48 protein-coding genes (2 of these 48 cut by a window edge) are annotated in these 57,671 nt (G+C 65.3%); 29 read left to right on the forward strand and 19 right to left on the reverse strand.

Annotated features, from left to right (window positions below; translation table 11 throughout):
- The 3 genes from BLU39_RS13490 to BLU39_RS13500 all read left to right on the forward strand — a co-directional run.
- Positions 1 to 131, forward strand: partial view of an ABC transporter ATP-binding protein gene (locus tag BLU39_RS13490; RefSeq protein WP_092713763.1) — the 3' portion only. The gene continues 1,621 nt to the left of window position 1, outside the view; 131 of the gene's 1,752 nt are visible here — the last part of the coding sequence; its start codon lies off the left edge, out of view; the stop codon is at positions 129 to 131.
- A complete protein-coding gene (locus BLU39_RS13495) occupies positions 121 to 1,929 on the forward strand; it encodes an ABC transporter ATP-binding protein (protein ID WP_092713765.1) in 1,809 nt (602 codons plus the stop codon). Before BLU39_RS13490 ends, BLU39_RS13495 begins: the two co-directional genes overlap by 11 nt.
- A 174-nt stretch (positions 1,930 to 2,103) precedes the next feature.
- A complete protein-coding gene (locus BLU39_RS13500) occupies positions 2,104 to 4,161 on the forward strand; it encodes a sensor domain-containing diguanylate cyclase (protein ID WP_368087024.1) in 2,058 nt (685 codons plus the stop codon).
- Positions 4,162 to 4,192: 31 nt separating this feature from the next.
- Here BLU39_RS13500 and BLU39_RS13505 read toward each other — a convergent pair whose 3' ends face one another.
- Together BLU39_RS13505 and BLU39_RS13510 are read right to left on the reverse strand one after the other, a co-directional pair.
- On the reverse strand, positions 4,193 to 4,501 hold the full coding sequence (locus tag BLU39_RS13505; RefSeq protein WP_232731188.1) for a hypothetical protein: 309 nt from the start codon (positions 4,499 to 4,501) through the stop codon (positions 4,193 to 4,195).
- Between the two features lie 158 nt (positions 4,502 to 4,659).
- Positions 4,660 to 5,940, reverse strand: a complete 1,281-nt coding sequence (locus tag BLU39_RS13510) for a cytochrome-c peroxidase (RefSeq protein WP_092713768.1) — start codon at positions 5,938 to 5,940, stop codon at positions 4,660 to 4,662.
- A 163-nt stretch (positions 5,941 to 6,103) separates the two neighbouring features.
- Here BLU39_RS13510 and acpA point away from each other — a divergent pair, with 163 nt between their 5' ends.
- Positions 6,104 to 8,224, forward strand: a complete 2,121-nt coding sequence (gene acpA, locus BLU39_RS13515; RefSeq protein WP_092713770.1) for an acid phosphatase — start codon at positions 6,104 to 6,106, stop codon at positions 8,222 to 8,224.
- Positions 8,225 to 8,291: 67 nt separating this feature from the next.
- On the opposite strand, the gene BLU39_RS13520 is transcribed toward acpA, so the two are convergent.
- From BLU39_RS13520 to BLU39_RS13530, 3 genes are all read right to left on the reverse strand, one after another.
- Positions 8,292 to 9,200: a hypothetical protein gene (locus tag BLU39_RS13520; RefSeq protein ID WP_139178261.1), complete on the reverse strand. Its 909-nt coding sequence runs from the start codon at positions 9,198 to 9,200 to the stop codon at positions 8,292 to 8,294.
- A gap of 107 nt (positions 9,201 to 9,307) precedes the next feature.
- Positions 9,308 to 10,189: a hypothetical protein gene (locus tag BLU39_RS13525; RefSeq protein ID WP_092713774.1), complete on the reverse strand. Its 882-nt coding sequence runs from the start codon at positions 10,187 to 10,189 to the stop codon at positions 9,308 to 9,310.
- A 70-nt stretch (positions 10,190 to 10,259) separates the two neighbouring features.
- On the reverse strand, positions 10,260 to 10,913 hold the full coding sequence (locus BLU39_RS13530) for a hypothetical protein (RefSeq protein ID WP_139178263.1): 654 nt from the start codon (positions 10,911 to 10,913) through the stop codon (positions 10,260 to 10,262).
- Positions 10,914 to 11,230: 317 nt separating this feature from the next.
- On the opposite strand from BLU39_RS13530, the gene BLU39_RS13535 reads away from it, so the two are divergent.
- Together BLU39_RS13535 and BLU39_RS13540 are read left to right on the forward strand one after the other, a co-directional pair.
- Positions 11,231 to 12,115, forward strand: a complete 885-nt coding sequence (locus tag BLU39_RS13535) for a hypothetical protein (protein WP_092713778.1) — start codon at positions 11,231 to 11,233, stop codon at positions 12,113 to 12,115.
- Positions 12,112 to 13,614 carry a choice-of-anchor X domain-containing protein gene (locus tag BLU39_RS13540; protein WP_092713780.1) on the forward strand — a complete coding sequence of 501 codons (1,503 nt, stop codon included), beginning with the start codon at positions 12,112 to 12,114 and terminating at the stop codon, positions 13,612 to 13,614. Before BLU39_RS13535 ends, BLU39_RS13540 begins: the two co-directional genes overlap by 4 nt.
- Positions 13,615 to 13,820: 206 nt before the next feature.
- Here the strand turns inward: BLU39_RS13540 and BLU39_RS13545 are convergent, their stop codons facing one another.
- Positions 13,821 to 14,267, reverse strand: coding sequence for a hypothetical protein (locus BLU39_RS13545; protein ID WP_232731189.1), 447 nt, complete (start codon positions 14,265 to 14,267; stop codon positions 13,821 to 13,823).
- 263 nt (positions 14,268 to 14,530) lie between these two features.
- On the opposite strand from BLU39_RS13545, the gene BLU39_RS13550 reads away from it, so the two are divergent.
- Entirely contained in the window at positions 14,531 to 15,601 is a 1,071-nt protein-coding gene (locus BLU39_RS13550; protein WP_092713784.1) for a M29 family metallopeptidase, read from the forward strand.
- Here BLU39_RS13550 and BLU39_RS13555 read toward each other — a convergent pair.
- Positions 15,594 to 16,553: a LysR family transcriptional regulator gene (locus tag BLU39_RS13555; RefSeq protein ID WP_254788967.1), complete on the reverse strand. Its 960-nt coding sequence runs from the start codon at positions 16,551 to 16,553 to the stop codon at positions 15,594 to 15,596. The two genes, BLU39_RS13550 and BLU39_RS13555, sit on opposite strands and share 8 nt — an antisense overlap.
- Positions 16,554 to 16,662: 109 nt before the next feature.
- Between BLU39_RS13555 and BLU39_RS13560 the strand changes: the two genes are divergently transcribed.
- Both BLU39_RS13560 and BLU39_RS13565 read left to right on the forward strand, forming a co-directional pair.
- Entirely contained in the window at positions 16,663 to 17,502 is an 840-nt protein-coding gene (locus tag BLU39_RS13560; RefSeq protein ID WP_092713788.1) for a phytanoyl-CoA dioxygenase family protein, read from the forward strand.
- A complete protein-coding gene (locus BLU39_RS13565) occupies positions 17,502 to 18,323 on the forward strand; it encodes a sugar phosphate isomerase/epimerase family protein (RefSeq protein WP_092713790.1) in 822 nt (273 codons plus the stop codon). The genes BLU39_RS13560 and BLU39_RS13565 overlap by 1 nt, the downstream gene beginning before the upstream one ends.
- Here the strand turns inward: BLU39_RS13565 and BLU39_RS13570 are convergent.
- Positions 18,308 to 19,237, reverse strand: coding sequence for a LysR family transcriptional regulator (locus tag BLU39_RS13570; protein ID WP_175539292.1), 930 nt, complete (start codon positions 19,235 to 19,237; stop codon positions 18,308 to 18,310). The two genes, BLU39_RS13565 and BLU39_RS13570, sit on opposite strands and share 16 nt — an antisense overlap.
- A 120-nt stretch (positions 19,238 to 19,357) precedes the next feature.
- Here BLU39_RS13570 and BLU39_RS13575 point away from each other — a divergent pair, with 120 nt between their 5' ends.
- The 12 genes from BLU39_RS13575 (at position 19,358) to BLU39_RS13630 (ending at position 35,938) form a co-directional block, all read left to right on the forward strand.
- Positions 19,358 to 20,233, forward strand: a complete 876-nt coding sequence (locus tag BLU39_RS13575) for an aldo/keto reductase family oxidoreductase (RefSeq protein WP_092713794.1) — start codon at positions 19,358 to 19,360, stop codon at positions 20,231 to 20,233.
- A gap of 21 nt (positions 20,234 to 20,254) precedes the next feature.
- Positions 20,255 to 20,716, forward strand: coding sequence for a MarR family winged helix-turn-helix transcriptional regulator (locus tag BLU39_RS13580; protein WP_092713796.1), 462 nt, complete (start codon positions 20,255 to 20,257; stop codon positions 20,714 to 20,716).
- A gap of 165 nt (positions 20,717 to 20,881) precedes the next feature.
- Complete coding sequence (locus BLU39_RS13585; RefSeq protein ID WP_092713798.1) at positions 20,882 to 23,257, forward strand: M1 family metallopeptidase; 2,376 nt, start codon at positions 20,882 to 20,884, stop codon at positions 23,255 to 23,257.
- Positions 23,254 to 23,742: a DUF6702 family protein gene (locus BLU39_RS13590; RefSeq protein WP_092713800.1), complete on the forward strand. Its 489-nt coding sequence runs from the start codon at positions 23,254 to 23,256 to the stop codon at positions 23,740 to 23,742. The genes BLU39_RS13585 and BLU39_RS13590 overlap by 4 nt, the downstream gene beginning before the upstream one ends.
- A 4-nt stretch (positions 23,743 to 23,746) precedes the next feature.
- Positions 23,747 to 25,783, forward strand: a complete 2,037-nt coding sequence (locus tag BLU39_RS13595) for a TonB-dependent receptor (protein WP_092713802.1) — start codon at positions 23,747 to 23,749, stop codon at positions 25,781 to 25,783.
- A 102-nt stretch (positions 25,784 to 25,885) separates the two neighbouring features.
- Positions 25,886 to 26,620: a 2OG-Fe dioxygenase family protein gene (locus tag BLU39_RS13600; protein ID WP_092713804.1), complete on the forward strand. Its 735-nt coding sequence runs from the start codon at positions 25,886 to 25,888 to the stop codon at positions 26,618 to 26,620.
- A gap of 142 nt (positions 26,621 to 26,762) precedes the next feature.
- On the forward strand, positions 26,763 to 28,124 hold the full coding sequence (locus BLU39_RS13605; RefSeq protein WP_092713806.1) for a hybrid sensor histidine kinase/response regulator: 1,362 nt from the start codon (positions 26,763 to 26,765) through the stop codon (positions 28,122 to 28,124).
- Between the two features lie 265 nt (positions 28,125 to 28,389).
- Positions 28,390 to 29,118 carry a CerR family C-terminal domain-containing protein gene (locus BLU39_RS13610; RefSeq protein ID WP_092713808.1) on the forward strand — a complete coding sequence of 243 codons (729 nt, stop codon included), beginning with the start codon at positions 28,390 to 28,392 and terminating at the stop codon, positions 29,116 to 29,118.
- On the forward strand, positions 29,115 to 30,527 hold the full coding sequence (locus BLU39_RS13615) for an efflux transporter outer membrane subunit (RefSeq protein WP_092713810.1): 1,413 nt from the start codon (positions 29,115 to 29,117) through the stop codon (positions 30,525 to 30,527). The genes BLU39_RS13610 and BLU39_RS13615 overlap by 4 nt, the downstream gene beginning before the upstream one ends.
- 12 nt (positions 30,528 to 30,539) lie before the next feature.
- Positions 30,540 to 31,703, forward strand: a complete 1,164-nt coding sequence (locus tag BLU39_RS13620) for an efflux RND transporter periplasmic adaptor subunit (RefSeq protein WP_092713812.1) — start codon at positions 30,540 to 30,542, stop codon at positions 31,701 to 31,703.
- A gap of 9 nt (positions 31,704 to 31,712) precedes the next feature.
- Positions 31,713 to 34,829 carry an efflux RND transporter permease subunit gene (locus tag BLU39_RS13625; RefSeq protein WP_092713814.1) on the forward strand — a complete coding sequence of 1,039 codons (3,117 nt, stop codon included), beginning with the start codon at positions 31,713 to 31,715 and terminating at the stop codon, positions 34,827 to 34,829.
- A 131-nt stretch (positions 34,830 to 34,960) separates the two neighbouring features.
- Positions 34,961 to 35,938 (forward strand): hypothetical protein, encoded by a 978-nt coding sequence (locus tag BLU39_RS13630; RefSeq protein ID WP_092713816.1) that lies wholly within the window; start codon positions 34,961 to 34,963, stop codon positions 35,936 to 35,938.
- Between the two features lie 39 nt (positions 35,939 to 35,977).
- On the opposite strand, the gene BLU39_RS13635 is transcribed toward BLU39_RS13630, so the two are convergent.
- The 7 genes from BLU39_RS13635 to BLU39_RS13665 all read right to left on the reverse strand — a co-directional run bounded on the left by BLU39_RS13635 (position 35,978) and on the right by BLU39_RS13665 (position 45,013).
- Positions 35,978 to 36,718, reverse strand: a complete 741-nt coding sequence (locus tag BLU39_RS13635; protein ID WP_092713818.1) for a hypothetical protein — start codon at positions 36,716 to 36,718, stop codon at positions 35,978 to 35,980.
- Between the two features lie 79 nt (positions 36,719 to 36,797).
- A complete protein-coding gene (locus tag BLU39_RS13640) occupies positions 36,798 to 38,207 on the reverse strand; it encodes an efflux transporter outer membrane subunit (RefSeq protein WP_092713820.1) in 1,410 nt (469 codons plus the stop codon).
- A complete protein-coding gene (locus tag BLU39_RS13645) occupies positions 38,204 to 39,391 on the reverse strand; it encodes an HlyD family secretion protein (protein WP_232731192.1) in 1,188 nt (395 codons plus the stop codon). The genes BLU39_RS13640 and BLU39_RS13645 overlap by 4 nt, the downstream gene beginning before the upstream one ends.
- Entirely contained in the window at positions 39,378 to 41,072 is a 1,695-nt protein-coding gene (locus BLU39_RS13650; RefSeq protein WP_175539293.1) for an MFS transporter, read from the reverse strand. Before BLU39_RS13650 ends, BLU39_RS13645 begins: the two co-directional genes overlap by 14 nt.
- 188 nt (positions 41,073 to 41,260) lie before the next feature.
- Entirely contained in the window at positions 41,261 to 43,672 is a 2,412-nt protein-coding gene (locus BLU39_RS13655; protein ID WP_092713822.1) for a catalase, read from the reverse strand.
- Between the two features lie 240 nt (positions 43,673 to 43,912).
- A complete protein-coding gene (locus BLU39_RS13660; RefSeq protein ID WP_092713824.1) occupies positions 43,913 to 44,266 on the reverse strand; it encodes an ElaB/YgaM/YqjD family protein in 354 nt (117 codons plus the stop codon).
- A 333-nt stretch (positions 44,267 to 44,599) separates the two neighbouring features.
- Positions 44,600 to 45,013 (reverse strand): DoxX family protein, encoded by a 414-nt coding sequence (locus BLU39_RS13665; RefSeq protein WP_254788968.1) that lies wholly within the window; start codon positions 45,011 to 45,013, stop codon positions 44,600 to 44,602.
- A 187-nt stretch (positions 45,014 to 45,200) separates the two neighbouring features.
- Between BLU39_RS13665 and BLU39_RS13670 the strand changes: the two genes are divergently transcribed.
- The 3 genes from BLU39_RS13670 to BLU39_RS13680 all read left to right on the forward strand — a co-directional run bounded on the left by BLU39_RS13670 (position 45,201) and on the right by BLU39_RS13680 (position 47,739).
- Positions 45,201 to 46,175, forward strand: coding sequence for an alpha/beta fold hydrolase (locus tag BLU39_RS13670; RefSeq protein WP_092713826.1), 975 nt, complete (start codon positions 45,201 to 45,203; stop codon positions 46,173 to 46,175).
- A gap of 164 nt (positions 46,176 to 46,339) precedes the next feature.
- Entirely contained in the window at positions 46,340 to 47,083 is a 744-nt protein-coding gene (locus BLU39_RS13675) for a sensor histidine kinase (RefSeq protein WP_092713828.1), read from the forward strand.
- A gap of 8 nt (positions 47,084 to 47,091) precedes the next feature.
- On the forward strand, positions 47,092 to 47,739 hold the full coding sequence (locus BLU39_RS13680; protein ID WP_092713830.1) for a response regulator: 648 nt from the start codon (positions 47,092 to 47,094) through the stop codon (positions 47,737 to 47,739).
- A 44-nt stretch (positions 47,740 to 47,783) separates the two neighbouring features.
- Here BLU39_RS13680 and BLU39_RS13685 read toward each other — a convergent pair whose 3' ends face one another.
- Complete coding sequence (locus BLU39_RS13685) at positions 47,784 to 48,062, reverse strand: XapX domain-containing protein (RefSeq protein ID WP_092713832.1); 279 nt, start codon at positions 48,060 to 48,062, stop codon at positions 47,784 to 47,786.
- Between the two features lie 73 nt (positions 48,063 to 48,135).
- Positions 48,136 to 48,822 carry a hydrolase gene (locus BLU39_RS13690; protein WP_034747885.1) on the reverse strand — a complete coding sequence of 229 codons (687 nt, stop codon included), beginning with the start codon at positions 48,820 to 48,822 and terminating at the stop codon, positions 48,136 to 48,138.
- A gap of 209 nt (positions 48,823 to 49,031) precedes the next feature.
- On the opposite strand from BLU39_RS13690, the gene BLU39_RS13695 reads away from it, so the two are divergent.
- Positions 49,032 to 49,664, forward strand: coding sequence for a response regulator transcription factor (locus BLU39_RS13695; RefSeq protein ID WP_092713834.1), 633 nt, complete (start codon positions 49,032 to 49,034; stop codon positions 49,662 to 49,664).
- Here BLU39_RS13695 and BLU39_RS13700 read toward each other — a convergent pair.
- Positions 49,638 to 52,712 carry a sensor histidine kinase gene (locus BLU39_RS13700; protein ID WP_092713837.1) on the reverse strand — a complete coding sequence of 1,025 codons (3,075 nt, stop codon included), beginning with the start codon at positions 52,710 to 52,712 and terminating at the stop codon, positions 49,638 to 49,640. The two genes, BLU39_RS13695 and BLU39_RS13700, sit on opposite strands and share 27 nt — an antisense overlap.
- Before the next feature lie 6 nt (positions 52,713 to 52,718).
- Positions 52,719 to 53,417 carry a YoaK family protein gene (locus BLU39_RS13705; RefSeq protein ID WP_092713839.1) on the reverse strand — a complete coding sequence of 233 codons (699 nt, stop codon included), beginning with the start codon at positions 53,415 to 53,417 and terminating at the stop codon, positions 52,719 to 52,721.
- A 245-nt stretch (positions 53,418 to 53,662) separates the two neighbouring features.
- Between BLU39_RS13705 and BLU39_RS13710 the strand changes: the two genes are divergently transcribed.
- The 4 genes from BLU39_RS13710 to BLU39_RS13725 all read left to right on the forward strand — a co-directional run.
- Positions 53,663 to 55,537 (forward strand): amidohydrolase, encoded by a 1,875-nt coding sequence (locus BLU39_RS13710; protein WP_092713842.1) that lies wholly within the window; start codon positions 53,663 to 53,665, stop codon positions 55,535 to 55,537.
- A gap of 4 nt (positions 55,538 to 55,541) precedes the next feature.
- Positions 55,542 to 56,633, forward strand: a complete 1,092-nt coding sequence (locus BLU39_RS13715; protein ID WP_092713844.1) for a porin — start codon at positions 55,542 to 55,544, stop codon at positions 56,631 to 56,633.
- A gap of 83 nt (positions 56,634 to 56,716) precedes the next feature.
- Positions 56,717 to 57,544, forward strand: a complete 828-nt coding sequence (locus BLU39_RS13720; RefSeq protein ID WP_092713846.1) for an AraC family transcriptional regulator — start codon at positions 56,717 to 56,719, stop codon at positions 57,542 to 57,544.
- A gap of 77 nt (positions 57,545 to 57,621) precedes the next feature.
- On the forward strand, positions 57,622 to 57,671 hold the beginning of the coding sequence (locus tag BLU39_RS13725) for a cupin domain-containing protein (RefSeq protein ID WP_092713848.1). Its footprint extends 367 nt past the window's final position; only the first 50 of its 417 coding nucleotides appear in the window; its start codon is at positions 57,622 to 57,624; its stop codon lies beyond the right edge, outside the window.

The raw sequence follows: 57,671 nt of genomic DNA on the forward strand, positions 1-57,671 counted from the left end.
ACCTGATCCTGGTCCTGCGCGACGGCCACGTCACGGAAACGGGCAACCACGACGCGCTGATGCAGCGCGACGGCTGGTATGCCAGCCAGTGGCGCTATCAACAACTGGAAGCCAGCCTCGATGCCATCTAAGACCGACCAAGCCACCACCGCCACGCAATCCGTGCGCCGCCAGGCCGCGCAAGCGATCGGCCTGCTGCGCCGCGCCGCCGCGCCCGACCTGCGCCATTTATACTGGGCCACGTTCTGGCTGATCATCGCCGCCGCCCTCGAGGTGACGGGGCCGATCCTGGGCAAGGCCCTGATCGACCAGCACCTGTTGCCGCGTAACCTGGACTGGACGCGCATGTCCTTGCTGCTGGGCGGCTGCCTGCTGACGGGCTGGGTCGCGTCCGGCCTGCGCTATCTGCAGCTGGTGCGCCTGTCCGGCCTGGCCATGCGCTCGGTGCAGCGCCTGCGCGAAACCGTCTACCAGCACGTGCTGCGCCTGCCGATGAGTTTTTTCGACCGCGCCATCACGGGCCAGCTGGTCAGCCGCGTCACCAACGACACGGAAGCGGTCAAGTCCCTGTACGTGCAGGTGCTGTTCGTCATCCTCGACAGCTCCATCGTCCTGATCGGCACCATGGCCGCCATGGCTTTCCTCGACTGGCGCTTGATGCTGATCGTGCTGGCCCTGCTGCCGGCCGTGCTGGTCATCGTCTTTTTGTACCAGCGCTGGAGCGCGCCGGCCGTCACGCGCGCGCGCGCCCTGCGCAGCGAGATCAACGGCCAGATCGCCGAATCGATCGGCGGCATGAGCGTGCTGCAGGCGAATAACGCGGAAAAGCGCTTCGGCGCGCGCTTCACGGGCATCAACCAGGACCACTACACGGCGCGCATGCAGGAATTGCGCGCCAACGCCTGGCTGCTGCGCCCCGCGCTCGACATGCTCAACATCGTGCTGCTGGCCGTTGTCATCTTCAGCTTCGGCCGGCGCGAAATGGGCGCCGTGGAAGTGGGCGTGCTGTATGCGTTCATCAGCTACATCGCGCGCGTGATCGAACCGCTGATCCAGATCACCATGCAGTTCAGCCAGCTGCAGCAATCGGTGGTGGCCACGGCGCGCGTCTCGGCCCTGCTCGACGAAGCGCAGGCGCTCGAGCACGCGCAGGGACGGGAAACGCCGGCCCTGCGGCAGGCGCAAACGGGCAGCGAGCTGCCCGCCGTCGACATCCGGAAGCTGACCTTCGCCTACGTGGAAAACCAGCCCGTGCTGCACGACCTGTCGCTGACGATACCGCAAGGCGCCTTCTTCGGCATCGTCGGCCACACGGGCAGCGGCAAGTCGACCCTGCTGTCGCTGCTGCTGCGCTTTTATCCCGTCACGCAGGGCAGCATCGCCATCAACGGCGTGGCCCTGGACAGCATCGGCAACGAGCACTTCCGCGCCGACGTGGGCCTGGTGCCGCAAGACCCCTTCCTGCTGGCCGCCTCGGCGCGCGAAAACATCGACATGGGCCGCGGCTACACGCAGGCGCAGATCGAGACGGCCGCGCGCGCCGCCCATGCGCACGACTTCATCGCCGCGCTGGAACACGGCTACGATACGCCGCTGGGCGAAGGCGGCTCGCGCCTGTCGTCGGGGCAGAAGCAGCTGATCGCGATTGCCCGCGCGCTGGCCGGCCAGCCGCGCATCCTGCTGCTCGACGAAGCGACGTCGCGCATCGATAGCCAGACGGAGCAGATCGTGCAACTGGCCCTCAACGAGTTGCGCGGCAAGGTGACCATCATCGCCATCGCCCACCGCCTGTCGACCATCCGCGAGGCCGACCGCATCATCGTGCTCAACCACGGCCGCATCACGGAAGCGGGACCGCACGACGCCCTGATGCAGATCGAAGGCGGCCTGTACCAGCGCCTGTACCTGCTGCAGCAGCTGGCGCAGTAATGGCGCCTTGTCCACGCCCGCCGTGTGCACTTTCGCAAATTTCTGCAGTGCGCATGATATTTCTTGATTGCAACAGAATATAATCTGTTACAGACAAGTGGTTATTGCGGGAGCGGGACGTTGGCAGGCAGACAGAGACGGGCATCATGGCGAAAGGCGCACTGGCTGCTGGTATTGGCCTGCTTGCTGCCGCCTGCCGCCTGCGCCCAGGTCGGCAACCTCGAGCAGTATCTTGCCGCCGTGCACGACGATGGCCGCTTCGTGCCCGCGCGCGCCCTGCAGCGCCTGCAGGAGGTGGAAACGCAGGCGCGCGGCGCTCCCCTGCCCGTACGCGCGGAATTCCTGACCCAACTGAGCAACGCCCGCATGCGCCTGGGGCAGAACGACATCGCCATGCAACTGGCCGAGGAGCTGATCGCCTACGCCCGCCAGAACAGGAACGACGTGGCGCTGGCGAAAGGCATGCTCAACAAGGCTTACATCACGTTTGCTCGCAACGAGCGCCGCGCCTCGCACTTGCTGGCTTTTGAAGCGGAACGCATCGCCAATGGCACGGACGACCTGCCCGTGCGCGTGCAGGCCACCATCAGCGCGGGCCAGTCGTGGGCCGAGGAAGGCAATTTCCCGTTTGCGCTGGCCAAGCTGCAGGCGGCCGTCGACCTGGCGCGCCAGAGCAAATCCCCGTCCAGCCTGGCCGCCGCCCTGAACGCCCTCACCCTGTTGTACACGCAGATGCGCGAATACGACAAGGGCTTCGAGGTGCTCGACGAATTGCTGGCCGTCTCCGGCACCCTGGCATCGCCGGGCCGCATGGCGCAGGCGAAGAATACGGAGTACGGGCTGGCGCTCGACGCGCAGCAGCCGCAGCGGGGCCAGCGCGCCCTGCTGGCGGCCCTGGCGCTGGAACGCCAGCTGGGCGCGCGCGGCATGGTCGCCGTTACCCTCGTCAATCTGTCGGACAGCTACCTGAAGGAAGGCGACTACGCGCGTGCCCTGCGCTTTGCGAATGAAGCCATCACGGCGGCGCGCCTCGTCAACGATGAACAGGTGGAGGCGACGGCGCGGCTCAATATCGGCCAGGCATTGATCGGCCAGGGGCGGCTGCAGGAAGGCAAGCAAAGCGTGGCCACGGGCCTGGCCTATTACGAACGCACGGCCAACCAGCCGGAAATGCAGGCCGTGCTGCTGGAATACGGCATGGCGCTGGAAAAGGCGGGCGACATGCGCGGCGCCGTCACGGCGTATCACCGCGAGCGGGGCATCTCGAACCAGCTGTTCGAGCAGCAGCGGCAAAAGGCCGTGTATGAATTGCAGGAAAAATATGAGGCGGAAAAGAAACAGCGCCAGATCGAGCTGCTGAGCAGGGAGAATCAGCTGAAGAGCACGGAAATCGACAACCGCCGCCTGCAGCAGCGCGTATGGTGGCTGCTGGCGCTGGTGCTGGCCATGGCGTCGGCCATCGTCGGCTTGCTGTACCGCAAGGTGCGCCACGCCAACGTGCAGCTGAAGGTAAAAAACCAGGAACTCAAGCGCCAGAGCTCGCGTGATCCGCTGACGGCCCTGTACAACCGCCGCCATTTTCAGGAATTCATGCGCAGCCATGCGGGCAAGCCGCAGCCATCCTATGCCGGCGCCGACGTCGTGGGCGCGCTGTTCCTGCTCGACGTCGATCATTTCAAGCACATCAACGACGGCTACGGCCATGCGGCGGGCGACCTCGTGCTAACGACGATCGCCGAAACCCTGCACGACGTGTTGCGCGAAACGGACATGATCGTGCGCTGGGGCGGCGAGGAATTCCTCGCCTTCCTGCCGGCCGTCGCCCGTGACGGGCTCGACGATATCGCCCGGCGCATCCTCAATGGCATGGCGGCGCAGGTCATCCATTACCAGGGGCAGGCCATCCAGGTGCACGTGTCCGTGGGATTTGCGCCCTATCCGCTGGCGCCGCTGGGGCGGCCGCTCACGTGGGAACGCAGCGTCAACCTGATCGACATGGCGCTGTACCTGGCCAAGGCGCACGGACGCAACCGGGCGTATGGCTTGCGCGGTTTTCAGAACGTGGAAAAAACGACGCTGGAAGCGGTGGAGCAAGACCTGGAACGCGCGTGGCGCGACGGCTTTGTCGATTTGAGCGTGGTGCTGGGGGGAACGGACGGGGTGGCAAAGACAGAGACGGCCGGGCCAGACGGCCAGGCCAGCGAAGGCGTCGCCGCAGCCGCCATTACCTGACGGCAGCTGCGGGGGGCGCTGAAGACGACGATTACTTGTGCGCGGCGTCCTGCATCTTTTCACCGGCTTTTTCCACTTTCTTGCCCACGGCATCGGCCGCTTCGCTCATTTTCTTGTCGGCGTCAGCGGCGACCTGGTCCATCTTGGCGCCCGTATCGGAAGCGGCCTGGCTCACGGCAGCATCGGCCTTGCTGGCGGCGGCCTTGATGTCGGCTTCAGCCTTGGCAGCGGCCGCATCGATCTTTTGGCCAGCCTGTTCCGCAGGACCTGCGGCGACATCGCTCTTCTTCTGGCAGGCAGCCAGAGCAACGACCATCATGCCGGCGGCACATACGGTCATCCAATTTTTGCTTACTTTCATGATATTCCCTTTCATTGTTATCAAAAGACACAGATCAGTTCGCAATATACACCTGCCTAAAATTTTCTAGCGTGCGCTAACGCACATAAAAACAGGCTTTTGTGGCGTAGTTGTAAGCAATGGTATCTTGATATCTTTCAGCCATGTTTTCCCTGTGCCGAAGGGGGAGCCGGATAGCCATCCGTCAGGGTGTGCAGGAAGGCGATCACGTCGGCGATTTCCGCTTCGTTCAGCGCCGGCGCCTGGCCCGGCTGGCGGTCGAACGGCGCCTCCACGTTCACGTTCGCCGCCAAGCCGGGCGGCAGGTCGTCGTATTTGCGCACCTTGCCGTGTTTATCCGTCGGATACCATTTTTGCGGCGCCGTATCGCGCTGCACGTAAAAGCGCAGCACCTGCTCCAGGCTGTCAAAGCTGCCGTTGTGAAAAAACACCTTGCGCAGGGCGACGTTGCGCAGGGACGGCGTCTTGAAGCTGCCGCAGTACTCCTTGTGCTCCATCAGGTCGGTACGGTCCGGGCCGCACAGTCCCATGTCGAAATACGCCGGGTCCGCGTTGGCCGGCAGCTTGCCATTGCGCGGCACGCCGATATTGATCAAGCCGTAATCCGTAAATTGAGGAAAGGCGCCGCCCGAAGTGAGCTGGCTGATGTGACAGGACGCGCAATTGCCCTTGCGTTCATCGTTGAACAGGGCCAGGCCGCGCGCTTCCTGCGGGCTCAACACGGCCTGCTTGCGCAGCACGGCGTCGTACTTGCTCGAGTACGGATAGAAGTCCGACGGGCTTTCCTGGAACACTTCCAGCGACATCAGCGCCCAGCGCAAGGCCTGGCCAGGCTGCTCGAAGATATCCGCGCCATACGTCTGGCGAAACTGCGCCGCCAGGGGGCCGGCCCGCAGCTTGGCGACGACGTCGGCCGCATCGCGGTTGCCCATCTCGCGCCTGGACAACAAGGGCGCCAGCGCCTGCTCATGGCCGGACTGGGCGCGCCCGTCCCAGTTGCGCCCGCCCGTGGGACCGGCGTCGACGCTGTCGTCGCCATCGTCGTCGTGATAGTGCTCGGTGAACGCGGGCGCCGTCTGCAGGTAGCGCAGCGAGGGCGCCGCGCGCGTGCCCGCATCCTTCAATTCCGGCCCGCCCAACTGCACCGCCAGCCCGTTCGGCGGGCCGTACGCGTGATCGGGGCTGTGGCAGCTGGCGCACGACATTTTGCCTGAGACAGACAGGCTGGGCTCGAAAAACATGGCGCGGCCCATGGCCGTCATCTGGGCCACGGAAGGCTGATGTTTCAGGGCGGGCGCGTAGGCGCCCGACAGATAGGCGGGCTTGGCTGCCGCTTCTTTCTGCGCCGCCGGATGGCAGGCGGCCAGCAGGCAGGCGGCTACAAAGGCAAGCAGCAATGTGGAATTCGTTTTCATCATGGGCTGGCAGCGTAGCAACGGCATGTGACGGCTGCGTGACAAAACCCTGCGAAACCTAATGTATCAAGTCCGTACATTACGTCATGTAACAGGCGCCGACATGTCATGGAGCTGACATATTGCCTGCCTAGCATGCGACGTTTTCCACCCAAAAGGCATGCACATGAAACCGCACTCCCGCCCCGTCTTACGTCCCCTGCCTATCCTGCTGTCGCTGGGCCTGGCCGCCTGCGGCAGCAACTATGCGATCACGCCCAGCACCACGGGCCAGGTGATCGGCAGCTACTATGAAAACGCCCAGGTGTGCCTGGAAAGCGCCACGGCCAAGCTCACGTGCGACGGCGCTTCCGCCGCCGTGCGCACGGCGGCCGACGGCAGCTACACCTTGGACGGCAAGGGCGCCGTGCTGGTGACCGTCGGCACGGACGCCATTCGCCATGAAGTCGTCGGCGACGCGGGCACCAAGGTCACGCAAAAACTGCTTCTGCGCGCACCCGCCGGGCACAGCGCCTTCGTCAGCGCCCTGTCGACAGAGCTGGCGCAAGTCATGGATGGCAATGGCGGCGACTTCGCCTCCGCCAGCGGCAAGCTGGCCGCGCGCATCGGCGTGTCCGAAGCGGGCCTGGCGTCCGACTTCAACAAGGCCAGCGGCGACGAACTGGCGAAACTGAAGGCGGAAAACGCCAGCGTGACGGCCTTGATCGCCAGCGCCAGCGCACAGGCGGCGCCCGCCGACGCGCTGGCCGCCCTGAACGGCGCGCTGGCGCTGAACAATATCCAGACCATCGTCGTCATCTATGCGGAAAACCGCGGCTTCGACAATCTGTACGGCCTGTTCCCGGGCGCGAACGGCGTACCGGGCGTCAATCCCACATCGACGTCCTCGTACGTGCCGCAGAAAGACATCGACGGCAGCACCCTGCCCGTGCTGCCGCCCACCTGGGGCGGCATGACGGCCGCCGGCCAGAGCACCGTCATCACGCAGGCGCAATCGGCCAACCTGCCGAACAAACCGTTCCAGATCGACGACGCCAATAGCGCCCTGTATCTGCCGCAATCGGTGATCACGCGCGACCTGGTCCACCGTTTCTACAACAACCAGATGCAGATCAACGGCGGCGCCAACGACAAGTTCGCGGCCTATTCCGACGCGGGCGGCCTGTCGATGGGCTATTACGACGGCAGCAAGATGCAGCTGTGGGACATCGCGAAACAATATGCGCTGGCCGACAACCTGTTCATCGGCGCGTTCGGCGGCTCCTTCCTCACGCACCAGTACCTGATCTGCGCCTGTGCGCCGACCTACCCGAACGCCGATACCTCGGTGGCGAAAGGCTCGATCGCCAAGATCGACGTCGACGCCAACGGCAACTTCGTGCGCCTGACGCCATCCGCCACGGCGCCAAGCACGGTGCTGAACGGCGCGCCCGCGTATGCCAACGACGGCGCGCTGACGCCGGCCGACAGCACGGGCATGTTCTACGCCGTCAATACCATGCAGCCGCCGTTCCAGCCCAGCAGCAACGCGCCCGCCTCGGGCGACAGCAGCAAGCTGTTTGCGGACACGGGCAAGGCCAACACCCTGCCGCCGCAAACGCAGACGAATATCGGCGACCTGCTCTCTGGCAAGAACATCGACTGGGCCTGGTATGCGGGCGCCTGGAAGGACACGACGGCCCTGGCCACGGCCAGCGCGCGCGCCGGCAGCTTCCCGAATCCGCCCAACTTCCAGTTCCACCACCAGCCGTTCAACTATTTTGCCAACATGGACCCCGTGAAGGCGCCCGCCTACCGCGCCGCCCACCTGCGCGACTTCGACAGCCAGTTCCTGGCCGACGCGGGCGCCGGCAAGCTGCCGCCCGTGGCCTTCTACAAGCCGCAGGGCAATTTGAACCAGCACGCGGGCTATGCCAGCGTGGCCGATGGCGACGCCCACATCGCCAGCGTCATCGCCCAGCTGAAGAAAAGTCCGCAATGGAAGAACATGCTGGTCATCGTCACCTACGATGAAAACGGCGGCTTTTATGACCACGCCGCGCCGCCGAAGGGCGACCGCTGGGGCCCGGGCACCCGCGTGCCGGCCATCCTCGTCTCGCCCTACGTGAAAAAAGGTCTCGTTGACCACACGCAATACGATTCGGCCTCCATCCTGCGCGCCATCACGCACCGCTTCTCGCTGCCCGTGCTCGATGGCTTGAACACGCGCGACAAGGCGCTGGTGGCCAATGGCGGCAAGCCCATGGGCGACTTCAGCGCGGCGCTGGCGCTGGTGCCGCAAGAGTAAGCGTCGATTCACGCGACAACGCAACGCCCGCCCGGCCTGGCCGCGGCGGGCGTTTTACATGCTGGCGCTACTGGCCAGGGGCCGTATCGAGCAGCGAGCGTTCGAGCAATTGCGACAAGGCCGTGCGCAGCGCCTGCGTGCGCGCCGCCAGTTCCGGCCGCTTGTAGCGCTCGGCCGCGATCAGGCTGTTTTCCAGGCAGACGCGGTCGCCCCTGGCCAGGCAGGCGTCGGCCGCATCGAGCTGGGCGCTCGCCTGCGCCACTTTGACCTTGGCGTCGAGCTCCAGGGTGTCGGGATCGTCGCCCCAGCGTTTTACATAGGTGGCCAGGCGCGTCGCGGCCAGCTCCGGCTTGCCCGCGTCGAGCGCCTGGTTGACGCTGCCCTGCAGCGCCAGCCACGCCTGCGCCCGCTGCTGTTGCTTCTCGCAAGTCGCGGCGGACTTGGTGATGCTCGCCTGCAAGCGCTTGATCTGTGCGGCGGGCGCCTTCGCGCTTTTCAGCACGGCCAGCGCGCTGCGCGCCCCGTCCAGGTCGCACTGCGCCGCCAGCGCAGTGGCGGCCTCGACCTGTTCCGCCACGCTGGCCGGCTTGTCGGCCGGCTTGTTATAAAACCAGATACCGGTCAGCACCACCGCCGCCGCGATCCACGTGCGCAGGCGCACGGGCGGGCGCGGCGGCGGCACCGAGCCTTTGCCGGCAAGCTTGGCGGGCGGCGCCTTGGCCGGCGCGGCGGGCGCTGGCGGGACGGGCTTGGGAGCAGGCTGAGACGCGGGCTGCGGCATGGGAATGGGCGCGGGCTGCGCCACGGGCACGGGTAGCGGCATGCGCGGAGGCGCCGGGGGCGGCACCACCGCTTTCTCCAGAACAGGCGCTTGCGCCACCTGGCGCGCGCCGCAAAACGGGCAATGCGCCACGCGCAGGGGCAAGGTACGGCCGCAAGCGGCATTGATGCAAACTTCGTTTACTTTTTCAGACACATTCCGACCTTTGCTGCTCATGCAACAAGGCAGGACATACGATCAATTCGAATGCCCCGTCCGTTGTGCGAGCTCTGCTTATCTCTGCTGGCGGAGATAGCGCAGACTTAACGCTCCGCCTTCACCAGCCCTAGTGCTCGTTCCTTTTCTAATATTACCTCACGATCACGATTCAGCAGCTTCGCACGTGCCAACCATTTGGCAGCCGCACCCAGATCATTTGATGCAGCACTTTTCTCAGCCAGTTTGATGTAATGGTCAACTATCTTACTGGCAAGCCCCTTCACCTCTTCACCACGATATTGCCCTTCAGGGTCAATCTGGCGAATTTGATCGAGTGAAGCCTTAGCCGAACTTTCTGGCGGGTCAGTGTATTGAGCTTTCTCAATGTAAAGAGAAGCACGACGCAACTGATCGTCGATTTCAGAACGATCATTTTCATTGAGCTTAATCGCCTTTGTGTCGACGGTTCGGCCCTCCTTGGCTTGTGCCAATACGACAGGAGTTGCATCCTTCGGCGGCCGAGTCGCAAAGAAAATGACAGCACCAACAACTGCAACGGCAACAAGCGCCAGTCCCATCTGGGAACCCAACCATTTTTTTGTATCCGTCGAGCGCGATGCCCCGTTTGCCTTGCAAAAACTAGTCACATATTCTTCTGCCACACGTGGATCCAGTCCGACACGTTTGCCAGACGCCACATTAACTACTTTACTTAGTGCAAGACGTTCTTCTTTCTGATCCAGCTTCTTGTCGTTGTCGGTGAACTGATGCAGTAGCCTATCCAGCTCCTCCACGAGCGCACGTTCAGACACTGCGGAGTACTCATCTAGCTGTTCACGGATGACCAGCTCTATTTCTCTACTCACAATACCGCGTGCAGCGGATTCTTCTTTAATACGCCTCTCTTCACCCCGATCCAGATAAAAATCATCATCCACAGCCGCAGCTACGCGGTTCTTCAACCATTCCAGATCGGATTGATTCATATTTTCCTCTGTTTTTTTAAATTGTAATTTGAACGATCAAACCAGATCATGTCTCTGCAATCCCAACACACTACAAAATTTTCCAGCCCCATATACCTGACCTCTGCATCACGCTATGTTTGCGGCAAAAATCGTTAATGTAGCGCTCCGCAGTCTCTGGATCTACACCCCTCATCGCGCCAGGACGCGGTTTACAAACACTTTGCAAGGCGTCGCCACGACTCTTTTTATCTAATTTCTTTTCGGTGTCTGTAAACACATGCAGCAATGCATCAAGCTCATCCAACAGTACTTTTTCATTGACGACATTCAACCGTTGCAAAGCCATCGACAAAATCGACTCCACCCGCCTTACGTCTAGAGCCAAGGCCTTTTTTCCATATCGCAACAAACTGCTAAATGAGACGCTATCGCAGTACGAATTTGAAATACTGTCGGCAATATGAATATTGAATTTTTTCTGTTCATCGTCCAATAAAACATGATTTGACAATGGCAGATCCTTCAGTACGTGATCACTCTGCTCCTTGAAGGCAGCAATCTTTATCTGATCGTTAGGCAACGACGTATTTCCATCAATGTTTTGCACCTCTAATTGCGGTGAAATTATCTTCACCTTAACAACCGTTTGCTTCGTTCCACAAAAGGGACAAAAGCTCACAGTCCAATGAAATGTCGCCTGACAAGTCGATTCCTGGCATTGGTACTCAATTTCCGTTTTCACAAAATACCTCTTCGTACGTCACCCATACGCCACAGGGGAAAATCACCTGGTCATACCAATGAAATCAGCATCAATAAATTGCAATCAAACACTTCAAATTATCTTTCAAATAATAGCTCATCCTTCAACACCAATACCATTTATTTCCAGAAAAACAAATTTAAGAGCTCGGGCGAGCTCAGCCTGCTTATGAAAATCCCACACGACGTCCCACATAAACACCTGCTGCCGCAATTCAGCAGGTTTGAGACTGATCAATCTCTGCATCACCGCCGCGGCCTAAGCTAAAAGCATCGGCCAAGGACAAGGAGAACGCCATGTCAGCCCACCTGATCATCGAAGACGGCCAGCCCTGGTGGGACAGCGCCGATATCTGGGTCGTGCCGGGCAATGATCCGAATGGCCCGCCCGGCGCGCCCATTGCCGGCACCGCCAACTACCTGTGGGGCCGCGTGCACAACACGGGCGACAGCGCCTCGAACGGCGTGCGCGTGGACTTTTACTGGGCCGATCCATCCGGCCAGATCGCCGTCGGCGCCGCCACGCAGATCGGTTCCGCCTTTGCCGACTTGCCGCCGGGCGCCACGCAGGAAGTGCTGTGCCTGGTGCCGTGGGTTCCTGTCATCGTCAATGGCGGCCACGAATGCCTGCTGGCCGTGGCCCACGGCCCGGGCGACATCAACCCGCTGCCCGATCCCCTGCCCAGCGGTTTCCTCTTCCAGCCCACCTTGCACGAGCAGATCGCCCAGCGCAATGTCACCGTCGTGCTGGCGGCAAGGCACGCGCAGCTGCTGACCATCGCGGTGGGAGCCCTGCCCCGCGAAACAAAAAAAGTGGAACTGCAGCTGGAGTATGGCGGCGAGCTGCCGGAACGCCTGCTGGCCACCCTGGGACTTGAACGGTGGCAACCCGCCAGGGAAGCGCACCTGATCGCGGGACTGGCGCGCACGCCCCATTGCAATGGCGATACGCCCGGCGAGCAAAAGCTGGCGCTGGATGTGCCGCGCGGCAAGGCACTGGCCGTGTACCTGAGCGTGCGCGCCCAAGCGTTGCCGCCACGCCAGTATGCGCTGCTGCGCGTGCTGGAAAGCCAGCAGGGCAAGCTCATGGGTGGCATCACGTACATCGTCACCGATCAGGAGAAAGAGCAAGCGCAAGAGCAGGCGCAAGAACAGCACAGCCCCGAGGAGCAAGCATCATGAGCGACACCCCCCTGCAGGTGCTGACGCGGCCGTTCGCGATCGAGCCCGTCACCAATATCATGCTGCCCGATGGCATCTTCGACAATGCCATCTATGGCTTGCGCATCGCCGCCCACGTCACCAACACGTCGGGCAGCGCGCTGACGAATGTCACCGTGTACCTGGAAAGCGTGGGCGACCCCGGCATCGTGCCCGTGGCACGTACCTTCTTCTTTGCCAGCATCCCGGCCGGCGCGGCCATGCTGGTGATGTGGGATGCCGACTTCCAGCATGCGGCGCCCGGCAAGCGCCTGGTCAGCTTTGTCGCCAAGGCGGACGGCTACACGCCGCACCGCTCGATCCAGCAGATTTTTGTGTCGCAAACGCGCTTCGACAGCGCCACCAACACCTACACGTGCACGGTCGAGGAAGGCACGCTGGAACTGTCCAAGCCGCAAGGCCACCTGCCCGGCAAGCGCTGGGGCAGCACGGGCACGGATGGAAAAGAGTGCCGCTGCCCGCCAGGCCTGGGGCCCATCGTGCCGACCGGCATGACGCTCGTCTGGACGCCGAACCCCGCCTACGCCGGCACGCATGGCGAGCTGCCGTTTTCCGACCCGTGGTGGAAGATACTCGCCATCATCATCGCCGTCATCGCCGCGCTGGTGGCCATCATTGCCGCCGCGCTCGGCGCTGGCAAGGCCAGCTTCAGCGTGGGCGGCACGTTCGAGGAAACGGACCCCAGCGTGCATTGCTGCACGCCCAAGGGCGCCGCCTCGGGCAAGCCGGAATTCACGGTGGCGGGCGTGGCGTCGGCCATCGCCTCGGGCGCCATCGTTGCCGCCTGCTCGGATGTGGCCGATCCCTTCTGGCGTGGCCAGGAAGCAACACCGCCGGCCGCCGGCGAACTGACCCTGGCCGAGCGCGTGGTGGCGAAGTGGGTCTTGCCGGAAGCGCCGAATGCGGGCCAGCCCTATCAGGCCGACATCAGCTGGCAATACGAACGTTTTACGACGGGCGCCACCTACGAGCATGCCGTGAACGAGACGCAAGTCAACGTGCACGTGGCGGGCCCGGTGGAAACGGATAGCCCGCCCGTGGTCCAGGCGTTCGAGCCATTGTGGCTGCGCGCCAGTTTCAGGCGCGACAATGGCAACGTCTTCCGCGGCACGGAACTGTATGCATTCGTGCTGTTCCAGGCGCCGCAGGGCCTGTTCTTCGTGGAACCGCTGACCGATGATGGCCTCGGTTTCGATCCGGGCGCCAACGACGGCGTGTACGCGGCCAGCCTGGACCTGAAGCGGGCATACCGGACCCTGCTGCAATTCGAGCAGGAAGTCTACGGCACCTGGCGCGTGTTTGTCTTTGCACAGGATGTCAACCTGACCAAGCCCGGCACGCCGCCCGAAATCGCCGCCCAGCACATCGGCGGCATGTTCGTCGCCAGCGCCATCGAAATCACCTTCGACGACACCCTGCCCTGCCCGCTCAAGGCGCGGGCAAATATCATCGTGGTGTAGTGATAAGCGAGGTCATGCGTAGGTCGGGTAGGTCGGATTAGCGTGGCAAAGCCACGCGTAATCCGACAACATTGTTGGCTCCCGTCTGCACACCACGAGCGACTGAGAAAATGCTCAGGGCTAGGCGCCGCCCCGAAGACAGTACTTCAGTACAGTGAGGTAAAAGCGGGGCAGGCAACATCTCCCCGGCCTTGTATCAGCCGCTCTTAAACTTTGACGCTTTCAGCCTTGGCAATGACCGTGCGCGGAATGATATCCGTTGCCGGACAAGTATCCATCGCATCCGAATACGCGAGCCAGCGCTGCAGGCTTTCCATGCGGCGGATGGTGATGCCCTTGCCATTGATGTAGCCGATCTGCTCGAAATTGGCAGGACTGGTGGTCAGTTTCGACACGGTGGGCGCATTGTCGATCAACCGGTCGTAGGCCTTGCGCGCCTTGTGCTCCCACTTGGCCAGCACGGGGTCGTCAAAGCGATTGCTTTCAAAATACACGGTGATGGTGCGGTCGTGGTTGGCGAAGCCGACAATGGCAGCTCCCTTGCGTATGGTCAACAGGACATCTTCCTTGACGCCTGTGACGGGAACGAAGACGGCGGCGCGCCCATCCGCATCCGGCCGCTCCATGGGGATATCTTGTCCGATTATGCTCATCGCATCACGCTCTTAGTCCTGGCTTGTCAGCCTGTTGTATTGATATGGCTCTGTGGAGCTGTGCCTGGCGTAGGCGGGCTCTACCGCGGCCCGCGCCCCGTCCAGGCCCGCCGTCAAGCGGTTTATCAATAATACATTGCCGTGTGGCACTACACAAGATCACCGCGCCACGGGCGGTGCTCCTACGCCCGATGGCGAATGGTGGCGCCTGCGGCAATCGCCTTATAATGCCGTGTTTACTTCACGCCCAATACCTCCGCACCATGACGCTTCCCGAAAACGACACCAGCCGGCTCGACGCCATCAGCGCCGCCGCCACCGAAGTGGCCGCGCAAAACGTGGCCGACCTGCTGGCCATGGCCATCTGCCATCGCCCGGACGAACAGTCCCTGATCGTCTGCGACAAGCGCAGCTGGCTCAACGTCGTGTTGACGGAAGCGTATCGACTGGCCTTGCCGGATGCGGCCTTTATCGATTTCGACGAAGTCACGCCCGACGCCGTGCTGGCCGCGTTTGCCGAACTGCCGGCCGGCAGCCTCGTCGTGCTGATACAGTCGACAAGCTTCCGCCTGGAAGCGTTCCGCATCCGCATCGAGCTGTTCAAGCGTGGCCTGAAAGTGATCGAGCACGTGCACCTGTCGCGCATGCCCGGCGTGCAGGGACTGCATTACATCGCCTCGCTGGCCTACGACCCCGCCTACTATCGCGGCGTGGGCCACGCCTTGAAAGCGCGCATCGACACGGCCCGCCACGGCATGGTCGACAGCGGCGGCGAGCAGCTCGTGTTCGCCTCGCCATTCGAGGGCGCCAAGCTCAATATCGGCGACTACAGCGGCATGCACAATATCGGCGGCCAGTTCCCGCTGGGCGAGGTGTTTACGGAAGCGCAGGACCTGGAAGCCGTGAACGGGCGCGTGCGCATCTTTGTTTTCGGCGACACGCACTTCATGGTCAACCGCCCCGATACGCCGATCACCCTGATCATCGACAAGGGCCGGGTGACGGGCACGGAAAACGCCACGCCGGAATTTTTGGCCATGCTGGACATCATCCGCGCACATGAAGGCGAAGTGTGGGTGCGCGAACTGGGCTTCGGCATGAACCGCGCCTTTTCGCGCGAGCAGCTGGTCAACGACATCGGCACGTATGAACGCATGTGCGGCATCCATCTGTCGCTGGGCGCCAAGCATGGCGTCTACACGAAACCGCAATTCAAGCGCAAGGATGCGCGCTACCACGTCGATATCTTCGCCGTCACGGAAGCCGTCTACCTGGACGACGAGCGCGTGTACGCCGATGGCGCATGGACGGTGGAGCCCGTCGCTATCAGCTGAAAAAACCCGCCGCTGCCAGCTCGCGGTCCCACGGCGGCACGGGCTGGTATTCGGCCACGAGGAAATCGATCAGCGCGCGCACCTTGGGCGACGGCTGGCGGCTGGCCGGATACAGGGCGCTCAGGTGATTGAGCGGCAGTTCCCAGTCCGTCAGCACGGGCACCAGACTGCCATCGAGCAGATTGCGCCAGGCGAGGAAGGTGGTGCTGTAGACGATGCCGAGACCCCGCTGCGCCGCCTGGTGCAGCACCAGGCCGTTATTCGCCGTAAAACCCGCCTGTACGCGCACGCTCACTTCTTCGCGCGACTCGCCTTCTCCACGCTGGAAATGCCAGTTCGTGCCATCGGTCAGGTGGCTGAAATGCAGGCACAGGTGCTGCAATAGCTCTTGCGGCGTCTGCGGCACGCCCCATTGCGCCAGGTAGGCGGGGCTGGCGCACAGCACGGCGCGGCACGGCGCCAGCGGGCGCATGGCCAGCGCGCTGCTGTCCGGGATGCCGCCCACGCGTATCGTCAAGTCAAATCCGTGGCGTATCGGGTCGAGCAGCGCATCATCGACAAACAGCTCGGCCCGCACCTGCGGGTGCAGCAGGCTGAAACGGGCGACGGCGTCGGCCAGCCACGCGCTGCCGAAACTCGATGGCGCCTGGATGCGCAGCGGCCCGGCCAGCTCCGCCCCCGCTCCCGCCTGCGCCACGTGCGCCACCATGCGCGCCGCTTCCTGCGCCTGGCTGACGGTGGCCATGCACGGCGCCAGGTAGGCGCGGCCCGCGTCCGTCAAACTCACTTCGCGCGTGGAGCGGTGCAGCAGCCGCGCATGCAGGCGTTCCTCCAGCTGCATGATGGTCTTGCTGACCATGGCCCGCGTCAGGCCTAGGCGCTGCCCCGCCAGCGTGAAGCTGCGCTGGCGCGCCACCTCGACAAAGATTTCCATCGCTTTTAGTTGATCCATGTCAAAGATTGTCTGCGCTTTGGCGACAATCTGTCAACCGCTGGGCGATTGTTTGCCGCCCTCGCCCATCCTACAATGGCGCTTTCCACTGACCTCAGGAGCCGCCGCCATGCTAACGATCGAACAACAAGAACAGTATCAACGCGACGGCTACATTATCCTGCCCGGCTTCAAGGGCGCGGACGACATCGCCGCCCTGCGCGCGCGCGCCGAGCAGATTGTCAACGAATTCGACCCCAGCGTCAGCCAGTCCATCTTCACCACGCGCGACCAGGCAAAGAACACCAACGATTACTTTCTCGCGTCCGACAACACCATCCGCTGCTTCTTCGAGGAAGAGGCGTTCGACACGGACGGTCAGTTGAAGCAGGCGAAATCGCTGTCGATCAACAAGATCGGCCATGCCATGCACGACCTGGACCCCGTCTTCCGCGCTTTTTCGGCCGATCCGAAACTGGCCGAAGTGGCGCGCGACCTGGGCCTGGCGGACGCGCAGGTGTGGCAATCGATGTACATCTTCAAGCAGCCCGGCATCGGCGGCGAAGTGCGCTGGCACCAGGACGCCACGTATTTCGAGACCACGCCCATCAGCGTGACCACCTTCTGGTTCGCGCTGGAAGATGCCACCCTGGAAAACGGCTGCCTGTGGGCGGAACCGGGCGGACACCGCGGCCCCCTGCGCGAACGCTTCATCCGCAACGGCGACCAGGTAAGAGTGGAAAAACTCGACGCCACGCCATGGCCCGATGACAGCACGGCCGTGCCACTGGAAGTGAAGGCGGGCGCACTCGTCTGCTTCCACGGCTTGCTGCCCCACTACAGCGCGCCGAACCGCTCGCCCGTGTCGCGCCACGCCTACACCTTGCACGCCACCGACGGCCAGACGCAATATGCGGCCCACAACTGGATACAGCGCGACGACTCCTTCCCCGTTCGGGGCTTCGTCTGATGCGCATCGACGTCTTCGCCGCCCACTGGGGCAATAACGAGCTGCCGCCCGATGTCTTCATCGACAGGGTAGCGGCAGCCGGTTTCGACGGCATCGAGATGTCGCTGCCGCTGGACACCGCCCTGCGCGAAGAATGGACCAAGCGCATCGCGGATGCAGGCCTGGAACTGATCGCCGCGCAGTGGGAAACCGTGTTCCACAGTGACTTCGCGCTGCACCGCGCGGCTCTGACCGAGCTGCTGGAAAACGCCTGCCTGGCGCGCCCCGTGCTGGTCAACACGCACACGGGCAAGGATTTTTATACGCAGGCACAGAACGCAGAACTGCTCGACCTGGCCGCCGCCATCTCGGCCAGGCACGGCGTGCCCATCGTGCATGAAATCCACCGCAGCCGCTTTTCCGGCCACCCGATGCTGCTGCTGCCGTATCTGCGGCAGTATCCCGAGCTGCCATTGACGGCCGACTTGTCGCACTGGTGCTGCGCCTGCGAATCGCTGCTGGAAGACCAGCCGCAGACCCTGGCGCAAGTGCTGCCGCTGGTGCGCCACGTGCATGCGCGCGTGGGCCATGCGCAGGGGCCGCAAGTAGCCGACTTCCGCGCACCGGAAGCGAAACCTGCGCTCGACGCCCACCTGGCCTGGTGGGACGCCATCGTCGCCCTGCGCCGCGCGGCCGGCGCCGAGCGCATGACGTTCACGCCGGAATTCGGCCCCGCGCCCTACACGCAAACCTTGCCCTGGACGCAGCAGCCCGTGAGCGACGCGTGGGAACAGAACGTCGCCATGCTCAAGCTGCTGCGCGCACGCTATCCGACAGACTGAGGAGGCTGCGCAAAATTGGCCTGCACGAAATCGATGAAGGTACGCAGCGGCGCGGGCAGATGGCGCCGGCCCGCATAGTATAAAAACGGGCCGGGAAAGGGCATCGCCCAGTCTTCCAACACGGGCTGCAGCTGGCCCGCATCGATATACGGCTGCAGCCACTCTTCAAACAGATAGACGAGGCCATGGCCGGCGATGGCCATGCTGACCGCAAAATCGGCCGCCGTCGGCGTGACGATCACGGGGCCGTCCGGCTCCACGCTCACTTTTTGCCCGTCGCGCTCGAACTCCCACGGTGGAATCGCGCCGCTGAGGAATTTCCCCAGCAGGCAGGCATGCCGCAGCAGGTCGCGCGGATGCACGGGCACGCCGCGCTGCGCCAGGTAGGAGGGCGCGCCCGCCACCGCGAAGCGCTGCGTGCGCGGGCCGATGGGGATGGCGATCATGTCCTGCTCCAGCCGTTCGCCATAGCGGATGCCCGCGTCGCAACCGCTGGCGACGACATCGACAAAATTATTATCGACCACCAGCTCGACCCTGATCTGCGGATGGACGCGCAGGAACCCGTCAACCATGGGCTGCAGGAAGAAGCGCGCCGCGTTGACCGGCACGTTCAGGCGCAAGATGCCGCGCGGGCTGTCGCGCAAGTCATTCAGCACGTCGAGTGCGCTGCTCACCTCATCGAGCGCCGGGCGCAGGCGCGTCAGCAGCAGCGCACCGGCCGCCGTCGGCGTCACGCTGCGCGTCGTGCGTTCCAGCAGGCGGATACCCAGCTGCTGCTCCAGCCGCCGCAGCGCTTCGCTCATGGCGGACGCGGATTGCCCGCTGGCGCGCGCGGCCTGGCGAAAACCGTGATGCCGGGCCACCAGGGCAAAGGCGGACAAATCGGCCATGGACGGGTTGTCTGCATGCATGAGTAGCGCTTTCATTGTGCGTAAATGAGTACAGCCTGTACCGGATTGACCCGATTATCATACAGCGCAATCGGCCTTACGATGGCTGCTCCCTTACTCGACCACCACACAGGAGCTGCCATGCACACGTATTCCCCCGCCCGCGACCAATTCACGCCCGCCCATTGCGACATCCGATTCAACCGCCTCGGCTACGGCGCCATGCAACTGGCCGGCCCGCACGTCTGGGGTCCGCCGAAAGACCGCGCCGCCGCCGTCGCCGTGCTGCGCGAAGCCATCGAACTGGGCGTCAACCATATCGACACGTCGGACTTTTACGGCCCGCACGTCACCAACCAGATCATCCGCGAAGCGCTGCATCCCTACCGCGACGGTTTGACCATCGTCACCAAGATCGGCTTCGTGCGCGGCGCCGACCAGTCCTGGCTGCCGGCCGCATCGCCACAGCAGCTGCGCGACGCCGTGCACGACAACCTGCGCAACCTGGGCCTGGACGTGCTCGACGTGGTCAACCTGCGCGCGCCGGGCATGGACGGCCCGGACGGCTCGTCGCTTGCCGGGCCGCTGGACACCTTGGTGCAGCTGCAGCGCGAAGGCCTGGTGCGCCATATCGGCCTGTCCAATGTCGATGCGGCCCAGGTGGCCGAGGCACAGCGCATCAGCCCCATCGTCTGCGTGCAGAACCACTACAACCTGGCGCACCGCGCGGACGATGCGCTGATCGACTCCCTGGCCGCGCAAGGCATCGCCTATGTGCCGTTCTTCCCCCTGGGCGGCTTTTCGCCGCTGCAGTCCGATACCTTGAACCAGGTGGCGGCCGCCCTGCAAGCCACGCCAATGCAGGTGGCGCTGGCCTGGCTGCTGCAGCGCGCGCCGAACATGCTGGTCATTCCCGGCACCTCGTCGGTGGCGCATCTGCGCGAAAACGTCGCGGCCGGCGCGCTCACGCTGGACGCACAGGCGCTGGAAGCATTGAGGTCGCTTGCAACTAAGTAGCGCACTATATATACTGTGCCCATGGATACCACTACCACCCCCAACCCCTTGCACCAGGTGCCGCGCCTGGACGGCCAGTTGTGCTTTGCGCTGTACTCGACCTCGCTTGCCATGAACAAGCTGTACCGCAAGCTCCTGCGCAAGCTCGGTCTGACCTATTCGCAATACCTGGTGATGATGGTGTTGTGGGAGCGCGACGGCTTGACGGTGTCGGAAGTGGGCGAGCGGCTGTTCCTCGACTCGGCCACCCTGACGCCCTTGCTCAAGCGCATGGAGCAATCGGGCCTGCTGACGCGCACGCGGGCCGCCAGCGACGAGCGCCAGGTCATCATTTCCTTGACGCCGCAGGGCGACCAGCTGCGCCACGAGGCGGCCCTGCTGCCCGAAGCCATCCTGGCGGCCAGCCACTGCAGCGTGGAGCAGGTTGTGGACATGAAACAACAACTGAACCAGTTGCGCGACAGCCTGATGAAAAGTGAGTAAAAGCGCCGCTTTTCCGAGCAAAATCAGGCAAAGCATCCCCCTGACGGCGCCAGGCAAAAGCTGGCGCGAAATCCGCCTTTCTTTATTACAAATCGATACATGGATGGCCCCACCCTGCGTATAGAATAGTTGCCACTATTTCCTTACAGCAACATCAGGGTGATCATGCGCATACCTTTCGGCTCCGTCGCTTCGCTGGCTCTGTGTTTTACCGTGTCGGCCTTTGCCGCCGAACCATTCGACGACAAGTTCCGCCAGCTAGAAGAAGTGCTGCCCACCCCGAATACCTACCGCACCGCCTCCGGCGCGCCGGGCCACGCCTACTGGCAGCAGCGCGCCGACTACACGATCCGCGCCACGCTCGATGAAGCCAGGCGCGAAATCACCGGCAGCGGCACCATCACTTATCACAACCAGTCGCCCGACACGCTCGGCTACCTGTGGGTGCAGCTGGACCAGAATATCTACAAGCCCGATTCCGACGCGCGCCGCATGGCCACGGCGCCCTCGCGCCAGGCGTGGGCCAGGACGACGGGCGAAGACACGATGAAATTCGAAGGCTTGCGCGGCATCCTCGCGCGCGGCGACTTCCAGGGCGGCTTCCATATCCGCCGCTTGACGGGCGCCGATGGCCAGCCTTTGAAGCACATGATCAACCGCACCATGATGCGCATCGACTTGCCGCAGCCCTTGAAGCCGGGCCAGGATTTCGCTTTCCAGATCGACTGGGACTACCGCATCAACGAACAGAAGGTGCTGGGCGGGCGGGCCGGCTATGAAGTCTTCGACGACAAGAACGCCCTGTTCGAAGTGGCGCAGTGGTTCCCCCGCATGGCCGCCTATTACGACGCGGCCGGCTGGCAGCACAAGCAGTTCCTCGGCTCGGGCGAATTCACCCTGGAGTTCGGCGACTACGACGTGCGGCTGACGGTGCCCGCCGACCATATCGTCGCCTCCACGGGCGAGCTGCAAAACCCGCAGGACGTGCTGTCTGCCACGCAGCGCGAGCGCCTGGACAAGGCCCGCGGCAGCGACAAGCCCGTCGTCATCGTCACGCAAAAGGAAGCGGAAGCGGCCGAAAAATCCGTGAGTCGCGCGCAAAAGACGTGGCACTTCAAGGCGTCCAACGTGCGCGACTTCGCCTGGGCCTCGAGCCGCAAGTTCATCTGGGATGCGCAGGGCTACAAGAAAGGCGGCAGCGACGTGATGGCCATGTCCTACTATCCGAAGGAGGGCAATCCGCTGTGGGAAAAATACAGCACGCAAGCCATCGTGCACACGATCGAGCAGTACAACAAGTACAGCATAGCCTACCCGTACCCGACGGCCATTTCCGTCAACGGCCCCGTGGGCGGCATGGAGTATCCGATGATCTCGTTCAACGGCCCCCGTCCGGTGAAAGACAAGAAGACGGGCGAGCTGACGTATTCGAAGCGCACCAAGTATGGCCTGATCGGCGTGATCATCCATGAAGTGGGCCACAACTACTACCCGATGATCATCAACTCGGACGAGCGCCAGTGGACGTGGATGGACGAGGGCCTCAACACCTTCGTGCAATACCTGGCGCAGCAGGCGTGGGAAGAAAACTATCCGGCTTCGCGGGGCGAGCCGCGCGAGATCGTCGATTACATGCGTAGCCGCGACCAGGTCCCCATCATGACCAATTCCGAATCCTTGCTGCAGTTCGGTAACAACGCCTACGCCAAGCCGGCGGCGGGCCTGAACATCCTGCGCGAAACCATCCTCGGGCGCGAGCTGTTCGACTACGCTTTCAAGGAATATGCGCAGCGCTGGAAGTTCAAGCGCCCCACGCCCGCCGACTTTTTCCGCACCATGGAAGACGCTTCCGGCACGGACCTCGACTGGTTCTGGCGCGGCTGGTTTTATACGACCGACCCGGTCGACATCAGCATCGACGGCATCAGCGAATACGGCGTGAGCTCGAAAGATCCGGCCACGGAAAAAGCGTGGAAAAAGGCGCAAAAAGACGCCCAGCCGGAATCCGTCACGAGCCGCGCCAACAAGGGCATGCCGCGCCGCGTCGATGCGCATCCGGAGCTCAAGGATTTCTACAACCAGCACGACGACTTCACGGTGACCAACAAGGAGCGCAACGCCTACGCCGAAGCGCTGGCCGCCCTGGAACCGTGGGAAAAGGACTTGCTGAAACAGGGCAAGCACCTGTACCTGGTCGACCTGTCGAACGTGGGCGGCATGGTCATGCCGCTGATCCTCGAGATCGAACTGAAAAGCGGCAGGAAGTACATCGAGCGCGTGCCGGCCGAAGTATGGCGCTACTCGCCGAAGAAAATCACCAAGGTCGTCATCACCGATGAGCCGATGGTGGGCCTGGTGCAGGACCCGTACTGGGAAACGGCCGACATCGACACGAGCAACAACAGCTGGCCGCGCAAAATTACGCCATCGCGCCTGGAACTGTTCAAGAGCGAGAAGTCGCCCAAGGATAACCTGATGCGCGATTTCCATACGCCGCTGAAAGGCCAGAACGGCGGCTCGTCCAAGGGCGACGAGGCATGAAGCGCTGGCGCGCGATGGGCGCCGCCTTGCTGGCCTGCGCCAGCATGGCGGCCGGCGCCCACAACTTCCACATGGGTATTGCCGACATCAGCTACAACGCGGCCAGCGGCAGCACGGAAGTGGTGCACACCTACACGGGCCACGACGTCGAGGCGCTGCTGACGAATCTGTACCAGCGCCAGTTCGACCTGGGCCAGGAAGACAGCGAAGCGGCCCTGCGCCGCTATGTGGAAAAACAGTTTTACCTGGTGGGGCCGGACGGCAAGCGATTGCGCCTGAACTGGGTCGGCATGAAGGTCAATGCCGACAACGTGGTGATCTTCCAGGAGATCGAACGCACGCGCCTGGCCCCCGCCACGCGCATCCACAACCAGCTGCTGACCGACTTCCTGCCCAGCCAGCGCAATACCCTCAACGTGCAGGACAGCGGCGCCATCCAGACGCTGATTTTCGACCGCCAGAACACGGAACTGCCGATCCGCTAAGTCCATGACGCCACGCTACCTTCCCCTCCTCCTCGCCACCCTGTTTTCAGCCACCGCCGCCCACGCCGACGACATCTTCCAGCGCGTGCTCGTCGACGGTTCGCGCCTGAACCAGCTGGGCGTGGCCGATTCGGCCAACGCGGGCAGCGTCACGCAACGGCAGCTCGATGCGCGCACCAGCTACCGGCCCAGCGAATTGCTCGAAGCCGTGCCGGGACTGATCGTCAGCCAGCATAGCGGCGAAGGCAAGGCCAACCAGTTCTACCTGCGCGGCTTCAACCTCGATCACGGCACGGACTTGCGCACCACCGTCGACGAGATGCCCGTCAACCAGCGCAGCCATGGCCACGGGCAGGGCTGGACGGACCTGAACTTTTTGATCCCCGAACTGGCCATGCGCCTCGATTACAAAAAGGGGCCGTATTCGGCGGCGCAAGGCGATTTTTCCTCGGCGGGCGCGGCATCCGTCGTCTACGCGAACCGCCTGACGCAGGGCGTCGCCAGCGTGGGCATCGGGAAAAACGGCTTTCGCCGCGCCCTGCTGGCCGACTCGCTCGATGCGGGCGACGGCAGCCTGCTGTACGCGCTCGAAGCGCAGCGCAACGACGGCCCGTTCACGCAGCCGGACCGCTACCGCAAGCTCAATGGCGTGCTGCGCTACAGCGAAGGCTATGCCAACAACGGCTTCAACGTCACGGCCATGGCGTATGACGCCAGCTGGAACGCCACCGACCAGATTCCGTTGCGCGCCGTGCAGGACGGCACCCTGGGCCACTTCGACGCCATCGATGCCAGCGACGGCGGCAAGGCGCAACGCTACAGCCTGTCGGGCGCCTGGCGCCAGACGACGGACGACGTCTCGTCCAAAGTCAGCGCGTATGTGATCGCCAACCGCCTGGCCCTGTTCTCGAATTTTACGTATGCGATGGACGACCCCGATAACGGCGACCAGTTCGCCCAGCCCGACCGGCGCGTGACGGCCGGTCTCGACGCCAGCCGCACCTGGCACCGCCACACGGACGGCGGCAGCAGCGACACCACCATCGGCGTGCAGCTACAGAACGACAATATCCATAATGGCCTGTACCACACGCGGCAGCGGCAGATCGTGTCGACCACGCGGCAAGACCATATCGTCGAATCGAGCATCGGCGTGTATGGCGAAAACAGCACGCGCTGGTCGCGCTGGCTGCGCACCGTGGCCGGCCTGCGCGCGGATGCCTACCGCTTCGACGTGCGCAGCGACCGCGCCGCCAATTCGGGCAAGGCCAGCGACCATTTGTTCAGCCCCAGCCTGAGCGTGATCGCCGGGCCGTGGCGCGATACGGAAGCGTATCTCAACATCGGCAATGGTTTTCACAGCAACGACGCGCGCGGCACGACGATCACGGTCGACCCGAAAACGGGCGAAGCGGCCGACAAGGTCACGCCCCTCGTGCGCTCGCGCGGACTGGAACTGGGCTTGCGCAGCGCCGCCATCGCCGGCCTGCAAACGTCGCTGTCGCTGTACCGGCTGGACTTCGATTCCGAGCTGCTATTCATCGGCGACGCGGGCGCCACCGAGGCGGGCCGCCCCAGCCGCCGCTACGGCATCGAGTTTTCCGGCTACTACAAGGCGGCCGGCTGGCTGTCGCTGGACCTGGACCTGGCGTATGCGCAGGCACGCTCGCGCGGCAGCGATCCGGCCGGTGACTTCATTCCCGGCGCCATCGAAGGCGTAGCCCAGCTGGCCATGACGGTGACGCCGCGAGGTCCGTGGTCGGGCTCCCTGCGCTTGCGCTACTTCGGTCCGCGCCCGCTGGTGGAAGACAACAGCGTGCGCTCGTCGGCCAGCGTGGGCTTGAACGGGCGCATCGCCTACCAGATCGACAAGACCTTGCGCGTGGAGCTGGAAGGCTACAACCTGGCCAACCGGCGCGACTCGGCCATCGATTACTACTATGCTTCGCGCCTGCCCGGCGAGGCGCAAGCCGTCGACGATATCCACTTCCATCCGGTGGAATCGCGCTCGCTGCGCCTGACCCTGGTAAAGAATTTTTAAGTAAACAAGAATAATTCTTATCGGACTGCACAGGAAGCGCCGCGAAGTCGTAGAATGCCAGGCTGGATAAACTGATACAGGCCCGTTCCGGCCCGCACCGCCATGAGCACTGCCGCACCGATCTTTACCGACCCGTCCCGCCTCAAGGACGCCTTGCGCGACGACGGCTATGCCGTCCTGCGCCCGCAGGACGTGGCCGCGCTGGCCGGCTGTCCGCTGGACGCATTGCGCGCGCTGGAACCGAGCTGGAATACCCTGGCGCTGGACAATTACCTGAAGGATGGCGGCCGCTATCGCCGCCGGCGCCACTCGTGCTTCGTGCAGGATGGCGAACGCCTGGCCCAGACGGCGCACCGTCCGCACTGGCAGCCGGTGGAATACAACGCCCTGCACGGCGGCATGCACCGCCTGTTCGAACCGGTCGAAGCGGCTATCGTCGCGCAAGCGGCCTGGCAGCAGCTGATCCGCGCGCTGGGCGACGCCTGCTCGCAGGTCAAGGGCAGCCAGCCCTGGTTCATCGAGGCGCACCAGTTCCGCATCGATACGACGGACGGCATCGGCCGCCCCACGCCGGAAGGCGCGCACCGCGACGGCGTCGATTTCGTCGCCGTGCTGCTGGTCGGGCGCGAACAGATCAAGGGCGGCGAGACGCGCATCTTCGAAGCGGACGGCCCCAACGGCAAACGCTTTACCCTGACCGAACCGTGGTCGCTGCTGCTGCTCGACGACGCGGCCGTCATCCACGAATCGACGCCGATCCAGCCCCTGGGCGAACATGGCCACCGCGACACGCTCGTGCTGACCTATCGCGCAGGCCAGTTCCAGGGCGAAAACTGACAGGCGACCACAGCATTCCCTGTGGCCAAAATAGTTACTTGGAAGTTACTTTTGCAGACCTAAATCCGATATAGTCATACGATGTCGATATTGCGCGCTCACGGCGCCCAGCATCACCACACTGAAATCCTAGGAGAGGTCTGTGGACTCCAACAACCAAATCAAGCCTGACGAAATCGAGATCCTGATCGTCGAGGACAGCCCGACCCAGGCGGAGCGCTTGCGCCGCCTGATCCAGTCGCTGCACTACAACGCGCGCGTGGCGGCGAATGGCCAGCTGGCCCTGGCTGCCATCCGCGAGCGCAAGCCGCACCTGGTGCTGTCCGATATCGTCATGCCTGAAATGAATGGCTACGACCTGTGCCGCGCCATCAAGTCCGACCCGACCCTGCGCGACATCCCCGTCATCCTCGTCACCTCGCTCAACGACCCGAAGGACATCATCCGCGGCATCGAGTGCGGCGCCGACAATTTCATCCGCAAGCCCTACGCGGAAGACTACCTGCTCAACCGCATCAGCCACATGCTGATGAACCAGAAGCTGCGCAAGAACCAGAACGTGGAAATCGGCATCGCCCTGTACCTGGGCGACCAGAAGCATTTCATCAATGCGGAACGCCAGCAAATCCTCGACCTGCTGATCTCCACCTATGAACAGGCGGTGCAGGTCAACGGCGAACTGCAGGCGCGCGAACGCCAGGTGATCGAACTGAACATGCGCCTCGCGCACCATGCGGCCGAGCTGGAAACCATCAACCGCGAAATCGCCCTGAAAAACCTGGAACTGGCCGAAGCGAGCCGCATGAAGTCGGCCTTCATCGCCAATATGTCGCATGAATTGCGTACGCCGCTCAACGCCATCATCGGCTTCACCGGCGCGCTGCTGATGAAACTGCCCGGCCCCCTGACGCCCGACCAGGACAAGCAACTGAACACCATCCGCGCCAGCGCGCGCCATTTGCTCTCGCTGATCAACGACATCCTCGATGTGGCCAAGATCGAGGCGGGCAAGCTGACCCTGTCGATCGAACCCGTACATTGCCAGGAACTGATGGCCGACGTGGCCGACACCCTGCGCCCCCTGGCCCAGCAAAAGGGCCTGGCGCTGGAACTCGAACTGGGCGAGCCAGGCCAGCCGCCCGCCATCATCGACACGGACCGCCGCGCGCTGACGCAAATCCTCATCAACCTGCTCAACAACGCCATCAAGTTCACGGAACAGGGCACGGTGCGCATCAGCCTGGCCCAGCGCGACGAAGACGGCGTGCTGGTGACGGAAATGAGCATCGCCGACAGCGGCGCCGGCATCAAGGAAGAAGACCAGGCCAAGCTGTTCCAGGCCTTCTCGCAGCTCGATTCCACCTCCACGCGCCACGTGGAAGGCGCGGGACTGGGCCTGTACCTGTGCCAGAACCTGGCCAACGCCATCGGCGGCGCCCTGTTCTTCAACAGCGACTACGGCCATGGCAGCACGTTTACGCTGGCATTGCGCAGCAAGGCCTGAGCTTTCTGTGCGCCGCAACATGAAATACTGACTTTTTGACATCAAAGCGAGACCGATACAGTAGTTCTACGGTATTGCACTGCACCATTTTCAGCGCTATAGTAGAACCGTCTCCTCCAATTCGTTCTCCGAACATTGGATTCAGCCCGCGAATACAACCGCGGGCTTTTTTTTGCCTGCGTTTTTCATTCTCTTCATCATTCCTTAACTAAATCAACCGGCTTAGTTATATCAATCGTTTGAGATATATGCTTAAATCTCCGGCATGATTGAAAAACACATTTCCCCAGCACCAGCCGCCGACGATGGGCGCAAACCCCGCTCCGATGGCGAACAGTCGCGCGAGCGGCTGCTCCATAGCGCCATCCGCCTGTTTGCCGAACAGGGCTACGCCAGGACGTCCACGCGCGAACTGGCGCAGGCGGCCGGCACCAACGCGGCCGCCATCAGCTACTATTTTGGCGACAAGGCGGGCCTGTACCGCGCCGCCTTCGCCCAGCAGTCAGCGAACCCGCAAGACAATATCGCGCTGTACGACCAGCCGCACTTCACCCTGCGCCAAAGCCTGGAAGGCTTTTATGCGCAATTGCTCGCCCCCATGCAGCAGGGCGAGATCGCGCGCGACTGCATGCGCCTGTGGTGCCGCGAGATGCTCGAACCAACGGGCCTGTGGGCGCGCGAGATCGACGAGAACATCCGCCCCGAACACGAAGCGCTCACGCGCGTGCTGGCGCGCCATTTGGGCGTCCCCGACAGCAGCGACGACATGCACCGCCTGGCGTTTTCCATCGCCTCGCTGGCCCTGCAGCACATGGTGGGCGCCGACGTGCTGCAAACCTTGCGTCCGCAATTGCTGGCAACGCCGTACGCTCTCGACACCTGGCTGGCGCGCATGACCGACTACGCGCTGGCCATGGCCGAGGTGGAGCGCCGGCGCCTGGCCCAACCCTCTTCACCCGATACCGCTCAACGACAAGCAGAAGGACCAGCATGACGACTATTCGACGTACCGCTCAACGCGCCCTGGCCGCCAGCATCGTGCTGGCGCTGGGCGGCTGCGCCCTGCAGGGGCCGCCCGCGGTGGTGGCCGCCGGCGTGCCCGAGCAGTGGCAGGCGCCGCTGCCGCACAACGGCAAGCTGACGGACCTGGCCAGCTGGTGGCAAGGCCAGGGCGACAGCCTGCTGGTGGAATTGATCAGCGACGCGCAGCAGGTCAGCCCCACCATCGCCACCTCCCGCACGCGCATCGTGCAGGCGCGCGCCGACAGCATCGCCAGCGGCGCCGCGCTGGCGCCCACCTTGGACGCGACGGGCAGCGTGGTGCGTACCAGCCAGCAATCGGCCCAGCCCAGCGGCACCACCTCGCAGGCGGCGCTGCAGGCGTCGTGGGAAATCGACGTGTTCGGGGCCAACCGCGCCACGCGCGACGCGGCTCAGGAGCGCTACGACAGCGCCCGCGCGGGATGGCATGAGGCCCGCGTCTCGGTGGCCGCCGAAGTGGCGAACCAGTACTACGCCTTGCGCACCTGCCGGCAATTGCAGGCCGTGTCCGAACAGGATGCCGTCTCGCGCCGCGACTCGGCGCGCTTGACGGAACTGAGCGCCGGCGCCGGCTTCCAGCCGCCCGCCAACGCCGCCCTGGCCCGCGCCAGCGCGGCCGAAGGCGCCAGCCGCGCCATCGAACAGCGGGCCGCCTGCGACGTGAATGTCAAGGCGCTGGTGGCCCTGTCGGCCATGCCGGAAGCATCGCTGCGCCAGAAGCTGGCCGCCAGCCCCGCCATCCTGCCTTCGCCCGTGGCGATCACGGAACTGCCGGCGCAAACCCTGGGCCAGCGTCCCGACGTCTACAGCGCCGAACGCGAAGTGGCGGCCGCCAGCTTCGAAGTACGCGGTGCGCAGGCGCAGCGCTATCCCCGTCTGAGCCTGGCCGGCTCCATCGGCAAGGGCAATATCCGCGCCGGCGGCACCAGCATCACGGCCAGCACCTGGAGCATCGGCCCGCTGGCCGTCAGCCTGCCCATCTTCGATGGCGGCACGCGCCGCGCGCAGATCGATGCGGCCACGGCGCGCTACGACGAAGCCGTGGTGAAATACCGCGCCGGCGTGCGCCAGGCCGTGCGCGAAGTGGAAGAGGCGCTGGTCAACCTGGCCAGCACGGACGAGCGCAGCAGCCATGCAAAGACGGCCCTGGAAGGCTACCGCGTGTCGTTCGTCGCCACGGAAGACCGCTACAAGAATGGCCTGGCCAGCCTGATCGAACTGGAAGACGCGCGCCGCACGCGCCTGGCCGCCGAAAACACGGTGGTCAACCTCGAGCGCGAACGCAGCGCCGCCTGGGTGGCGCTGTACCGCGCCGCCGGCGGCGGCTGGAGCAGCAGCGCCATCGCCAACAATACCCCCTGACGGATACACAACATGAAAAAACTGACCTTGAAACCGATGGCGTTCGCGCTGGCCGCCCTTTGCGTGATGCTGGGCGCCGGCGTGGCCCTGTACTCCCCCTCCTCCACGGCGGCGGACGACGCCAAGGATAAGAACGCGGCGCAAAAACCGGCGCTGACCGTCACCACGGCCAAGCCGCAGACGGCCAGCCTGCCCATCAAGCTGAACGCCAACGGCAACGTGGCCGCCTGGCAGGAAGCCGTCATCGGCAGCGAATCGAACGGCCTGCGCCTGACCGACGTGCGCGTGAACGTGGGCGACGTCGTGCGCGCCGGCCAGGTGCTGGCCGTGTTCTCGAGCGACACGGTGAACGCCGACGTGGCGCAGGCGAAGGCCGCCGTGCAGGAAGCGCAAGCCAATGCCGCGGAAGCGGCCGCCAACGCGCAGCGCGCCCGCTCGCTGCAAAGCACGGGCGCCATCAGCGCGCAGCAGATCAGCCAATACCTGACGGCCGAACAGACGGCCAATGCGCGCATCGCGTCGGCCAAGGCGCAGCTGGCCTCGCAGCAGCTGCGTCTGAAATACACGCAGGTGGTGGCGCCCGACAGCGGCATCATCTCGTCGCGCTCGGCCACCGTGGGGTCGGTGGTGGGCGCCGGCACGGAACTGTTCCGCATGATCCGCCAGGGCCGCCTCGAATGGCGCGCCGAAGTGACGGCCACCGAACTGCTGAACCTCAAGCCTGGCACCCTGGCGCAGGTGAAGGCGGCCAACGGCAGCGTTTTGACGGGCAAGGTGCGCATGATCGCCCCTACCGTCGATCCGCAGACGCGCTCGGCCCTCGTCTACGTGGACCTGCCCGCCAGCACGGGCAGCAATGCGCCATTCAAGGCCGGCATGTACGCCAGCGGCGAATTCGAACTGGGCACCTCGGGCGCCCTGACCGTGCCGCAGCAGGCGATCGCCGTGCGCGACGGTTTCAGCTATGTCTTCCGCCTCAATCCCGACCAGCGGGTCAGCCAGATCAAGGTGCAGGCCGGACGGCGCCTGAGCGACCGCATTGAAATCCTTGGCGGCATCACGGCCGACACGACGATTGTCGTCAGCGGCGCCGGCTTCCTCAATGACGGCGACCTGGTACGCAACGTGCAAACCCCGGTGGCGGCAGCTGTCAAGCCGGCCACGGCGAAAAAGTAAGGAGAGGCCATGAATTTTTCCTCCCTCTCGATCAAGAATCCGATCCCGGCCATCATGCTGTTCGCGCTGCTGACACTGGCCGGTCTGCTGGCCTACAAGGCCAATCCGGTGCAGGATTTCCCCGACATCGAACTGCCCATCGTCACCGTCAGCGCCGTGCTGCCCGGTGCCGCGCCGGCCCAGCTGGAAACGGAAGTGGCGCGCAAGATCGAAGACTCCGTCGCCACCTTGCAAGGCGTGAAGAACATCTACACCAAGGTGCTCGATGGCGTCGTCACGGTGACCGTCGAATTCATCCTGGAAAAGCAGATCGCCGAAGCCGTCAACGACGTGCGCGACGCCGTCGCCCGCGTGAAAGCGGACATGCCGGCCGAGCTGCGCGACCCCACCGTCACCAAGGCTTCCACGGCCGGCAGGGTCGTGCTGACCTTTATCGCCACGGCGAAGCCCGGCGTGGACAATCCGCTCGATGCGCCCGACCTGTCGTGGTTCGTCGACAATACGGTGGCCAAGCGCCTCTTGACCGTGCCCGGCGTGGGCGCCGTCACCAGAGTCGGTGGCGTCTACCGAGAAATCCAGGTGGAACTCGACGAGGCCCGCATGGCCGCATTGAAGGTGTCGGCACTCGACGTGTCGCGCCAGCTGCGCCTGGTGCAGCGCGAAGCGCCCGGCGGCCGGGGCGACATCAGCGGCGCCGAACAGTCGGTGCGCACCATCGCCACCGTCAAGACGGCCGATGAACTGTCGCGCGTGGAAGTGCCGCTGCCGGACGGCCGCCACGTGCGCCTGGACCAGGTGGCGACCGTGCGCGACACCATCGCCGAACCGCGCGCGCTGGCCGAACAGGATGGCAAGACCGTCGTCGCCTTTGAAGTATTCCGCACCAAAGGCGCCAGCGAAGTGGCCGTCGCCAGCGGGGCGCGCGCCGCCATCGCCGACCTGCAGAAGGAAAACCCCAGCGTGGTGCTGCAGCAGTCGATCGACAATGCCTTCCCCGTCGAGGAAAACTTCGAAGGCTCGATGGAGCTGCTGTACGAAGGCGCGCTGCTGGCCGTGCTGGTGGTGTGGTGGTTCCTGCGCGACTGGCGCGCCACCCTGGTGGCCGCGGCCGCCCTGCCCCTGTCCGTGATGCCGGCCTTCCTCGGCATCTACTGGTTCGGCTACACGCTCAACACCGTCACCCTGCTGTCGCTGGCCCTGGTCGTCGGCGTGCTGGTCGACGACGCCATCGTGGAAATCGAAAACATCGAGCGCCATCTGCGCATGGGCAAGTCACCGATGGAAGCGGCCATGGAAGCTGCCGACGAAATCGGCATGGCGGTGATCGCCACCACATTCGCGCTGGTGGCCGTGTTCCTGCCGACGGCCTTCATGAGCGGCATTCCCGGCCTGTTCTTCAAGCAGTTCGGCTGGACGGCCGTGCTGGCCGTGCTGGCGTCCTTGGTGGTGGCGCGGCTGCTCACGCCGATGATGGCGGCCTATATCCTGAAACCGCTGCCGCACAAGAAAGAGCAGGATGGCTGGCTGATGACGCGCTACTTGCGTGTCATGCGCTGGTGCCTGAACCACCGCGGCACCACGGCCATCGCCGCGGCCCTGTTCTTCGTCGGCGCCATCGCGCTCGTGCCGCTGCTGCCGACCGGCTTCGTGCCTGCCGCCGACCGCGCACAGACGCAGATCAACCTGGAACTGCCGCCCGGCTCCACCCTGGCTGAAACGCAGGCCGTGGCGGCCCTGGCGCGCGACGCGGCCATGCGCACGCCAGGCATCCAGGGCGTCTTCAGTTCCATCGGCGGCGGCTCCAGCGGCGACGCCTTCGCCCCCGGCGCGGCGGCCGAGGCGCGCCGCGCCGTGCTGACCCTGACCACCGTGCACCGCACGGAGCGCAAGGAATCGATGGCGGACCTGGAAACGCAGCTGCGCCACAAGCTCGATACCATTCCCGGCGCCCGCTTCACGGTGGGACCGCCCGACACGGGCGTCAAGATGCAGCTGGTGCTGCGCTCGGAAGACCCGGTGGCGCTGATGGCAGCGGCGCAAAAGGTCGAGCGCGAATTGCGCGGCTTGAAAGGCATCGGCAACGTCAATTCCAGCGCCTCGCTGGTGCGCCCGGAAATCATCGTGCGCCCCGACTTTGCGAAAGCGGCCGACCTGGGCGTGACGGCGGCGGCCATCGGCGAAACCGTGCGCGTGGCCACGGCGGGCGACTACGACACGGACCTGACGAAAATGAACCTGCCCGAGCGGCAGGTGCCGATCCGCGTCAAGCTGCCCAACAGCGTGCGCGCCGACCTGGCCGCCATCGAGCGCCTGACCGTGCCCGGCAAGAATGGTCCCGTGCGCCTGGCGAACGTGGCCACGGTGACGATGGAAAGCGGCCCGGCGCAGATCGACCGCTTGAACCGCAGCCGCAACGTGACCCTCGACGTGGAACTCGGTTCGCGCACCCTGGGCGAACTGAATGAAGAGGCGCGTGCGCTGCCGTCGATGAAAAATCTGCCGCCATCCGTGAAGATCGCCGAGCTGGGCGACGCGCAGGAAATGGCGTCGCTGTTCGCCAGCTTCGGCCTGGCCATGCTGATCGGCGTGCTGTGCATCTATTGCGTGCTGGTGCTGCTGTTCAAGGACTTCATGCAGCCGGTGACCATCCTGGCGGCGCTGCCGCTGTCGATCGGCGGCGCCTTCGTCGCCCTCTTGATCACGGGCAGCGCCCTGTCGATGCCGTCGATGATCGGCCTGATCATGCTGATGGGGATCGTCACCAAGAACTCCATCCTGCTGGTCGACTATGCGATCCTGGCGCGCCAGGCGGGCATGAACCGCTTCGACGCGCTGGTCGACGCCTGCCACAAGCGCAGCCGCCCCATCCTGATGACGACGATCGCCATGGGCGCCGGCATGATGCCGCTGGCGCTGGGCTGGGGCGCCGACCCCAGCTTCCGTTCGCCGATGGCCATTACCGTCATCGGCGGCCTGATCACGTCGACCCTGTTGAGCCTGCTGGTGGTGCCGGCCGTGTTCACCTACATCGACGACCTCGAGCACCTGCTCAAGCGCGGCATGGCGAAACTGCGCCGCCAGAAGGCGCCGCTGCGGCGCGACGACAAGGTGGCGCTGGAAAAATAAGCGCCGCCATTATTTGCAAAATCGCCCCCTGCGGGCAAGGAAGCGAGGGACCGGCCGGCAGGCCGCGCTCCCTCGCTTTCATCTATCTGGCATACTGCGCCCATTCTCCATGAACGCAATCTGCCCTGCCTATGAATTACCGCACCCCGCTCGTCCTGCTGATGGTTTCCGCGCTGCTCGGCGCCTGCTCGGACAAGACCGCCCCCGCCAGCGCCGGCCTGGCAGCTGACGTGGTCACCGACGTTCCCGCCGCCGCTGCCGCGGCAGACACGGCATCGGCCGAACACGTGCCGCCGCCGGCCGCCACCGCCCCTCGGACGGAAGCGATGAACACGCCCCAGGCGCGCGAACGCGAAGTGGGCATGATGCGCGCCGTCTTCGGCAAGGACTACCGCAGCGACAGCGAAGATGCGCTGGCCGACCTGTCCGATCCCGACAACCACGTCGACAAGCTCAGTTACGTGGTCAGCGCCGTCAGCCACAAGCTGCTGCCCGATGGCCGCGCCATCCTGGTGGCGAATGCGGAAACGGCCAACACGGAAGGCACGGCCGAATCGGCGCATGCCTCGCCGGGACTGTTGAACGTCTTTTTCCTGACGCCCAAGGGTCAGCCGGAAGACGGCCAGTGGCAAGTCGTGAAACGCCTGGAAAACATCGCCGGCCTGGGATCGTCGGGGCAGCTCGGCGAGGTCCACTGGGTCATGCTGGGCGCGAACAAGCCGGGACTGGCGATCCGCCATGGCTATACGGGCCAGGGTTACACCATCACGCAACTGGCCCTGTTTGAAATCGGCGACGACAAGGTCACCTCGCTCGATGGCGGCATCGACCTGTATTCGGACAATATGGGCGCCTGCGGACCGGATACGGACGAGTGCTGGATGGTCAAGGGAAACTGGCGCTTCGCGCCGGCGCGCAATGGCGGCGCCTATGACGACTTGCTGATCGATTTCAAGGGTGCCACAGAGAAGATCAAGCCCGGCGTCGCGGTCAAGCCGGACGAAGACCCGCCGCGCATCGCCACGCCCCTGAACGGCCACGCGCGCTATGGTTTCGATGGCAAGGGATACAAACTGGTCGAGGGCAAGAACCCGGTTCCCGGCGTCTAATGGGGTCAGACCCGCCGGGTCTGACCCCACGTAAGCCAGCTACTTGCGCGCCGCCTCCAGGCGCGCCAGCAGCGGCGCATACATGGAACGCGTATGGCTGCTCCAGCGCGCCATGGCGCTGTCGATATCGAGCAGCAAACGCTCCGACAACACCTTGTCGCCCTGCTGCAGCGCCCAGATCGCGCACTCGGCGCGGCATTCGAAGCTGTTGTAGCGCGTCAGCGCGTCGTCGAATTCCGCTTTCGCTTCCACTTGTCGCCCGCTTTGCGCCAGCGCGCGCGCCGTCAGCAGGGACACCATCTCGGGACGAAAATGCATATCCGTGCGGCGGATGAATTCCAGGTGCGTCAGCGCGTCGGCGCCCCGTTCGCACTCTAGGTAGGCGCGTGCCGCGCCCAGGCGAATTTCCAGGTCCGATGAAAACGCTCCCTGCAGGCAGGCTTCATACGTCGATGCCGCTTCGCGCGCATTGCCCGCTTCCAGCTGTGCGCTGGCAAGACGCATCTGATTTTGCGCCGTCGGCGTGTACTCGAAGGCCGCTTTCGCCTCGCGCAATTCGCGGTTCGGATCGAGCACCTGCACGGCTACCGACGCGACCTTGCGCGCGCCTTGCGGCAGGCGCGAATTGGGCAGGTAGATGGCGAAGAAATACACCACGCTGCCCAGCAGCGGGAACATGAATAAAATGAGCAGCCAGTACAGCTGCTGCCCGTTGCGCACCACGTGGATCGCAAAAAATACCGCGATCAGGATATGGATGCCTATGCCAAAAATCGTCATGCTGCGACCTCGTTCGTGATGGAAGCGGCTGGCACCATGCCGCCGCTTTTCCAGGCCAGATAGTACACCGGCGGTGCAGCTATTGTCCGCCGCCAGCCGACCAGCCGCCGCCCATGGCCCGGTACAGGTCGACCGAGGCGACGAGGATGCGCGTCTTCAGTTGCAGCAGTCCCACGTCCGCGCTGTACAGGGTGCGCTGGGCGTCGAGCTCCTCCAGGTACGAGGCATAGCCATTGCGGTAGCGGTTGTGCGCGATGCGCAAGGTGTCGGCGGCAGCGGCGCGGCGCGCGTCGTTTTCCACGGCTTGCTGCTGCAGCCGGTAGATGGCGCCCAGGCTGTTTTCCGTTTCGGCGAAGGCATTGCGCACCACGTTTTCATACGCATACACGAGCTGGTCGCGCTGCGCGCCGGCCGCATCCGTCTGCGCCTGCACCCGGCCGCCATCGAACAGGGGGCCGGCCGCCAGCGCCGTCAGGCGCCACAGGGCTGTCGGCGCATGCAGGAAATCGGTCAAAGTCGTCGCTTGCCCGCCGCCGACGGCCGTCAGCTTGAACGAGGGCAGCAGCTGGTCGCGCGTGGCGGCCAGGCTGGCGTTGGCGGCCGCCAGGTTGTGTTCCGCGCGCGCGATGTCGGGCCGCCGGCGCAGCAATTCCGACGGCAGGCCGGCCGGCACGCCGGGCGCCGCCAGCTCGGCCAGCGGCAAGCCGCGCGCGATGGGGCCGGGATTGCCGCCGACGAGGACGGCCAGCGCGTTTTCCTGTTCAAATATCTGCCGCTGCAGCTGCGGCACCTGCTCGGCCGCCGCATGGTATTCCGATTGCGCCTGCAGCCATTCCAGACGCGAGCTGTAGCCCACCTCGAACTGCTTGCGCGCCAGCTCGCGCGACTGTTCCCGCAGCTGCAGGGTCGATTGCGCCAGCGCCAGCTGCGCGTCGAGTCCGCGCAGATTCAGGTAACTCGTCGCCACGCTGGCGGCGATCGACAGGGCCGCCGCATCGAGGCTGGCCTGCTCGGCGCGGTAGCTCTCGCCGGCCGCATCGCTCAGGCTGGCCAGCCGGCCCCACACGTCGATTTCATAGCTGGCCTGCAGTTCGGCCTGGAAGACGTTCGTCACATACGGCTTGCCGCTGGACGCCAGGGTGCGCGTGCGCGTGGGCGAGCCGTCGAAGGCCAGGTTCGGTGCGCGGTTCGCATCGGCCTGCGCCAGGCGCGCCCGGTATTCCTGCACGCGGGCGCGCGCCACGCGCAAGTCGCCATTGCGCGCCAGCGCCTCGCCCACCAAGTCGCTCAAGACCGGGTCGCCGAAGGCTTGCCACCACAGCTGCTCGACATGGGCCTCGGTCGCAGCAGGCGCACCGGCCGCCTGCGCGCGCCAGCCGGACGGCAACTGCAATGCCGATGCGGGCTGCGGCGGGGCGTGGGCGGCGCAGCCGGCCAGCGCCAGCGCCAGCGCCAGCGCGGCGGCCATCAGCACCAAACGGCGCTTCATGGCTTGGCCTTCTTCGGTGCAGGCGGCGGCGCCGGATTCTCCGCCGAGTCGTTCAGCACGGCGGACGTGTCGACGCTGACCACCACCGACATGCCCGGCACGAGCCGGCGCGCATTCGCTTGGCCCGGGTCGATACGGATGCGCACGGGAATGCGCTGGGCGATCTTGAGGTAGTTGCCCGTCGCATTATCGGCCGGCAGCACGGAAAACTCGGAACCCGTGGCCGGCGAAATGCGTTCCACCTGCCCCGTCAGCACGGCGCCGTCGAGCGCGTCGACGTGGAAGGTGGCGCTCTGCCCTTCCTGCACGCCGTTCATCTGCGTTTCCTTGAAATTGGCGATCACCCACATCTGGCGCGGCACCAGCGCCATCAGCTGCGCGCCCGAATTCACGTAGGCGCCCTGGCGCACCGTCACCTGACCCAGCTGGCCGTCGGACGGCGCCACGATGCGCGTGTTATCGAGGTCGATCTTGGCCGCCTTGACGGCCGCCTGCGCGTTGGCCACGGCCGCTTCCAGCGCCTGCTTGTTGACCACCACGCTATGCACGCTTTGCTGGGCGATGTCGAGATTGGCGCGCGCCTGCGCCAGCGCCGCCGCCATCTGCGCCTGCGTGGCGCGCGACTGGTCGTGTTCGCGCTGCGACAGCGAGCCGTCGGCCACCAGCTGTTCCACGCGATTGAGGTCGGCGCTGGCTTTTCGCGCCTGCGCTTCCGCATTCGCCAGCGCCGCCTCGCTGACGGAAATGCCCGCCTGCGCGCTGGCCTTTTGCTGCGTCCAGTTCGACAGCGCCGCCTGTTGCGCGGCCAGCTGGGCCTGCGCCTGTTCGTAGCGTTGCTGGTAGATGCGGTCGTCGATGCGCACGAGCAGCTGGCCCTCCTTGACGTCCATGAAATCCTGCACCGTCACCTCCACCACATAGCCGGACAGCTGCGTGCCGATGATGGTCACCTGTCCCCGCACGGTGGCGTTTTCCGTCGTCACGATGGGACTGGTGAACGGCGGCAGACGCCACGCGTACAGCACGATCAGCACGCCCACCAGGGCCACGGCGGCAAAGGCCAGCGCCGACAGCCACTGGTGGCGGCGGTCCGGCTGCGCCGTGGAGGCGGCGGGTGCCGGCGCTGGCGTGGGCACGGCGGCAGGCGTTGTCGGTGCTGGTGGCGGCGTATTATTTTCTGTCATTGCTTGGTTCCGAATTGGTAATGGGGACGATGGCCATGGCCGTCTGCGCATCGCGCACGGGGCCGACCAGGCGGCGCGCGCCGGTGGTGATGCGGGTCCAGGACTGGCTGACCAGCATCCAGATCAGGGTGGCGATGGCGACGCCGGCGATCATCAAAAAAACGTCGTTATAGGCCAGTACATTGGCTTCGCGCGTGGCGACGGCGCCCAGGCGCGCCACGCCCTGGGCGCTGCGCAAGGCGGGGTCCATCAGCACGCCGCCATAGCTTGACGCGCCCGACTGCACGCGCGCGGCCACCTGCGGGTCGAGCATGGTGAGATGCTCGACCAGGTAGCTGGAATGGTACTTTTCGCGCGCCGTCTGGATGGTGCCGACGATGGCCGCGCCGAGCAGGCCGCCCAGGTTCTGCGTCATGGTAAACATCACGGAAAAACTCACGAGGTTGCGCGGTTCGGCGATCACGGCGCCCATGCCGGCCACCATGGTGGGGCCGAGGAAATACGTGCCGCCGAAGGCCAGCAGGAACTGGCTCACATACATGTTGACGGGGCGCGTCTGGCTGGTGGCGTGCGCGTCGATCAGGGCACCAAAGGCGATCAGCAGCAGCGCGAACATCAGCGAGCGGTTCAGGGTCGCCGGATTGATCGTCAGGGCGCTCACGACGAGGCCCGCCACGCTGCCCAGCAGCACCACGATGAACAGGTTCTGCATCTGGTCCGTGTTCAGGCCCAGCGCCTGCAAAAAGCCCACCGCGCCCGTCGATTCGGACAGCACGATGCGAAACAGCAGCACCGATAAAAACAGCTTGGCGATCTTGCCCGTCGTGAGCCAGCGCGTGTTGAGCAGCGGACGCGCGCGGTTATGCTCGATGGCCAGCGAGGCGGCGATCAGCACGATGGAGCACGCCAGGCACACGCCCACCCATTCGGACTCCATCCACCACGCCGTGCGCCCCTGCGCCAGCACGGCGCACAGCAGGGCCACGCCGGGCGCGAACAGGATGAAAGTAAGGAAGTCGAGCGGCTCGAACGTCTGCACGCGGTCGCCGGGCGGCAGCTTCAGGGCCAGCACGCAGCCCAGCGCCAGCAGGGCCAGTCCCAGTTCGAACAGGTACAGGCCGTGCCATTCGCCGATCTGCAGCAGTTCGGACGTAAAGATGCGCGCCAGCGGCAAGGCCAATTGGGCAAAGCCCAGGCCCAGCACCACACCCTTCAGGCGGTGCCGCGCAGGAAACGCCTGCAAGGTGTAGTACAGCCCCAGCACCCCCAGCGCGCCGCCCACCATGCCATGCGCGGCCCGCACGGCGATCGCCGACGACAGGGTATTCGCATACAGGTGGGCAAACGTCACCACCGCGTACAGCACGAGGAACGCTTCCGTAAACAGGCGCAGGCCGAACTGCTGGCGGAACTTCACCAGCAGCAGATTCATGGAAACGATGGTCATCACGTAGGCGGCCGGCAGCCACTGCATCTGATAGGCATAGGCGCCCAGCGAACCTTGTAGGTTCAAGATGTTGGCCGTCACCAGGCCGTTGCCCAGTCCCCCCGTCAACGCGACGATCAGGCCGACGATGAAATACGCGACACGCTTGGGCGTCGAATGTTCGGGCATCGATGGCGACCCGGGCAAGGTCGGGCGTTCGCCCGGCCCCCAGGTGCGCGGTGTGTACTTGTCCATGCGGTAATCGCGATCCGGTTTGCTGAAGCCGTTCCTTGCTGCTGTTATGCAGATAGTGGCAAATGAACAGTTCTAGTCAGCAGCATATCACCGCGGGACGTTTTCATTGTTTACATTCTTGCGCACTGTTGCGCGCCTTGCGGAGACAGGGCAAGCCAGGCCCGCCCTGTGCTCCGCTCAGGCGCGCCTCACACCCGCGGCGGATCCGTCTCGCGCGCAAACGCCCGGTGCGCGGCGAGCAACTTCTTGAACGCCGCCACGGCTTTCACCACGTCGGCGGAAGGCGCGACGATGATGGCGGGGTCCGGCTTGCCATCGGGCAGAGTCACTGGTATGCCCGCCTTGTCCAGCAAGTCCTTGCCGGCGCCGATGGCCAGCATCGGCTTGCAGTGGCGGTATTGCAGGCGCAGGAAGTCGAGCGCGTGGGCGTCGCTGCCCAGTTGCTGCACGGCGCCCTGGCCATCCGGCACCACGACGGCGTCGAACAGCACGCCAGGACCCGCTTCGAGCGAGATTTCCACGGCCAGCGGCGCGCCGCCGCTCGTGTCGACAGTTCCCAGGTGGCTGCCCGCCAGGCGCGGCACGGCGCCGTCGGCCAGGAGCACGGCATAGATATTGCGCACCTGCGCGCCGTCGCTGCCCGCCCCCACGAGAATGGCCACGCGCAGGGTATGGATGCCCGTCTTGCCGGGGCGGAAAAAGAGCGACAGGGCGGGCGACGGCGGATACGCGGGCAGCGGTTCCAGCGAGGCGCGCGGCATGGCCGGCGGCAGGGCCAGGCCCAGGCCATCGGCCAGGCGCTGCGCCAGGGTCTCGTCGACGTTGCGCAGCATGGCGACGATGCGCTGGCGGATGGCCACCGTCTGCACCTTGCTCAGCTCAAAACGGAACGCGTGCACAATGTGCTCTTGTTCGACAGGCGTCTGGCTGATCCAGAACAGGCGCGCCTGGGCATAATGCTCGGCGAATTTCTCGGGCTTGCCGCGCACCTTGTCGCCTTCGGCGGACGCGGGAAAACTGTTGAAACCTTTCGCGCCCGCCTGGAACGGACAGCCGCCCGCCAGCGAGTTCGGTTCGTACGCGACCCGGCCCCGGTTGATGGCCTGGCGGTGCATGCCGTCGCGCTGGTTGTTGTGCACGGGCGCCAGCGGCGCATTGATGGGAATTTCGTGGAAGTTGGGGCCGCCCAGGCGCGTCAGCTGGGTATCGACATACGAGTGGATGCGGCCCTGCAGCAGCGGATCGTTACTGAAATCGATGCCGGGCACGATGTGCGCCGTGCAGAACGCCACCTGCTCCGTCTCGGCAAAAAAATTGTCGGGATTGCGGTTCAAGACCATTTTCCCGACGGGGATGAGCGGGACGACTTCTTCGGGAATCAGCTTGGTCGGGTCGAGCACGTCGAAGGGAAACGCTTCCGCCTGCGCTTCCGTGAAGACCTGGAAGGATAGCTCGTATTCGGGATATTCGCCGCACTCGATGGCTTCCCACAGGTCGCGCCGGTGGAAGTCGGAATCGGCGCCGCTGATCTTGACGGCTTCGTCCCACACGAGCGAATGCGTGCCGGCCATCGGCGACCAGTGGAATTTGCAGAACACGGACTGGCCCTTGGCATTGACGAGCCGGAAGGTATGCACGCCAAAGCCCTGCATCATGCGATAACTGCGCGGGATGGCGCGGTCCGACATGACCCACATCAGCATGTGCGTGATTTCCGGCGACAGCGAGGCGAAATCCCAGAAGGTGTCGTGCGCGCTGGCCGCCTGCGGCATGCCATGGTGCGGCTCGGGCTTGACGGCATGGACCACGTCGGGGAACTTCATCGCATCCTGGATGAAGAAGACGGGGATGTTATTGCCGACCAAATCCCAGTTGCCCTCGTCCGTATAAAACTTCACGGCGAAGCCGCGCACGTCGCGCGCCGTATCGGTGGAACCGCGTTCGCCGGCCACCGTGGAAAAGCGCACGAAGACGGGCGTGCGCTTGCCCGCCCTGGCGAACGGCGCGGCGCGCGTCAGCTTGCTTTGTTCCTTGTAGCATTCGAAGTAGCCATGGGCGGCCGAACCGCGCGCATGCACGACCCGTTCGGGGATGCGCTCATGGTCGAAATGCGTGAGCTTTTCACGCAGAATGAAATCTTCCATCAGGGTGGGGCCGCGCAAGCCCGCCTTCAAGGAATTCTGGTTGTCGCCCACGGGCACGCCCTGGTTCGTCGTCAGCACGCAGCCGCTGTCGTCGCTGCGCGCGCCGTCGAGCGAGGCGTTGGGCGCGTTTTCGCCCAGCGCGGGCTGGCCATCGCCCGTCTTCGGCGACGCTGTCGTTTCGCCCGTGGTGCTGGCCGTGGCCAGCGGTTCGCCCGCCGCCACATGCACGCCTTCGGCCGGCGTGCGCGCGGCCTCGCCATACTGGCCTTCTTCCTTGGGATTGACGGCCATGGCGGCGGACAACTGCTGGCCGGCGGCCGTCTTTTGCAGCAGGGCGCGGGTCACGTCATTGTCCGCGCCCAGGCTGTGCGGCGCATTGCTGTCGGATGGGCCGGACATGCTGCTCATGACGGAGCCAGCACCGTCCGTGGACGGCGTTTTCTTGTTGGTAGCCATTACGTCTCCTGTGAGTAGTTTGCCCCGGGAGAACGCTACAACTCCCTCATTCAGCGCACGAACAGGGCAATCAAAATAATGATGGGAATAGGTATGCCGATCAACCACAACAAAATGGAGCGCATCATCACTCTCCTTTACTGCTTGTTACTACCTTGTGCGCGTGGGCGCCGGCCCGCCGCGCCATGACGGCGAAGGGAACGGCGCCCACGACAAATCCTTTCCAGGAAGGCGCGGAACTTATTTACGCGAACCCAGCAGTTTGGACAGGCCATAACCGGCCGCAGCGGCAATCAGCAGGGACACGGCCGGGCGCTCGCGCACATAGTCGCGGCCCGTTTCGCCGGCGCGCTGGCAGGCGGCGCCCAGCTGTTTGCCGCGCGCCATCAGGCGTTCGGAAGCCTTGTTCACGCTGTCGCTGACCTGGCTGATGCGCTCGCCCACCTGGTCCACGCCGTCATGGGCGCGCGTGGCCACCTTGTCGGCCAGGGGCTGGGCCTGGCTTGCCACCTTGTCGATGGTGCGGTGCAAGTCCTGGCGCGTATCCTGGGCATTGCCATTCATATCGGAGCTGGTTTTTTCAATCGCGTTCATGATGGTTTCCTTTAACAGTGAATAATTTCAACCATGCTCGATGCCGTGACCGAATCATGATTCTCCTCGCTTCGGGGAAAAAGAAGCGGCTAAACGCTGCCGGGCTGAGCCATATCAAACACAGGATCAGCGGCAAGCTGTTGGCACTACCTTAACTGCCCCCGCCATGCGCCACCGTGCGCTGCCACACCTTGAGGCGCAGACTTAAATGCCTGTTGGAAATAACAATCCCCGCCAGCCTGGTGGGGTGGACGGGGATCGGGGTGAGATGGTGTTATTTAGGCGCAGGTCGGGTTAGCGGAGCGTAACCCGACACATCGTTGACATCACCGCTTACGCCCGCAACCGCGCATCGAGCGAATAGCGTCCCGCGCCGCTGATGGTGATCGTGCCGAAGACGATGATCAGCAGCCAGCCGAACTGGCCATCGGCGATGCTCCAGTCCGGGTGCACGAGCAGCATCGACACGCCCAGCAGGAACAGCAATGGCAGACAGGCCAGGCGCGTCAGCAAGCCGGCGGCGACCAGCAGCGGGCAGACGATTTCCGCGAACAGGGCGCAGTACAGGGTAACGGCGCGGCCCAAGTGCAGCGGGTCGTCGATGTGCGCCAGCTCATCGGAAAAATGCAGCAGCTTGGGCAGACCGTGCACGTGCAGCACCAGCAGCGCGCCCGTCAGGCGCGCAAACAGCATACCCGCATCGGGCAAAAAGGGGCCGGCCAGCGCCGCCATCCAGTTTTTCATCATGATCGCTCCAGTGGGAAAGCCAGTCGGCGCGGCGCGCCGCTGCCAGCCATCATAGGCAGGCGGGCGCCTGGACGCGACTGGTCTTTTGGCAGAGGCGCCGGCGCGCGCGAAGGCCTAGACTGGCCGATGCCATCACTGGTCCAGGCCGTAACCGGCCTCCCTCCCCCATCCCCGAAGGAAATGCATCATGTCGAAGAAAATCGAAGCCGAAGAAGTCACTTCCCGCCGCAAGCTGCTCGTCAGCGTCGCCGGCGTGGCCGCCGGTGCGGGCCTGCTGGCCGCAGGTGGCGCCAGCGCCGCCGCCAAGCCTGCCGCCGCCACCGCGCCGGGCAAGCTCACCGTCAACAGCGTCACCGTCAAGGACGGCACCGTCATCCACTTCAAGGACTGGGGCACGGGCACGCCCGTCGTCTTCAGCCATGGCTGGCCATTGCAGGGCGACGCCTGGGAAGACCAGATGATGTTCCTGGCCAGCCACGGCTACCGCGTGATCGCGCATGACCGCCGCGGCCACGGCCTGTCGAGCCAGCCATGGCAGGGCAATGACATGGATACCTACGCCGACGACCTGGCCACCCTGCTCGACGCGCTCGACATCAAGGGCGCGACCCTGGTCGGCCATTCGACGGGCGGCGGCGAAGTGGCTCGCTATATCGGCCGCCATGGCGAAAAACGCGTGGCCAAGGCCGTGCTGGTGGGCGCCGTGCCGCCGCAGATGGTCAAGTCGGACACCAATCCGGGCGGCTTGCCGATGTCGGTGTTTGACGGCATCCGCGCCGGCGTGCTGGCCGACCGTTCGCAATTCTTCAAGGACCTGACCGTGCCGTTCTTCGGCGCCAACCGTCCCGGCAACAAAGTGTCGCAAGGCGTGCGCGACACCTTCTGGCTGCAGGGCATGCAGTGCGGCATCAAGAACGCCTACGATTGCATCAAGCAGTTTTCCGAGACGGACTTCACGGCCGACCTGAAGAAAATCTCCGTGCCGACCCTGGTGGTGCACGGCGGCGACGACCAGATCGTGCCGATCGACGCGTCCGGCAAGGCCGCGGCCAAGCTCATCAAGAACGCCAAGCTGGTCATCTATGAAGGCGCGCCGCACGGCTTGCCGGCGACCCACAAGGATCGCCTGAACGAAGACCTGCTGGCCTTTATCAAGTCCTGATCCGTTCTTCGCTTCCCGCACCGCCGGCCCGCCCGGCGGTGTTTATCGTCCCCGCCGCCTAAAAAAACCGCCCGCCTCCCCCATTCGTATAACTGCCTTGCCTGACGGCGCGTGCATACTTGTTGCAATGCGGCATACGCCGCGACAGCGACAGGAGCACGGCGATGGCCAGCATGTATTATTCCCATCAGAAGCACGACGCCGGCCTGGCACAGGCGCAGCGCCTTGGCGGCATGGACGGCATGGGCGAATTTGCCGCATCGGTCGCGCACGAGGTGCGCCAGCCGCTGGCGGCCATCGCGCTCAATGCCGATGCCGCCTTGCGCTGGCTCGATCACGATCCTCCGCGCCTCGACGAGGCACGCGCGGCGCTGGCCCTCGTCGCCAGCGCCGGCAGCCACGCCAGCGCCGTGCTGCGCAGCGTGCATGGGCTGGCCTGTAAGGCGCCGGGCAGCCACGATCATTTTGTGGCCGACGACGCCGTGCAGGACCTGCTGCCGCTGCTGCGCGCGCCATTGCAGCGCCACGCCATCCACCTGGAAACCCAGCTGGCACCTGGCCGCCCGCTGCTGCACGCCGACCCGGTGCAATTCCGGCAAGTCATCCTGAACCTGCTGATGAACGCCATCGAAGCCCTTCGCGATACGAGCGGCCGCCCGCGCACGGTGCTGCTGTCTTCGCAACTGGATGGGGGCGTGCAGCATTTCAGCATCGCCGACAATGGCACCGGCATCGCGCCGCAGGCGGCAGGCCGCCTGTACGATGCCCTGTATTCCAGCAAGCCGGACGGCATGGGCATGGGCCTGGCCATCTGCCGCCGCATCGTCGACGCGCATGGCGGGCGCCTGTGGCATGCGCCCGGCGCGCCCCACGGCAGCGTCTTCCACTTCACCCTGCCAGCTCAATGAAGACAACCATGGACACGACCACGCCCCCGGCCGATGCACCGATTACCCTCTTGATCGCCGACGACCACCCGCTGATCCTGGCCGGCCTGGCCTCGCTGATCGCCTCGCTGCCTGGTTTATGTCTGCTGGGCCAGGCCGGCACGGGCCTCGCCGCCGTGGAGCTGTACCGGGAGCTGCGGCCCGACGTGGTGCTGATGGATTTGAACATGCCGGAGATGCATGGCGTCGAGGCGATCGAGCGCATCTGCGCGGACGACCCGCAAGCGAAGATCGTCATCCTCACCACCTACCAGGGCGAGGACAGCGTGCACCGGGCCTTGCGCGCCGGCGCGCGCGGCTACCTGCTGAAGGATTCCGGCTTCCTGCAACTGACGCAATGCATCGGCCAGGTGGCCGGCGGCAGGCAATACCTGCCGCCCGAACTGGCGGCGCAGCAGGCCGGCCGCATCGAGGCGAACCGCCTGTCGAAACGCGAGCACGACATCCTGCTGCACCTGTCCGCGGGCATGAGCAACAAGATGATCGCGCGCAGCGCCGGCATCGAGGTGGGCACCGTCAAATTCCACGTGAATAATATTTTGACCAAGCTCAACGTATCAAGCCGCACCGAGGCGGCCACGGTGGCCGCCCGGCGCGGCTTGCTGGGCGCGTTCTAGCTGCCGGGAACCGGGGTCAGACCCGCCGGGTCTGACCCCAGCATTTACGCTGCATCATCATCCGACTTTGCCGCGGCCTTGGCCAGCATTGGCTTCGCTTCCACGCCGCTGATCTTCGGCACGCATTCACTGCGCAGCCACGACACCGTCACGGCTTCGCCCGCCATCAGGCGCTTGACGCTGGGGACGATCTGTTCGCCGATCAGCATGCCCAGCAGGCCGATCAGGGCAATGGCTGGCGGCGCCGGCGAGCGCACCTGCAAGACGGCGTAGATGATGCCAACGAGCAAGCCCACGGCCAGCGAAATCACATATAACTTCATGGCGCATTCCTTTCGATGAAAAAAAACGCCGCGCGCGGTCAGGCGCGCGGCGCATGGCACAGCCGCGCGGCGTTTACTTGGCCGGCACCGGCGCCAAGGTAGTATGTTCGCCATGGATGCGCTGCGGCGCCTTGTGCACCATCGTGTAGGCGTAGTCGACGCCCATGCCGTAGGCGCCCGAATGTTCGCGCACGATGGCCATGACGGCGTCGTAGGTTGCCTTGTGCGCCCAGTCGCGCTGCCATTCCAGCAGCACCTGCTGCCACGTCACCGGCACCACGCCGGCCTGGATCATGCGCTGCATGGCGTAGTCGTGCGCTTCCTTCGAGGTGCCGCCCGATGCATCGGCCACCATGTAGATTTCGTAGTCGCCTTCGAGCATCGCGCACAGGGCGAAGCTGTTGTTGCACACTTCCGTCCACAGGCCCGACACGACGACTTTCTTCTTGCCGTTGGCGGCCAGCGCATCGCGCACCTTCTGGTCATCCCACGAATTCATCGAGCTGCGCTCGAGGATATCCTTGCCGGGGAAGACGTCGAGCAGTTCCGGATAGGTGTGGCCGGAGAAGCTTTCCGTTTCCACCGTGGTGATGATGGTGGGGATGTTGAACACCTTGGCGGCCTTGGCCAGGCCCACGGTATTGTTTTTCAGCGCCTGGCGGTCCATCGACTGCACGCCGAACGCCATTTGCGGCTGCTGGTCGATGAAAATGATCTGGCAATTGTCGGGGGTAAGGACTTCCAGTTTCGGATTGGTCATGATGTCATCCATGAAAAAAGGGTTGAGTGGGTACTGCCGTGCATCGTATGCCTGGCGCCGCGCCCGCACCACTATCTAAATATAGGCTGGCATGGTGATTGCCTATGGGAAATACCCCCTGCAGCAGGGCGGGCGCTGCGGTAAAATACCTTTTGCTCACCATGCTCCGACGACTCTTGATCGCTAACTCCTCTTTGCCAGACAACACCATGCGCAGCGATACGGCACCGATACGCGTCCTCATCGCCGACGACCACCAGTTGCTGCTCGACGGTATCGCGGCCCTGCTGCGCGCCTTTCCCGGCGTGGTGCTGGTGGGCCAGGCCACCGACGGCCAGCAGGCGGTGCGGCAATTTGACGCGCTGCTGCCCGATGTCACGCTGATGGATTTGCAGATGCCGGTCATGAGCGGCCTTGACGCGATCGGGGCCATCCGCGCGCGCCATCCGCAGGCGCGCATCATCGTGCTGACCACCTACAAGGGCGACACGCAGGTGCTGCGCGCCATCCGCGCGGGCGCGTGCGGCTATGTGCTGAAAAGCGCGCTGCGCCACGAATTGCTGGCGGCGATACAGAACGTTCACGCGGGGCGGCGCCACATCACGCCCGAGATCGAGGCGGAGCTGGCCCTGTATGCGTGCAGCGACGTGCTGTCGAACCGCGAACTGGACGTGCTCAAGCAGGTCGCGCAAGGCAATTCCAACCGCGAAACGGGCGCCCTGCTGCAGATCAAGGAAGAAACCGTCAAGGCGCACATGAGCACCATCCTGGCCAAGCTGGGCGCGAGGGACCGCACCCACGCCGTCACCATCGCGCTACGGCGCGGCATCCTCGACGCCTGAGCGGCGCCAGCGCCGCCACCAGCGGCGCAGCGGACCTTGCGCCAGCGGCCAGGCGCGGCGCGCCGGCACCCGCAGGCGCCATTGCGTGCCGCCCCCGTCGCGCCCGCCCACGGACAGGCGCGCACCGAGTTTCGCGGCCCGCTCGCGCATGCCGGGCATGCCCCAGTGTCCGGGAATCTGCCCGTGCGCCGCCACCACGGGCGGCAAGCCCTGGCCATCGTCGCGCACGAGCAGTTCGATGCCGCCGCACGCATAGCGCACCGTCACCTCGACCACCTGCGCGCGCGCATGCCGGAAGGCATTGCGCAGCGCCTCGCTGGCGATGCGGTAGATTTCATGGGCGGCGCGCGCATGCAGCATGCGCGCCTCGCCTTCCTCCGCATAGCGGAACACGATGCCGTGCTGCGCCGCCAGCCGTTCGCCTTCGCGCTGCAGGATGGCGCTCCAGCGCGCGCCGGCATCGTCGCCGGCGCGCAGGTCGTGCACGTGGTCGCGCCCCTCGCCCAGCATGCGGTCGGCGTCGTCGAGCGCGCGCAGCATGGCGGCGCGCGCGGGATCATCCTCGGCGATGGCCATGCTGGCATTGTGAAAGTGCAGGATCATCGCCTGCGTGCCCTGCAGCAGGGTATCGTGCAGTTCGCGCGCGATGCGTTCGCGCTCGGCCTGCTGCGCCTCCATCCGCGTCTGCAGGCGCGCGGCGTGCTCGCGCAGCCGCCAGCGGTAGGCGCCATACGCGGCCGCCAGCAACGCCGCCGCGCACAGGCTGCGGAACCACCAGGTCTGATAAAAGGCAGGCAGCACGCGGAACGGCAGTTGCGCCACCGCGCTGGCCACGCCGTCGCCATTGATGGCCATCACCTGGAAGCGGTAGGCGCCCGGCCCCAGGCCCGTGTATTGCGCCTGGCGCCGCTCGTCCGCATTCTGCCAGTCCCTGTCGTAGCCTTCGAGCCGGTAGCGGAAGCGCAGGCGGGCCGGTGCGCCCAGGCTGCTGGCGTTGTAGGCGAACTGCACGCCGCGCGTGCCGCCCGGCAGGCGCGCATAATCGGCGACGGCGACGCGCTGGCCATCGACCATCAATGCCCCGATCTCCGTCTGCGGCGCCGGCAGCGGCGGCGCCGGCTGGCGCGGGTCGATCCAGAACGTCGCGCTCTGGCGCGAAAACCAGATTTTGCCATCGTCCGCTTCGGCGATCGAACCGTTATGCAGCAAGCTCATTTTGCCGTTCAAGCCATCGGCGCCATCGTACAACTGCGCCTGCATGGAATGCGACGGGTCGCGCAGGGCCTGCGCCACCTCGGCGGCGGCCGCGCGCACGGCGCCATTGCCCGTATTGAGCCACAGGCTGCCGTCGCGCGCGCGCAGCATGCCGACCACGCCATCGAAAACGCCGGCCGACGCCGCGCGCAGCGATACGAAGCGCCCGTCGCGCCACAGCGCCAGCCCCTGCTGGCCGCCCGCCAGCAGCTGGCCGCCCGTCTCGAGCAGCGCCGGTACCTTGCCCAGGTCCATGCCCTGTGCGGGGCCGTAGCTGGCCAGGCGCCCGCCGTCCAGCACCGCCACGCTGCCGTCCGGATAGGACAGCCACAAACGGCCGGCCGCATCGGCCAGCAACGCCAGCGGCACCTTGCGCCCGCCCTCGGGCAAGGCCGGTTCGCGCCGCCATGCGCCGTCCGCGTACTGGAATACGCCGGCGCCGCTGAAAATCGCCCACAGGCTGCCGTCGGGCGCGTTCACCGCCATGCGCACCCGTTTCAAGGCGGCCGCTTCCGGCGGATAGGCAATCGTCTCGAGCACGCGGCCATCGTCGCCATCGAGCCGCAGCAAGCCGGCACGGGCGCCGACGCGGATGCCGCGCGGCGCCGCCATGATGGCCGTGATCGGTCCCAGCGCGGGCGCGCGCAAGACCTTGCCGTCGTGCGCCGCCAGCATCAGCGGCGTATCGCCCTCCTTCGACAGCCACATGCGCCCGCCGGTGCCGGGCGACAGCTGCTGCGCACGGAAGGCTTCGGGCGCCTCGGGTCCCGCGCGCGCGCTGAGGATCACGGGCGCGGCCTGGCGGAAGCGGTCCAGGCCAGCATACGTGGCGACCCAGACATTGCCTTCGTTGTCGTCGCACAGGGAACCGATCAGCACATTGCTCAAGCCGTCGCGGGGCAGGAACGATTCCGTGTCGCCGCTGATGCCCAGCTGCTGCGGCCCCAGCGCGCCGGCGCTGCGCGTGCGGTGCAAGCCGAACTGGCTGTCGAACCACAAGGTGCCCTGACGGTCGACCAGCATGCTGCCGCTGGTGCCGCTCGTATCGCGGTAGATCCAGCGGTGGTCGAGCCGGTCGTAGCGCTCGAGCGAGTCGATGATGCGGATGCCGCGCAGCTCCAGCAGATACAGGCGGCCGTCCGGTCCCTGCTGCGGCGGCGCGCGCAAGTCGAGGCGGCCCACGGGCGGCGCGAAGCGCGCCTGGCCCGGCTGCCAGATAAACAGGCCCCGTTCGCTGAACACGCCCAGCCTGCCGTCCCGGTCCGCGAACACGGCGGAGGCTTTTTGCGCCGTGTAGCCCTGCGCCGGACCCATCGCCTGCCAGCGCCGGCCGTCGAAGCGCGACACCCCGGCCACGCCGGCGGCCCACACGGCGCCCGTGGCGTCGATGGCGAAACCCCAGACGGAACCGGGCCGCACGCCCTGCGCCTCGCCGTAATTGCGCACCACGCCATCCTTGACATGGCTGATGCCGCCCACTTGCCACCCCACCCACATGCCGCCGTCGGCCGCGCGCTTGAGGGCCAGGGTCACCGTATCGGGAAACGCGCCCTGGCGCGCGCGCAAGGGCTCGAAACGCAGGCCGTCAAAACGCACCAGGCCCGAATGGGTGCCCAGCCACAGGAAGCCATCGCCGCCTTGGGCGATGACGCTGATATCGTCCGGCGCGCCATCCCTGGACGTCCAGCTGGTGTGCTGCAGCTGGTGGATGCCGCGCGCCGCGTCGATGGCCAGTCCGGGAGGACTGAACAACAGCAGCAGCCAGCACAGCGCAGCCAGGACGGGCAGGCGCACGGCCGGTCAGGCGGCAGGCACGGCCGCGCGGCCGCTGCGGTGCTGCACGATGATCAGGCCGGCGAGCAGCAGCAAGGGCACGGCCAGCGCCACGAAGCCGACAGCCAGGTAGGCAAAGGCGGCGGCGATGGCGCCCAGGGCGAACGCTGCCAGCGGCCAGAAGAACTTGCCACAGCGCGCATGGGTGGCGGCATCGGCCGCGCCGCGCAACACGTCGACGGTGTCGATGACGATCTGCGTCACGTTTCCCGTCATCATGGAGGTGGGTGCCAGGTGCGCCAGCAGCAACCGGCTGGTGGCGCTGTGCACGCCCATGGCGGCCGTGCCCAGCAAACCGGCCACCATGGCCATGGAACTGACGTCCTTGCCGATCGGTTCGGCCAGGATGCCAAACACCATGAAGCCGGCCAGCAAGGCCCACTGCAGCAGCATGGCCAGGGTCAGCGACGGGCCGGCGCGGCGCTCGACGGCCAGCACCATCAGGCGCGTGACGGCCACGCCGGCGATAAAGGCGGGGAAAGCGAGAAACTTCAACAGGATGGACACGCGCGATGCGTCCGCCAGGGCGGCGCCGATCAGCACGAAGTTGCCCGTGACATGGGCCGTAAACAGGCCAAAGAGGGCAATAAAACCCAGGGTATCGACATACCCGGCTAAAAATCCCAGGCTGGTGCCGAACAAGCGGCTGTGTGGTGGCTGATCCATCGAATGACTCCCGATACCGTGCAATGCACTAAAAAACAAAAAAATGCGCCAGGGGAGCGCCCCGGCGCCACTGCCTGCATGGTAAGCCATGCGGCCGGCCACCGCCCCCGCCATTCGGCCAGTGCGCCACGCTTCACCTGATCTTTTGGCCCGTGTTCAAACGGGGGGCGTCCGCTACACTGGCCGACGTGACTTTCGCGCCGCGCACGCCGGCCCTCCCCGCACCGCAACCATGGAGCTGCACCATGCCAGAACATACCCTCCCCGCCGCCGCCCCCTTGATACTGCTCAATGGCTGTTTCCATACCGTCGACAAAAGCTGCCCGCAAGCGAGCGCGGTGGCCATCGCCGACGGCAAATTCCTCGCCGTGGGCGACGCGGATGACGTCATGCGCCACCGCGCGCCCGACAGCCGCGTGATCGACCTCGGTGGCCGCACCGTGATTCCCGGCCTGAACGACTCGCACCTGCACCTGATCCGCGGCGGCTTGAACTACAACCTGGAATTACGCTGGGAAGGCGTGCCGTCGCTGGCGGACGCCCTGCGCATGCTCAAGGAACAGGCCTTGCGCACGCCGAACCCGCAGTGGGTGCGCGTGGTGGGCGGCTGGAACGAATTCCAGTTCGCGGAAAAACGCATGCCGACCCTTGATGAAATCAACGCGGCCGCGCCCGACACCCCCGTCTTCATCCTGCACCTGTATGACCGCGCCCTGCTCAACCGCGCCGCCCTGCGCGTGGTCGGCTACGATAAAAATACGCCGAACCCGCCCGGCGGCGAAATCGTGCGCGACGCCGCCGGCAACCCGACCGGCATGCTGATTGCGCGTCCGAACGCCATGATTTTATATGCGACCCTGGCCAAGGGTCCAACCCTGCCGCGCGAATTGCAGGTCAATTCCACGCGCCAGTTCATGCGCGAACTCAATCGCCTGGGCCTGACCAGCGCCATCGACGCGGGCGGCGGCTTCCAGAATTATCCGGAAGACTACGCGGTGGTCGAGGAACTGGCGCAAAAAGAGCAGCTGACGATACGCATCGCCTACAACCTGTTCACGCAAAACAAGGGCGCGGAACTGCAGGACTTCCAGAAGTGGACGGAGATGGTCACGCCGGGCCAGGGCGACGATTACTACCGCCATAACGGCGCCGGCGAAATGCTCGTGTTTTCGGCCGCCGACTTCGAGGATTTCCTCGAGCCGCGCCCGGACCTGGCGCCCGGCATGGACGACGAGCTGGAAAAGGTCGTGCGTCATCTGGTGTCGAAACGCTGGCCTTTCCGCCTGCACGCCACCTATGACGAATCGATAGCCCGCATGCTGACGGTGTTTGAAAAGGTCAACCGCGATATCCCGTTCGACGGCCTGCACTGGATGTTCGACCACTGCGAAACCATCACGCCGAAAAACATCGACCGGGTCAAGGCGCTGGGCGGCGGCATCGCCATCCAGCACCGCATGGCCTTCCAGGGCGAATACTTTGTCGACCGCTACGGCGCGGAAGCGGCCAAGGCCACGCCGCCCATCGCGCGCATGCTTGCCTCGGGCGTGCCCGTGGGCGGCGGCACGGACGCCACGCGGGTCGCCAGCTACAACCCGTGGACGGCGCTGTACTGGCTCGTATCGGGCCGCACCGTGGGCGGCTTGCGCCTGTACGACGCGGGCAGCCGTTTGTCGCGCGATACGGCGCTGGAACTGTGGACGGCGGGCAGCGCCTGGTTCTCGAGCGAGCAAGGCAAGAAGGGCCGCATCCAGGAAGGCATGCTGGCCGACCTGGCCGTGCTGAGCGCGGACTTCTTCAGCATCGATGAAGAAGCGATCAAGTCCATCGAATCCGTGCTCACCATCGTCGGCGGCAAGATCGTCTACGGCCAGGCGGAATTCACCAACTTGGCGCCGCCTCCGATTCCCGTGCTGCCCGATTGGTCGCCCGTAAAAAACGTGGCCGGCCACTACCGCGCCGCGCCGCCGCAAAAAACCGGCGTCATGCAGCAGCACCAGTGCCAGGGCGCCTGCGGCGTGCACGCCCACGCCCACGACGTGGCGCGCAAGAGTTCCGTGCCCGTCTCCAGCCACTCCGGCTTCTGGGGCGCGCTGGGGTGCAGCTGCTTTGCGTTCTGATGCCATGCTGACGCGATTGCCCACGCTGGCGGCCGGCACGCTCGCGCTGGCGGCCGCCCTGCCCGCCGCGGCACAGGAAAACGTGCAGCTGTACGGGCGCCTGAACGTGGCGCTCGAAGCGCTGCATGCGTCCGGCGGCGACAGCGTGCAGCGCCTGTCCAACAACCGCTCGGTACTCGGTGTTCGCGGCAGTGAAGACCTGGGCGGCGGCTGGCAGGCGCTGTTCCAGGTCGAGGGCACCTTGTCGCCCGACACGGGCGCCGGCTCCCTCGCCGCGCGCGACACGCGCGCCGGCATTGCCGGCCCGTGGGGCACGCTGTTTGCCGGGAACTGGACCCTGCCCTACAGCAGCGCCACCTCCGCGCTCGACCCGTTCTACCCCACCACGGCCGGCTACATGAGCCTGATGGGCAACGGTGCGGGCGCCACCGAAAACAATACCAGCAACACGTACTCGTTCGACCGGCGCCAGCAGAACAGCGTCCATTACTGGACGCCGCAGTGGCAGGGCTGGTCGCTGCGCGTGGCGCGCGGCATGGGGGAAGAACGGCCGGCCAGCGGCGCGCATCCGGCACTGACGTCGGCCGCCCTGCTCTACGACGGCGGCGCCCTGTACGCCACCGTGGCGCTGGAAGAGCATCATGATTATCAGGGGCGGGGCTTGAACGACCGTGGCAGCAAGCTGGCCCTGGCATGGAGGATAGACAGCGCCACGCAGCTGGCGGTGGCAGTGGAAAGCCTGCGCTATGCCACGGCGACGGGCGATCTGCGCCGCCGCACGGCGTATGTCTCGGCCACGCGCCAGTTCGGCCGCCACGGCCTGCGTGTCGGCCTGGCCCACGCGCAAAGCGCCACCGGCAATTCTCTGGAAACCATCGGCACCGTGCGCGCGGGAGCGGGTACGGGCGCCACCCACGCCACCATCGGCTACGACTACCAGCTGTCGAAACGCAGCAGCCTGTATGCCTACTACACGCGCCTGGCCAACGGCCGCAACGGCATCGCCGGCTTTGCCATCAACGGCCTGGGAGGCGAAACAGGTACGGCAGGCGCCACCTTGTCGGGCGTGGCGCTGGGAATCAGGCACAACTTCTGAGCCACGGTTTTCGTAGACAGCCCTGCGCGCGGCGAGTACAGTCTGCGTTCCGCAACCAGGGCAGGCATCTGCGAACACACACCATGCAGCGAGCATCAGCACCGGCGCTTGGCGACTGGGTCAAGTGCGCCGAACCGGTACAGGGAATCGAACGCATCGAAGCGTGGTTCCAGGGCAAGGCCTATGCCATGCACCGCCACGACACCTACGCCATCGGCCGCACGCTGGCGGGCGTGCAGCGTTTCAGCTACCGCCGCGGCCAGCGCAACAGCCTGCCCGGCAATACCATGATCCTGCATCCCGACGAGGCCCACGATGGCCAGGCGGGTACCGAGGCCGGCTTCCGTTACCGCATGCTGTATATCGAACCGGCGCTGTTCCAGGACGTGCTGGGCGGACGCGCGCTGCCCTTCATCGAAGGCGGCGTGTCGACCGATCCCCGCCTGGCGGCGGCCACCTGCGCCTTGCTGCCGCACGATGGCCACCCGCTAGAAGCGCTGGAACAGAGCGATGCGCTGGCCGAACTGGCGCATGCGCTGGCGGCGGCGGCCGGCACGCCCGCGCAGCGTCCAAGAGGCGACTACCTGGCGGCGCGGCGCGCGCGCGACTATCTGCAGGCGCACTGCACGCGCGCCGTCACCCTGGCGGAACTGGAGGCGGCGACGGGACGCGACCGCTGGAGCCTGTCGCAGGACTTTCGCGTCTTCCATGGCACCAGCCCATACCGCTATCTGACGATGCGGCGCCTGGAAATGGTGCGGCGCCTGCTGCTGGCAGGCAGCACGCTCGCCTCGGCCGCCATGGCGGCGGGCTTCGCCGACCAGAGCCACATGACGCGGCATTTCCTGAAAGCCCATGGAATCACGCCCGGCCGCTGGCTGCGTTACGCTGGCGGCGCCAGCACACGCTGAAAACACCCACGATCGTTCAATACGGCCGGCAGGCGCCCGCGTATTCTGGCTGCATCGCCACTTGAACGGAGCACAGCATGTCAGACACCACCACTACTACCACCCGCGGCCAGGGCCAGGCCATCGA

The organism is Janthinobacterium sp. OK676 (genome assembly GCF_900103595.1).
GTDB lineage: Bacteria > Pseudomonadota > Gammaproteobacteria > Burkholderiales > Burkholderiaceae_D > Janthinobacterium.

Bases quoted from the DNA above. Each gene is read 5' to 3' on its own strand.
- BLU39_RS13495 (WP_092713765.1), top strand. From the start codon at position 121: ATGCCATCTAAGACCGACCAAGCCACCACCGCCACGCAATCCGTGCGC.
- BLU39_RS13505 (WP_232731188.1), bottom strand. From the start codon at position 4,501: ATGACCGTATGTGCCGCCGGCATGATGGTCGTTGCTCTGGCTGCCTGC.
- BLU39_RS13510 (WP_092713768.1), bottom strand. From the start codon at position 5,940: ATGATGAAAACGAATTCCACATTGCTGCTTGCCTTTGTAGCCGCCTGC.
- acpA (WP_092713770.1), top strand. From the start codon at position 6,104: ATGAAACCGCACTCCCGCCCCGTCTTACGTCCCCTGCCTATCCTGCTG.
- BLU39_RS13525 (WP_092713774.1), bottom strand. From the start codon at position 10,189: ATGAATCAATCCGATCTGGAATGGTTGAAGAACCGCGTAGCTGCGGCT.
- BLU39_RS13535 (WP_092713778.1), top strand. From the start codon at position 11,231: ATGTCAGCCCACCTGATCATCGAAGACGGCCAGCCCTGGTGGGACAGC.
- BLU39_RS13540 (WP_092713780.1), top strand. From the start codon at position 12,112: ATGAGCGACACCCCCCTGCAGGTGCTGACGCGGCCGTTCGCGATCGAG.
- BLU39_RS13545 (WP_232731189.1), bottom strand. From the start codon at position 14,267: ATGAGCATAATCGGACAAGATATCCCCATGGAGCGGCCGGATGCGGAT.
- BLU39_RS13550 (WP_092713784.1), top strand. From the start codon at position 14,531: ATGACGCTTCCCGAAAACGACACCAGCCGGCTCGACGCCATCAGCGCC.
- BLU39_RS13555 (WP_254788967.1), bottom strand. From the start codon at position 16,553: ATGGATCAACTAAAAGCGATGGAAATCTTTGTCGAGGTGGCGCGCCAG.
- BLU39_RS13560 (WP_092713788.1), top strand. From the start codon at position 16,663: ATGCTAACGATCGAACAACAAGAACAGTATCAACGCGACGGCTACATT.
- BLU39_RS13565 (WP_092713790.1), top strand. From the start codon at position 17,502: ATGCGCATCGACGTCTTCGCCGCCCACTGGGGCAATAACGAGCTGCCG.
- BLU39_RS13570 (WP_175539292.1), bottom strand. From the start codon at position 19,237: ATGCATGCAGACAACCCGTCCATGGCCGATTTGTCCGCCTTTGCCCTG.
- BLU39_RS13575 (WP_092713794.1), top strand. From the start codon at position 19,358: ATGCACACGTATTCCCCCGCCCGCGACCAATTCACGCCCGCCCATTGC.
- BLU39_RS13580 (WP_092713796.1), top strand. From the start codon at position 20,255: ATGGATACCACTACCACCCCCAACCCCTTGCACCAGGTGCCGCGCCTG.
- BLU39_RS13585 (WP_092713798.1), top strand. From the start codon at position 20,882: ATGCGCATACCTTTCGGCTCCGTCGCTTCGCTGGCTCTGTGTTTTACC.
- BLU39_RS13590 (WP_092713800.1), top strand. From the start codon at position 23,254: ATGAAGCGCTGGCGCGCGATGGGCGCCGCCTTGCTGGCCTGCGCCAGC.
- BLU39_RS13595 (WP_092713802.1), top strand. From the start codon at position 23,747: ATGACGCCACGCTACCTTCCCCTCCTCCTCGCCACCCTGTTTTCAGCC.
- BLU39_RS13600 (WP_092713804.1), top strand. From the start codon at position 25,886: ATGAGCACTGCCGCACCGATCTTTACCGACCCGTCCCGCCTCAAGGAC.
- BLU39_RS13610 (WP_092713808.1), top strand. From the start codon at position 28,390: ATGATTGAAAAACACATTTCCCCAGCACCAGCCGCCGACGATGGGCGC.
- BLU39_RS13615 (WP_092713810.1), top strand. From the start codon at position 29,115: ATGACGACTATTCGACGTACCGCTCAACGCGCCCTGGCCGCCAGCATC.
- BLU39_RS13620 (WP_092713812.1), top strand. From the start codon at position 30,540: ATGAAAAAACTGACCTTGAAACCGATGGCGTTCGCGCTGGCCGCCCTT.
- BLU39_RS13625 (WP_092713814.1), top strand. From the start codon at position 31,713: ATGAATTTTTCCTCCCTCTCGATCAAGAATCCGATCCCGGCCATCATG.
- BLU39_RS13630 (WP_092713816.1), top strand. From the start codon at position 34,961: ATGAATTACCGCACCCCGCTCGTCCTGCTGATGGTTTCCGCGCTGCTC.
- BLU39_RS13635 (WP_092713818.1), bottom strand. From the start codon at position 36,718: ATGACGATTTTTGGCATAGGCATCCATATCCTGATCGCGGTATTTTTT.
- BLU39_RS13640 (WP_092713820.1), bottom strand. From the start codon at position 38,207: ATGAAGCGCCGTTTGGTGCTGATGGCCGCCGCGCTGGCGCTGGCGCTG.
- BLU39_RS13645 (WP_232731192.1), bottom strand. From the start codon at position 39,391: ATGACAGAAAATAATACGCCGCCACCAGCACCGACAACGCCTGCCGCC.
- BLU39_RS13650 (WP_175539293.1), bottom strand. From the start codon at position 41,072: ATGGACAAGTACACACCGCGCACCTGGGGGCCGGGCGAACGCCCGACC.
- BLU39_RS13655 (WP_092713822.1), bottom strand. From the start codon at position 43,672: ATGGCTACCAACAAGAAAACGCCGTCCACGGACGGTGCTGGCTCCGTC.
- BLU39_RS13660 (WP_092713824.1), bottom strand. From the start codon at position 44,266: ATGAACGCGATTGAAAAAACCAGCTCCGATATGAATGGCAATGCCCAG.
- BLU39_RS13665 (WP_254788968.1), bottom strand. From the start codon at position 45,013: ATGATGAAAAACTGGATGGCGGCGCTGGCCGGCCCCTTTTTGCCCGAT.
- BLU39_RS13670 (WP_092713826.1), top strand. From the start codon at position 45,201: ATGTCGAAGAAAATCGAAGCCGAAGAAGTCACTTCCCGCCGCAAGCTG.
- BLU39_RS13675 (WP_092713828.1), top strand. From the start codon at position 46,340: ATGGCCAGCATGTATTATTCCCATCAGAAGCACGACGCCGGCCTGGCA.
- BLU39_RS13680 (WP_092713830.1), top strand. From the start codon at position 47,092: ATGGACACGACCACGCCCCCGGCCGATGCACCGATTACCCTCTTGATC.
- BLU39_RS13685 (WP_092713832.1), bottom strand. From the start codon at position 48,062: ATGAAGTTATATGTGATTTCGCTGGCCGTGGGCTTGCTCGTTGGCATC.
- BLU39_RS13690 (WP_034747885.1), bottom strand. From the start codon at position 48,822: ATGACCAATCCGAAACTGGAAGTCCTTACCCCCGACAATTGCCAGATC.
- BLU39_RS13695 (WP_092713834.1), top strand. From the start codon at position 49,032: ATGCGCAGCGATACGGCACCGATACGCGTCCTCATCGCCGACGACCAC.
- BLU39_RS13705 (WP_092713839.1), bottom strand. From the start codon at position 53,417: ATGGATCAGCCACCACACAGCCGCTTGTTCGGCACCAGCCTGGGATTT.
- BLU39_RS13710 (WP_092713842.1), top strand. From the start codon at position 53,663: ATGCCAGAACATACCCTCCCCGCCGCCGCCCCCTTGATACTGCTCAAT.
- BLU39_RS13715 (WP_092713844.1), top strand. From the start codon at position 55,542: ATGCTGACGCGATTGCCCACGCTGGCGGCCGGCACGCTCGCGCTGGCG.
- BLU39_RS13720 (WP_092713846.1), top strand. From the start codon at position 56,717: ATGCAGCGAGCATCAGCACCGGCGCTTGGCGACTGGGTCAAGTGCGCC.